This is a genomic window from Halorubrum shenae, assembly GCF_051194165.1.
Taxonomy (GTDB): domain Archaea; phylum Halobacteriota; class Halobacteria; order Halobacteriales; family Haloferacaceae; genus Halorubrum.
In genome coordinates, this window is record NZ_JBLZNI010000016.1 from 1 (window position 1) to 55,678 (window position 55,678).

Genomic DNA, 55,678 nt, shown 5'->3' on the forward strand with positions numbered 1-55,678 from the left:
GAATGTCCTGCAACGCGGCTTTTCTGAGTTAGGGCTGGGATGGCCCGAAGATACGCCTGTGGAGACTGCGCTCCCTATGGACACCAATCAAGTGTCTGCAAAGCGCGTCGTGGAAACAGGAAGCCTCGGGGCTTGACCCCGAGGCGATTCACTCCCGTGCTCTTCCTCATCTACTACGCCGTTCCCGCGGCGCTGTCCGCGTACGCGGCCCGCGGCGAGATCGGCGCCGCGTTCGACCTCGACCTGCTGAAACCGACGCTTCTCAGTACCGAGTACCTCGTCGCGGTGCTCATGCCCATCGTCGTTGCGGTGGTTATCTGGATCGTCACCGCGGTGCTGGCGATCACCGTCGTCGGTATTCTGCTCCTCCCGTTCGTCCAGTTCTACGGGCAGGTCGCCGTCTTCCGGATGTTCGGCTCGGCGTTCGCGAGCGTGAACGACCGGATCGGGGCGGAGTCGGCCGGCGGCAACGCAAGCGCGGTCGGCGGCGACGACCTCGCGTACTGACGGCGTCACAGCAGTGCGTTCCGCGACGCGCCTTTTAAACCGCCCACGCGCCCACGTACAGGTATGTTCGAAGACCGGCCGGACCGCGACGCCGAGGTTGTCCTCGTGGGGCGCTCAAACGTCGGCAAGTCCACGCTGATGCGCGAACTGACGGGCCACGACTTCTCGACCGGCGGCAAGCCGGGAGTCACCCGGCAGCCGAACCACTTCGACTGGACCAGCGAGAGCTTCATGTTCACGGACCTCCCCGGGTTCGGGTTCATGTCCGGCGTCGAAGAGGAGCACCGCGAGGCGATCAAGACGAACATCGTCCGCTACTTGGAGGACAACGCCGACTCGATCCTCGCGGGCGTCGTCGTGATGGACGGGAAAGCCGCCGTCGACATCATCGACCGCCACGCCGAGCGCGGGAACATCCCCCACGACGTGGAGATGTTCGGCTTCCTCGAGGACGTGGGCGTCGAGCCAATCGTCGCCGTCAACAAGACCGACAAGATCGACGACCTCGACGAGCGGCTCGACGCCATCTGTGACCGGCTCGGCCTGTACCCGCCGTGGCAGCAGTGGTCCGACCGAATCGCCCCGATCTGCGCGAAGCGCGGCGACATCGAGGCGCTCGAGGAGTGCCTCCGGACTCGCTTCCACGAGCACAACCGCGACGACCTGCTGAAGTTCGTTTCCTGAGGGAACTCGTCGCCGGCGCGGTCGCCTCGCGCGGAGTCGCCGTTCTCAGGCGAACACGACGAACCGGAACAGCCACAGCGTGACCATCCCGACCGCGATCGTCGCGAACACGTTCTCCGTGCGCCACGCGACGACGCCGGCGACGACGCCCGCGATCAGTTGCTCGTCGGCGAGCGTGGCGGCGACCGAGGGTCGGATCGTCACGAGATAGGGGAACACGAGCGCCGCGAGCACCGCCGGCGGAACGTATCGGAGGGGTCGTTTGATCCGGGCGGGGACCTCGTCGATGCGCCCGAACAGGTGGATGAAGGAGAGCCGGAACCCGTACGTCGCGACTCCGATGAGGACGATGGCGAGCCAGATTTCGAGCGAGCCAGCCAAAACCGAAGCGCCCGTCACTCGCCGAACACCTCCGTCAATAGGCCGACGACGATTCCGGAGACGGCCCCCGCGAGCAGGCCGAGGTTCAGCGGCAACCCGGCGGCGACGACCGCGATCGTTCCGCCGGCGACGGCCGCGGCGGTGGTCGGTCGGTCCTTCATCGCGGGGACGAGGAGCGCGAGGAACACCAGCGGGACCGCGAAGGTCAGCCCCCACGCGTCGGGGACGCTGGCGCCGACCACGACGCCGACCACCGTCGCGATCTGCCAGACGACCCACAGGGTCACGGCCGCGCCGAGGTAGTAGCGCCACCGGCTCCGCTCCGAGTTCCGCTCGAACTCCGCGACTGAGAGGGCGTACGCCTGATCGGTGAGCACGTACGCGAGGACCGCTCGAAGCCGGCGACCGTAGTCCGCGAAGTGCGGCGCGATCGAGGCCGAGTACATCACCATCCGGAGGTTGATCACGACCGCGGTGCCGACCACGACCGCGAGCGGCGCGTCCTTCCCGATCAGTTCGATCGCTGCGAGCTGTGAGGCCCCCGCGAACACGATCACCGACAGCCCGACCGCCTCCGTGAGTCCGAGCCCGGCGTCGACGGCGGCGATGCCGGCGACGAGCCCGAACGGGACGATTCCGAGCAGCAGCGGCGACACGTCTCGGATCCCGGCCCAGAGGTCGCCGTCGGAGTGGTTGCCGTCGGGGGAGTCGTCGTCGAGGAGGTCTCCGTCCACGGTCACTTTCGCGGGTAGACGGGCTCGTCGTACTTCGCCGCGAGGTGGTCGGCGTGCTCCAGCTTCGCGTTGGCCTTGCGGAACGTCCCTAAAAGCGAGTGGATCTCGCGTTCGGTCGGGTGCGCGCGCCCGAGCAGCCGGCGCATCAACAGCGCGTTCTTTTCCCGCACGTGTTCGCGCTGGCCGGTGGTCTCGAGGAAGTCGCCGAAGAACTCGTGGAAGCGCTCCACATCGGGCTCGGGTGCGCGGGTGACCGCGGTGTCGGGGAGCTGGGTTTCCTCGACGGTCAGCTCGCGGAGCTCGTACAGGAGGACCGTCGCGGCCTGCCCGAGGTTCAACACTGGGTAGTCGTCGTCGGCGGGGATCGAGCACACCTCGTCGAGCCGCGAGAGTTCCTCGTTGTTGAGCCCGCGGCCCTCTCGGCCGAAGACGATCGCGGTCGGCGCGTCGACGGTTTTTAAGGACTCTCGCAGTTCCGCGGGCGTTTTAAACGGGAACCGCTCGTGGCTCTGGTCGTCCTCGCCGGTGATCGCGGTGGTACCGACCGTGTGGTAGTTCGCGACGATCTCGTCGAAGGTCACCTCGTCGGCGTTCGGGAGGACGTCCTCGCGGGCGTGGCCGGCGAAGCCGTACGCCTCCCCTTCTTCGTCCAACTCCGGCGGGTCGACTAACTTCAGATCCGAGAGGCCGAAGTTCTTCATCGCCCGGGCGATGGTGCCGACGTTACCGGGGGTCTCCGGCTCGACGACGACGACGACCGGCTTGCGGCGGGTCCGGGGTTCGGCGCCGGTGTCAGCGTCGACGTCGGCGCCAGTGTCGGCGTCGACGTCGGCACCTTCGTCAACGTCGTCGTCGCCGACACCGCCCTCGTCTCCTCCGCTCATCGGTTCGACGGGTAGTCGGTCGAGAGGTCGACGCCTTCGAAGTCATCCTCGCTCAGTTCGTCCTCCTCGTCACCGCTCTGCCCGGCGAGTTCGAGGATGTCGATCCGGTCGCCTTCGAAGTCCTGCTCGACGCGCTCCTGGACGTCCTGCTGGTCCGGCAGGTCCGGTAGGCCGTCGGGGTCCTCGTCGACGTGCTCGACGGACTCGTACCCCTCCGGAGCCTCGTTGCCCGCGGCGACCCACTCGTGGAAGCGATCGCCGAACTCGAGGGTGCCGGCGTGTTCGCTCCCCCCCTCCTCGCGGAACCAGTAGAGCAGGTCCGGCTCGTGTTCTGGACAGAGCAGCACCTCGCCTCTGGGTTCGCCGTACACGATCTCGGCCTGGTTACAGCGCTGGACCTCGGCTTCGCCGTGTTCGAGATAACAGACGTCGCAGGGCTCCTCGACGAGGCCGACGAGCCGGAGCAGGCGCTCTCGCGGCTCCTCGGGGATCTCGTCGAGGGGTCTCAGCTCCTCGTCGTCGGTGAAGATTTCCTCCTCGTCGAACCGCCATCCGCGGAGGCCGACGCTCACTTTCGCCATGATCGTCGCTATACGTGGCGCGGATAAAAACGCGTCCTTCCGGGGACGAACGCCCCGTTCGCGAGGCCTATACGGACGCGGGCCGTACCCCCGGCAATGCGACGACGGGAAGTGCTCGCTGCCGTGGGTGTCGCGTCGATCGGTGGGCTCGCGGGCTGCGGCGGGACCGCTCCGACGACGGGCGGTGGGGACAGTAAGGGCGAGGAGGACGATGAGGGCGAGAGCGACGCCGATGCCGGCACAGATAACGACACCGGCACCTCCGACCTTCCGACCAACTGGCCCTCCGGGACGTACGCCGACTACGACGCGACCACGGTCACGGTTCGGACCCCCGAGGGCGACGATTTGGGTGCGGTGTTGGCCGCGATCGCAAGAACGGGAAACGAATGGGGCCTCGGCCTCAGCGACGCCCCCACACTTCCCGAGAACGCCGGGATGCTGTTCGTGTTCCCAGAACCGCGGGACTCACTGACGTTTATCATGCCGAACATGGACTTCGGGATCGACATCGTCTACGCCGACGCCGAGGGGACGATTGTCGAGATTCACAACGCGCCCGAACCGGGACCTAACGAGGACGGGAGTGATCAAGAGTACCCTGGTTCGGGTCAGTATGTGCTGGAAGTCCCGTATAAGTGGACCGAGAGACAGGGCGTCGACGTCGGCGACTCGCTCGCGTTCGAGCTGTGACTCCGACTATCGAACTCGTTCCGTAACCGTCGGGTCGGGGCCGTTCAGCTCCGGCAACCGAGCGACGCCCACTGCGAGTACGACGCTCATGACCGCGAACAGCGCCAGGAGCGCGATGACGAACCCGGCCGCGCCGACCGTAACGAGCAGTTGACTCCCGAGCAGTTCGCCGCCTATCGTGACGATGAGGGCGGCTGACGCGACTCCGAGTAATCGGTCTTCAGACTTCGTGTTCATACAGAACGTACGTTCTGGACGGTATTAACGCGTGCCCGACGGCTGCCGTCATGTCTCACACTGACACGTCTCGTCAGGGACGCGAACCGCTCGACGACCCTCGCTGGTCACCGCTCTCACCCGACCGATCCCTCGGTGGTTCAGCCCCCGTCGTCGGCTCTGTTCACTCGTCCCGTCGTTCACTCGTCCCGTTTATGTCGCTCGCGCCCGTGGTACTGGTATGCGAAACGTGGACGCCGCGGGCCTCGGAATCGGAGACGACCACCCGCCCCGAATCATGGGCGTACTCAACGTCTCGGAGGAGTCGCCCTACGACCCGAGCGTGTACGACGACCCCGGCGAGGCGGCCGAGTACGTCGACGAGGAACTGATCGGCGAGGGCGCCGACATCGTCGACGTCGGGCTCGAATCGGCCAACAAGGACCTGGACGTGCTCTCGGCCGAACAGGAGCTCGACCGCCTCGACACCGCGATCGAGACCCTCGAATCGACTTCGGGCGACGCCGTCTGGTCGATCGAGACGCGCTACCACGAGGTCGCCGACGAGGCGCTCGCGCGCGGGTTCGACATGGTCAACGATATCTGCGGGTTCGCCGACCCCGAGATGCCCAGGGTCTGCCGCGAACACGACGTCGCCGTCTCAAAGATGGCCTCTCCGCCGGATCTGGAGCGGCCGGGGGCGATCGAAGCCGTCGACGATATCTACGAGGCGCTGTCGATGAACGGCCTCACCGACAAGACGATCCTCGATCCGGCGTTCGGCGGGTGGTCCGAGGCGAAGACGCACGCCGACGACCGCGAGACGTTCCACCGGCTCCGCGAGTTCCGCGGCTACGGCCGTCCCTTACTCGTGTCGATCAACCGGAAGAGCTTCCTCAAGTCGATCGCCGGTCGAAGCACCGAGGAAGCGCTGCCCGTCTCGCTGGCGGCCACCTCGATGGCGGTCGAGCGCGGCGCCCACGTGATCCGAACCCACGACGTGGCCGAGACCCGAGACGCGGCTCTCGTGGGAGCCGAGTTCGCTCGGGGACGGGCGCGCTCGGACGCCGAGACAGGCGAAGTCGCCGTCGAGGAGCTTGACGTGACGACCGTCCAGGAGGCCGAGCGCCACGTCGACCGGCTCGCCGCCGACCCGTCCGTCGCCGGCGACGCCGTCGTCCGGACCTACGAACTGCGCGGGCTCGCCGACGAGGCCGTCGGCGCGCTCCGGGCGGCAGCCGCTGAGCCCGACGCCGACGCGGCCTTCGCCGTCGCCGGGTCCGCCCTCGAGGCCACGGAACCGACCTCGGCAACCGACGGCGGACCTCCCACGAACGGCAGCGCCGGAATCCTCGTTACGACATCTTCCGGGCTGTCAGCGGTTCGTTCTGCCGCTTCGGGCGTTTCAGCCCCGCTCGCCGCCGCACTGAAAACGATCGACGACACTTCCAAGTAAGAGAAAGTTTATGCCGTCGTACAGACAACCAGCCCAGTGGACGCCGGAGGGGCACGCGGGTAGGGGTATCCTGTGCCACTCCGGTCCATACCATATTCCACCCCGCCAGCGCCGGCGCCGTCTCTCGCCGCCATCGGGCGGCCGTACCGCCCCCGACATCGCCACGCTGACAGCGGTGATTTACGCATGAACTTCACGACCTTCGAACCCATTTATAAAGCGATCCTCGCCGACTTCGGCTTCGGCCGACCGGCCGACGAACGCGCTCGCGACGTGGCGGGGGAGCTCGCGACGCCGTTCCCGCTCGACCGCCTCGGCGACTGGCGCGGCGAGACGGTGGCGATAGCGGGCGCCGCGCCGTGTTTGACCGACGAGGTCGACATCGCACGCGACGCCGACGTGGTCGTGGCCGCTTCCACGGCCGCCGACACCCTCCGCGACCGCGGCGTCGCCGTCGACTGCATGGTGACCGACCTCGACAAGAACCCCGAGACCGCGGCGGAACTCACCTACGAAGGAGTTCCGGTCGCGGCCCACGCCCACGGCGACAACATCCCGGCAGTCCGCGAGTGGCTCCCCCAATTCGCAGACGAGGCAACGCTGGCGACGACACAGGCGGCCCCAGTCGGGCCGGTTCGAAACCTCGGAGGGTTCACCGACGGCGACCGCGCCGCCTTCCTCGCGGACCACGTCGGCGCCGGACGCCTCGTGTTCCCGGGCTGGGACTTCGACGATCCAGACGTGAACCCGATGAAAGCGAAGAAGCTCGACTGGGCCGCGCGGCTGTTGCGGTGGCTGGAACGCCGCCGCGACGAGCGGTTCGGCGTTCTCGACGGGCGCCGAGAAGGGCTCGACGCCGCGCTCGACCCGATCCTCAGCGGACGCGACGACGTTATTTAAAAAGTGTCAAAACGGAGACGGGGAGCGCTATGCGACGCGGTCCTTCGGTAACAGCTCCGCACGGTCGCGGGCGTCGAGCCACTCGACCAACTGAACGAGCTGGTCCGTCGCGGCCTCGAATAGGCGCGCCGCCTTTTCAGGGGTCACGTCTGTCGGGTCGCCGAACGCCCCGTTCGCGGAGTTGTCGATCGAGTCGTAGTAGGTCCGAGCGCCGTGGACCACCGCGTCCGACTCGTCGAGGTGGACGAGTCCGTCGTCGCGGGCGTCCGCCAGTCGGTCCGTTTTGACGAGCTCCGGGGCGATGTGGGTGATCATCGCGGTCTCCTTCGGGCCCGCGTGCGGGCCGTTGTGCTCGAACAAGTCGTCGACGAGCTCCGGGATCGACTCGTCCCACATCCACTCGATCGCGTACGCCGTCTCGTCCTCGTGGAGTCGGCGGCCGACCTCCCGGAGGTGCTGGACGTTACCGCCGTGGGCGTTCACGAACACGACACGGTCGATCCCGTGGTACGCGAGGTTCCGCGTGAACGACTCGACGTAGTCGCGGAACTCCGGTGGGTCGACCCACATCGTCCCCGGGAACTGCCGGTGGTGCGGGCTGACGCCGACGGTTACCGTGGGGGTGCGGATCGCGCCCGTCTCCTCGGCGGCCGCGGTCGCGAGCGCCTCGCCGATCAGGTGGTCGGTCGCTAACGGCAGGTGCGGACCGTGCTGTTCCGTGGAGCCGAGCGGGACGAGCGCGACGGATTCGTCGGACAGCGCCTCACCGAGTTCCGGCCACGTGCGGTCTGCGAGATACATACCCGGATTCGGGTTCGGTGACGTATGAACCCCGCTTTCTCGGTCGGGCTCGCCGGGTCCGATGGTCGCGTCCGGACCCAGCCGTCCCGTGTCGCCACCCTTTTTGTGTCGTCCCGCCGAATTTGGGCGTATGTTCGGAGGAGGCGGCATGAACCCGCGAAAGATGAAACAGATGATGAAACAGATGGGGATCGACGTCGAGGAGCTCGACGCCGAGCGGGTCGTCATCGAGACGGCCGACGGCGACGACCTCGTCTTCGACGGCGCCCAGGTGACCAAGATGGACGCCCAAGGGCAGGAGACCTACCAGATCGTCGGCTCGCCCGACGCGGTCGCCGACGCCGGCGCGGGAGGGAGCCCCTCGGCGGTCGAGGGCGGCGTGGTCGAGGCGGACGACGAGGCGGCCGACGAGGCGGCCGACGCGGACGACGCCGGCATCCCCGACGAGGACGTCGCGCTCGTCGCCGAGCGCGCTGGCGTCCCGAAGTCGACGGCCCGCGAAGCCTTGGAGGACACCGACGGCGACCTCGCGGCCGCGATCGCGGAGCTGGAGTGACTGATTCGGCGTGACGGACGCCGCGTACCTGTTGGTCCACGACGACCGAGAGTACCTGCTGGAGCCCGGCGAGGAGTTCGGCACCGATCTCGGCGTGCTCGACGTCCCTGACGACGTCGAGGGCGGCGACACCGTCGAGACGCACCTCGGCACCGTCTTCGAGGTCCGCGAGCTCCGCGGGCCTGACCTGTTCAACCACCTCGAACGCACCGGCGCGCCGATGATGCCCCGCGACGTGGGGCTCGTGATGGGCCACACCGGCGCGTCCGGCGGCGACCGCGTGCTCGACGCCGGCACGGGGTCGGGGATCCTCGCCGCCTATCTCGGGCGGGCCGGCGCCGACGTGACCACCTACGAGATCGACGACGAGTTCGCCGAGGTCGCCCGCGCCAACATGGAGACCGCGGGCGTCGCCGATCGCGTCGAGGTCCGAACCGGCGACCTCACCGAGGAGCTCGACGGGCTCGCCGAGGGAGAGCCGTTCGACGCGCTCACGCTCGACACCGGCGACGCGCCGGCGGTCGTCGAGCGCGCCGACGAGCTGCTCGTCTCCGGCGGCTGTCTCGCCGTCTACTCCCCGTTCGTCGAGGGCACCCGCGAGGCGGTCCTCGCAGCCCGCGAGGCCGGCCTCAGCGGGATCGAGACGCTCGAAACGATCCAACGCGAGATGGACTTCTCCGACCGCGGCTCTCGTCCCTCCACCGCGGGCGTCGGCCACACCGGGTACCTGGTGTTCGCGCGGGCGCCCTGAATCGGGAGTGCTCAGAGCGTATTCGAACGCCCCCTCTCGACCGGCCCTGAGTTTTTGACCGTGAGCGTCGCCGCCATGTCGCTGCCCGGATCGACGGTCAGCGTGTAGTCGGCGGCCTCGACGAGCTTGGGACCGGTACCCGGCACGTCGCCGGTGACGACCTCCAGCGCCGTGAGGTCGACCGGGACCGTGACGCGCCGGGTCTCTCCGGGGTCGAGCTGGACGCGCTCGTAGCCGACGACTCGCGTGTCGCGGTGCATGACCGACCCGTACGACTGGGTGTTGTACACCTCGACGATGTGTTCGCCGGCCGCGTTCCCGGTGTTCGTCACGTCGACGCGGACTCTGACCGCGGATCCGCCGGCCGGGTTCCCGAGCGAACTCGGGCTGACTTCGAGGTTCGAGTACTCGAAGGTGGTGTAGGAGAGCCCGTGCCCGTAGGGGTACAGCGGGTCGTGACGGTTGCCGGGCCAGGCGTTGTGATGGGCCGGGCCGTGACCGACCCTCTGGGGCCAGGTAAACCCGAGTTTGCCCGAGGGGTTGTACTCGCCCAGCAGCGTCTCGGCGATGGCGGTGCCGCCGCCGGTCGCGGGCTGGCCTGCGAACAGCAACCCGTCCAAATGCTGAAAGGTCGTCTGGTTGCCGCGGGGACTGCCCGCGTACTCGACGCCGACGATCGGCGTGTCGTCGCTCACGTTGTCGACGACCGTCTGGAGTATCTCGCGCTGGGTCTCGGGGAGTTCGAGCGTATCGCGGTCCCCGAACCCCTCGTTGTGCGGCGCTTCCCCGAGCACGACGACGACGACGTCGGCGTCGGGAGCCGCGTCCTCGACGGCGCTCCGTTGCTCGTCCGTGAAGTCGTACGCCTCGGTGCCCATCCAGTCTTCCGTCGGCACCATCTCCTCGTGAGCAGTGAGGCCGTCGGCCGCCCACCAGTTACTGCGGTTGATCGTCGTCGGGACGTGCGTGATATTCTCGCTACCGAACGCGTCCTCCAGTTCCTCCATCATCGTGGTGCCGGCCGGTCGTGGACCGTCTTCCGAGAGACCGCCGCCCTCGATGCCCTGCCAGCCGAGCGTCCAGGCGCCGTACTGCATCAGCATGCGGTTTTCGATCCCGCCGGGGCTGACCCCGGGGCCGGTCACCAGCAGGTTCTCGTCTCCCGAGAGCGGCAGCACCGAGTCGCCGCCCTCGGTTAGGGAGTCGTTTTTTACCAGCACCATCGACTCCCTGGCCATGTCCGTCGACAGCTGGACCGACTCGTCGTTGCCGACGAGGTCGACGACCTCCGACTCGTCGGCGTAGGGGTCAGCGAACAGGCCGAGCTCCTGTTTGAGTTCGAGAATACGCTGGACGGACTCATCGATACGTTTCTCGGAGAGTTCGCCGGAGTTGACCAGTTCCTCGACGAAAGTGACGAACTGGACCGGGTCCACCGGCCGGCCGTCGTTGCCGCCGCCGAGCATGACCATGTCGACGCCCGCCTCGATAGCGGCCTTGACGGCCATCTTCTTGCCCTCTGTGGTGTCGGGGAACATCTCGTGGATGCCGATCATCCGGTAGAGGTCGTTCCAGTCGGTGAGGATCACGCCCTCGAAGCCGTACTCCCCGCGGAGGACCTCGGTCAGCAGCCAGGAGGAAGCGTGGGCGGGCACGCCGTTGACCGACCCGCTGTTGACCATCACCATGCCACCGCCCTCCTGAAGGGTGACCTCGAAGGGTGGCAGCAGCGTCTCCCGGAGGTCCCGCATCGAGGTGTCGGCAGCTGCCCGGTCGTTGCCGTTGTGCGGCACCTCGTAGCCGGCGAAGTGCTTCGGCGTCGCGGTGACGCGGTCGTTGGTCTCCAGCGCCCGGTTGCGCGCGGCCGAGATGTCGCCGAGGACCTTCGTGGACTCGCTGATCCCCTCGAAGTACCGACCCCAGCGTGGGTCGCGCTGGAGTTCGATCGTCGGGGCGTACGTCTCGTGACAGCCCGTGGCCGCGATCATGTCCGACGTGTGTTCTTCGGCCCGTTCGATCAGCTCCGGGTCGCGCGTCGTTCCCATGTTGAGCCGCTGTGGGAGCGCCGTCGCGCCGTCGACGTAGGCCGCGCCGTGGGTGCCGTCGATCCCGTAGAAAAACGGGATGCTGTGCGTCGAGTTCGCGAGGTTATACCGCTGGAGTTCGTTGATGCCGGCGACCAGTTCCGCTGGATCGAAGGTCGGCGGCGCGGAGCCGCCGGACAGGACAGATCCAGTTCCGAGTTCCGTGAAGAGGTCACCGACCGTCTCGACCTGCTCGTGACCCACCTTGCTGGTCGGGTCGAGCGATCCGATGACCGGTTGCAGCATCTGCCCCGCCTTCTCCTTGACCGACATCCGGTTGATCAGTTTCTGGAACGCCTTTCCCTGAGCCGCGGCGGTTTCCGCGCCGAACCCGAGTCCCGTCGCGGTGGCCGCTACGCCGGTCGTTTTCATAAACGTTCGTCGCGACTGTCCGCCTTCTGTCTCGTCATCTGCATTATCCTCTGACATTGCCCATAAAATACCAACCGGATCTATGATAATTGTTTGGAATGTACAAATAAATTAATAATAAACATTTGAGAATGAATAATTGAGAATGAATACCCCATAAACCGGGTGAGATCGGTCGCGTTCGTATGGAATTTGCGTGTCTGAACATCGCCTCTGAGCCGGCGCAACGTTCTTTCCGATTCCGCCGCCACGGGGCGTATGGTCCCTCCGACAGGCGAGGACGGCGACGATACCGACGAGGGCGCTGCCGGTGACGGAAACGGAGGGGCTGACGCTCCTCCCGCCGAACCCTCCGAGGTCGCCGCCGCGCTCGACGAGTACGGCACGGAACTCGCCACCGCGCTCGCCGACGCGCTCGCGGGGCGGTCCGGCGTCGTCGCGGTCGGCGTCCCGCTCGGGCTGCTCCCGCCGGTCCTCGCGGCTCGGGAGCGGACCGAGGACGACACACCGTGGCGAATCGCCTGCCGGTCGGGTGTCGCCGATGCGCTTGGGCGCGCGTTCGTCCTCGGCACCGCCATCTCTGAGGCGGTCACGGAGGAAGCGATCGAGCTCCGAACGGTCGCGGGCGACGGAGGTTCTGATGACGACCGGGACGTCACTGCCGCGGCTCGACCGCTCGTGTTCGCGACGCCGGACCGCGTCGACGCGGTTGCGGGTCCGTACGAAGACCGAACGCTCGTTTCCGAGACGAAAGATGCGACCGCCGCGGCGGCGTTCCGCGCGGCGACGGCGCAGTTCGAGGCGGCGAGGCCCGCGACCGTCGGCATGCCCGCGCGAAGCCGCCTGCTCGCGGCCGCACGTGGGACGCTCGACGACCGATTCGCGGACGACGTGGCGGCGGTGCTCGACGCGCTCCCGTACGGCGCGATCGGTCGGACCGGTGAGATCACCGACCGAACGCTCCTCGTCGCGCTGGCAGCGCGAAACGACCACTTACTGTGGGACCTCCGGCGGTGGGTCGGCGACGGAGCGGAGGGCGGGCGTGACAGAAGCGCAGCGTCCGACGAAGGCCTCGGCATCGCCCCCGGACAGGACCTCACCGACGACCGTCGGGCTCTCGTGCGGCGCGGGCTGGTGGAGGCGATCAAGGTACCGGCGGGAGACGGCCGCCCGCAGCTCCGGCTTCGGGCCGTCGACGACGCGCTGCTCCGCGCAACCCCGAGAGAGGTGTTCAGCGTGCTCCGCGGACGGTTCGCGCTGCCGGTCGACGAAGACGGCCGGCTCCGGGACCCGCCCGGACGCGACGAGCGGCGCCCGGTGTGGAAGCGGACGCGACGTGACAAGAACTAACTCCCGGCGGCGCCCCCGAACGGGTATGCCGAACTTCTCCGACAGGGTCGAGCGGATCTCCATCAGCGGGATCCGCGAGGTGTTCGAGGCGGCCGGCGACGACGCGATCAACCTCGGGCTCGGCCAGCCCGACTTCCCGACGCCGGACCACGCGCGTCAGGCGGCCGTCGACGCGATCGAGAGCGGAAAGGCAGACGCCTACACCGAGAACAAAGGGACGCGATCCTTGCGCGAGGCGATCGCCGAGAAGCACCGGACGGACCAGGGGATCGACCTCAACCCCGCGAACGTGATCGCCACCGCGGGTGGGAGCGAGGCGCTCCACGTCGCGATGGAGGCGCACGTGAGCGAGGGCGACGAGGTGGTGATCCCGGACCCGGGGTTCGTCTCCTACGACGCGCTGACGAAGCTCGCGGGCGGCGAGCCGGTCCCCGCCCCGCTACGGGACGACCTCACGATCGATCCGGCCGCGATCGAGGCCGCGATCACCGACGAGACCGCAGCGTTCGTGGTGAACTCTCCGGGGAATCCCACCGGGGCGGTCTCCTCCGAGGAAGACATCCGGGAGTTCGCGCGGATCGCGGACGAACACGACGTGCTCTGCATCTCCGACGAGGTGTACGAGTACACCGTTTTTGAGGGGAGCCACCACTCGCCGATGGAGTTCGCGGAAACCGACAGCGTCGTCGTCGTCAACTCCGCCTCGAAGCTGTTCTCGATGACGGGCTGGCGGCTCGGCTGGGTGTACGGCTCGGACGAGCGCGTCGAGCGCATGCTTCGCATCCACCAGTACGCGCAGGCGTGCGCCTCGGCTCCGGCGCAGTACGCGGCGGAGGGCGCGCTGCGCGGCGACCGCGGGGTCGTCGACGAGATGACCGCCTCCTTCGAGCGGCGACGGGACCTCGTCCTCGACGGCCTCGACGAGATCGGCCTCGACTGTCCCACGCCGCAAGGCGCCTTCTACGCGATGCCCCGAGTGCCGGAGGGGTTCGTCGACGAGTGTCTCGACCGCGGGGTGATCGTCGTGCCCGGCGAGGCGTTCGGCGAGGGCGGGCGCGGCCACGCTCGGATCTCGTACGCGACCGACGAGAGCGAGCTCCGCGAGGCGCTCGACGTGATGGCGGAGGCGTACGAGGCGGTGAAGTAGCGTCAACTTCTGCCAAAAGATAACCCAGGGACATTACCAAGTCGCAGGAGGTTTCCGCAAGTTATACTGCCACCGGACAAGTACCGCAACGTAATGGACCGGAACATACAGGTCAGCCGCCTCGATCGCCGCGCGGTCGAGGACCAGGGGGTCGAAATCGTTGAGCGCAAGGGTATCGGACACCCGGACTCGATCAGCGACGGTATCGCGGAGTCGGTGTCGCGGGCGCTCTCGCAGCTCTACTTGGACCGCGTCGGCAAGGTGCTTCACTACAACACCGACGAGACACAGCTGGTCGCCGGCCGCGCCGCGCCCGCGTACGGCGGCGGCGAGGTCGTCGAGCCGCTCTACGTGCTCATCGTCGGACGCGCCACGAAGGAGTACGAGGGCGAGCAGCTTCCGGTCGACTCGACCGCGCTCGCGGCCGCCCGCGACTACCTCTCCGAGGCGATTCCGGAGCTCGAGTACGGCACCGACGTGATCGTCGACGTGAAGCTCGGCGAGGGCTCGGGCGACCTCCAGGACGTCTTCGGCGAGGAGACCCAGCAGGTGCCGATGGCCAACGACACCTCCTTCGGCGTCGGCCACGCGCCCCTGACGGAGACGGAGACGATCGTGTACGAGGCCGAACAGGAACTCAACACGACGTACCACGACGAACACCCGGAGCTCGGCCCCGACGTGAAGATCATGGGGAAACGCGAGGGCGACCAGATCGACATCACCGTGGCGGCCGCGATGGTCGATGGGTACATCGACGACCTCGACGACTACGACGACGCGGTCGAGGACGTCCGCGAGTTCGTCACCGCCCTGGCCGAAGACCACACCGACCGGGAGGTCCACGTCGACGTCAACACCGCCGACGACTACGACGAGGGCTCGGTCTACCTCACCGTCACCGGCACCTCCGCGGAGCAGGGCGACGACGGCTCCGTCGGGCGCGGCAACCGCGCGAACGGACTCATCACTCCGAATCGTCCCATGTCGATGGAGGCGACCTCCGGAAAGAACCCCGTCAACCACATCGGAAAGATCTACAACCTCCTGTCGACCCGGATCGCGGAGTCCGTCACCCAGGAGGTCGACGGGATCCGCGACCTGCAGGTCCGCCTGCTCTCGCAGATCGGGCGCCCGATCGACGAGCCCCACGTCGCCGACGCGCAGCTCGTCACCGAGGAGGGCGTCGCGATCGACGACATTGAACCCGAGGTCCGCGAGATCGTCGATCGCGAGCTGGCGAACGTCACCGACGTGACCCGCAGCGTCATCGACGGCGACGTGTCGACGTTCTGAGCCGGCGGCGGCGAGAGCGACTCTCCGGATTCCGACCCTGACGACCGCAACCGATTTGTGGAGCGGCCGAGTCACGTAGCGTGTGACGCGGGTGTGTCTCCTCGGCGACCCCGACGTGAACCTCACCTACGAGCTGCTGTCCCGCGAGACGGCCCGGGACGCGCTCGCGACCTACGACATCGAGGAGCCCTTCGAGAACAGCCTCGCCGTCGACACCGTGAGCCTCGGCGCCGCGGTGTCGCTTTTAAATGACCTCAACTGGTACCTCGTGCGCTTCGTCGACGAGGCGCTCGTCCGCGAGCCGTCGGTTTCTCCCGACGAGTGGCTCTCGCGCGATCTCGCACGCGAGGTGCGCGACGGCGTCGTCCCCCCCGAGGAGACCGACCAGCGCCTGAAGGTGTTCGGGCTCGTCGACGGGCGGCCGGTCGAACCTCTCTACGTCCGGCGGACACAGGGCGAGACGCCGGAGTACGACCTCCGCGACGTCGAGGAGACCGTGGTCGTCAGGGTGAGCGAGTCCGAGTTCTCGGGATAGGATACGCCGTCCGGCGACGAGAGTCTGAGACCGCCCGAGACGCGTGTCGGGCGATTCCGCCGGGTTCGGTCGGCGCCGGTCGCGAGGTCCGTCAGGCCCGCAGTCAGCCCTATAAACGACGCGCGTCTCTCACACGGCCTCGTGATCGGTTTCGGTAGGCTTCCTCGACCGAGGGAGGACGACCGTGAACACGCTTCCCTCGGGCTCGTTGTCTTCGAGGACGACCTCGCCGTCGAACATCTCGACGAGGGTGTCGACGAGATAGAGCCCGATCCCGGAGCCGGAGCTTTCCAGCCCCATCTCTCCCCGACCGAAGATCTCCTGTTTGTAGCTGTCCGGAATTCCGGGCCCGTTGTCGGCGATCCGGACGGCGATCGTCTCGTCGTTGCTCTCGACGTGGACGGTTATCTCCGGCTCCGGTTTGTCGTTATGTGCCACCGCGTTGTTCAGGAGGTTCCGAAACACCGAGGAAAGCAACTCCGTCGCCGTCACGTGGAGCGCGTCGTCGACGTCTCCGGTGATCGTGATGGTCGTGTCCTCGTAAGCCGACCGCGCCTTGTCGATTTCGTTCGTGAGGACGCTCTCAAGGTCGACCGGGGAAAGGTCCGGATCGCCACCGTCCCCGAGCACGTCGAGGAAATCCCCCACGGTTTCAGTGATGCTCGCGATATGCTCCCCGGCGTTCAGCATTCGCTCGAGATGCGCTTCTCCCTGAGCGTCGACGTGGTCTCCGAGAGTTTCACCCCATCCCATGATCACGCCGACGTCGTTTCGGATGTCGTGGCGAACGACTTGGGTCAACAGCGCGAGTTCGGCGTTCCGCTGGCGGAGCTGTTGTTGCTGTTGCTCTCGCGAGATCGCGTACTGGACCGTTTGTTGAAGCAATCGCGGCGTGATGTCGTCTTTCACCAGGTAGTCTTGGGCCCCGCGTTCGATCGCCTCCTCCCCGACGCGCTCGTCCTCGAGTCCGGTCAGAACGACGATCGGTTCGGTGGTGACGGCTTGGACCATCTCGTCGAGCGTCTCGACGCCGGTGCTATCGGGTAAGCCGAGATCCAGGAGGACGACGTCGACGTCGTCGGCGACCGCTTCGCGAGCGGCCTCGAGTCGCTCGACGTGGGTGATGGCCGGCGCCGGAGCGTCGGCGTCTCCCCACGAGCTCTCGGACACGTATTCGGTGATCAAGCGAGCATCGGCCGGGTTGTCCTCGACGAGGAGGATGTGTGTGGGCTCTGCGTTAGTCATTGGAAGCTGTATTTGAGATCGGCGCAATCCAGAATTCGACGGTGGCGATAACCATCTCGATGTAGTCGTCGGGATCGACCGGTTTCGTGACGTAGGCGTTCGCCGAGAGGTCGTAAACGCGGTCGATGTCGTCTTGACTCTCAGAACTGGAGATGACCACTACAGGGACGTCCTGAAAGGCAGTCTCGTTCCGGATCGTCGAGAGCACATCGAATCCTGAGTTACCTGGAAGATTCAAATCTAAGAGTATTAAATCTGGGTGTTTCAGCGGAGTGTCAGCATCAACTGCCGTGAACTGGTCGATCGCCTGCCGCCCGCTGTTGACGACTGCGAAGTCGAGTTCGACTCCGGCGTCGGCGACTCCTTCCTCAACTAACCGAACGTCCGCGGGGTTGTCCTCAACGGCGACCACTCGCGGGGGCGGTGAGTCATCGGTTGACTTACACATCGGTCGTCTCACCTTTCGGGAGGGTGATTATAAACGTCGACCCCTCACTCGGCTCCGAGTCGACGCTGATCTCGCCCCCGTGGCGATCGACGATCTTTCGACAGATCGAGAGCCCGATACCGGTCCCGGTGAACTCTTCGCGGGTGTGGAGCCGATGGAACACCTCGAAGATGTCCTCGGTCTGATCCGGCTCCATGCCGATTCCGTTGTCGGTCACCTCGAAGACGACCGACTCCTCGCGGTGGGCGACCGAAATGTCGACCACCGGCTCGCCTTTGTTGTACTTGATCCCGTTGTCGATCAGGTTCTGGAATAACTGCGCAAGTTGCGCCTGATCACCGACGACCGTGGCCTCGGTCGTCGGCGCCGACACGGTCGCATCGGTCTCCGTGATCTTGACTTTGAGTCCCTCAACGACCCGGTCGAAGAGCTCCGAGATACCCACCGGCTTGAACGACTCTCCGCGGGTGTCGACGCGTGAGTAGGCCAGCAGCGCCTGGATCATCTCTCGCATCCGATCGGCTCCGTTGACGGCGAACTCGATGAACTCGCCGGCGTCGTCGTCGAGTTCGTCGCCGTAGCGCCGTTCTAACAGCGTGAGATAGCTTGAGACCGTTCGGAGCGGCTCTTGCAGGTCGTGTGAGGCGGCGTACGCGAACTGTTCGAGCTCCTCGTTAGACTGCTTGAGTTCCGCTTGGGTCTCGCGTAACACCGCTTCGCGCTCAGCACGGACGAGCGCGGCTTCGACGGTCGACGACAACACTTCGAGGAGGTTGAGATCCGTCTCGGTGAACGCCCGCTGATCGATCGAGCCGACGGAGACGATACCGTGTTCTCCCAGCGGAACGATGACCTCTGACCGAAGGACCGTCTCGTCGTTGTGCAGGCCGTCGACGTCGGTCAGATCGTCGTGCACCTGCATCTGGCCGGTCGTGAACGCGTCCCACGCGAGCGCTTCCCCGCTCTCGAAGACCGGCTGCTCGTCTATGTACTCTCCGGCCTCCGGGGTCGTACACTCCGGAACGAGCGCGTCGCGTTTCTCGTCGTACCACCAGACGCCGGTGATCGGAATGCCCAAGATCGAGCTGACGCTCTCTATCGTGATAGACGCGACCTGTGATTTGGACGGCGCGCTCATGAGCCGCTGTGCCGTTTCGTTGAGGTCTCGGAGCTGCGACTCGAAGGACGCCGTGGCGAGTTCGTGACTGATCCACTGGACGAGCAGTTCCACGAACGCGCGCTCCGTGTCATCGAACTCGTGGTCGCGGCCGTCGTCGTCGGCGAAACAGAGCGTGCCGTACGTCTCGCCGTCGACGGTGACCGTCGCGCCGATGTAACAGGCCAGGTCGAACCGCTCGTACGCCGAATCGCCGTCCCACCCTTCGTCGACCGCGTTCTGAATGGTGAGCGGTCCCGCCTGTTGAACGGTCTCTCGACAGTACGTCTCCGATTGTGGGGCGGACGCACCCGTCTGCAGCTCGGGGTGGTCACCCACGGCTCGGACGGTGTGTTGCCTCCCGCCCTCAATCCGGTTTAAAAAGCCGTACGGGAGCCCGAGTCGTTCGGTCCCGAGTTCCAGCAGCGCCGTGAGCTTGTCCTCGAAGTCGCGGTCGGTGTCCGACGCGATACCGGTGAGCTCCCGGAGCGACCGTTCGCTCTCGCGGAGCGAGCGTTCGAGGCGCTTCTGCTCGGTGATGTCGCGGGAGACGGCGATGTACTGGTCGCTGCCGTCGACCGCGACCTTGTTCACCCATACCTCGACGGGGAACGTCTCCCCGTTCTGTCGGCGGTGCTCTCCTTCGACTTTCAGGACCTCGTAGTCGGTCATCTCGCTCCACACCGACTCGAGGTCGCCGCGTTCGGGACCGACCTCGAAGTCGACGACGTTCATCGACTCGAGGTCCTCCCGTTCGAGGCCGAGCACCTCCAGTTGGGTGTCGTTCGCGTCGAGTATCGATCCCTCTGCGTCGTGAACGATGATGCCGTCCGGCGAGTTGTCGAACAACGCGCGGAGCCGCGACTGCTGGCGTTGGAGTCGCTGTTCACGCTCCTTTCGGTCGGTGACGTCTCGGTTCGTGCAGATCAGCTCACCGCTTTCGAGCAGCGAGAGACCGAGATCCTGGTACACGGGAGTTCCGTCCCGCTTTCGACCGAGAGTCTCTCCGCTCCACGCGCCGGTCTCAGCGAGCTCCGGAAACACCTCCGACTCCACCCGCTCGATCTCGTCGTCGGCATACACCGCTCGCCACTCCCGACCGATCAGTTCCTCGGGCTCGTACCCGAAGATGTCGGCGTGAGCCTGATTCATGTAGACGTACTCGTCGTCGTCGAGAATGGCGATCCCGTCCATCGCCACCTCCATCGCCGCCGACTGGAGTTCGATTTCGGCGTCTCGCTCCTTGCGCTCGGTGATGTCCGTCGCAATGCCGACGAGTCGGCGTCCCGTGTTCTCGCTCACGAGCAGCTCTGCACGGGCTTCGACCCACATGTAGTCGCCGTCGTCCTGCTCGATCCGGTACTCTACCTGGAGCGTGTCCCCGTCCTCGGTCGGCCCTTCCAACGATTTGCGTACGTCAGGGACGTCCTCGGGGTGGACGAGTTCGATGAACTCCTCGTAGGTCCCCTCGGTGGTGTCGGGGTCGAGGCCGAACAGCCGCATTATGGATTTGGTCCAAATCACCGCTCTCGTCTCGAGGTCCAGCTCCCAGACGCCAGCGTTGGTTCCCTTTAAGGCGACGTTCAGTCGCTGTGTCGTCTCCTCAAGCTCTCGCTCCCGGCGTTTCGCCTCGGTAATGTCGGTCGCCACGCCGAGCACGGCCTCCTTCTCGTGCCCGATCGGGTCGTACGGGATCTTCGTCGTCCGCACCGTCAGCGTCTCACCGGAGGCGGTCGTCAGCCTCTCTTCGGGGATCTGTTTGGGCTCGGCCGAGTCGATGACGGCCAGGTCGTCTTCGCGGAACTGCTCGGCCTCGGCTTCCGACGTGACGTAGTCGGCGTCGGTCGACCCCTCGACCTCCTCGACGGTCGCGCCGTAGGCGTCGGCGATCGCCTGATTCGCGAGGATGTACTCGTTGTCTCTGTCCTTTGCGAACACGAACTGCGGCAGCAGATCGATGATCTGTCGCAGCCGATCACGGTTCGCAGTCGCCTCTCGTTTGTAGCGGCGCCGACTGAGCTCTTTGCCGACCCACTGCGCGAGAACGCGGACGAACGTGCGGTTGCCGGCCGAGAACGGTCGCTGGCGCGGCGTCGACCGCGAGAAGTTGATCGTCCCGTAGCGTTCGCCGTCGACGACGACCGGCGCACCGATGTACGCTTCGATGGCGTGGGTCTGATACGCCGGGTGAGAGGCCATCCCGCTCTCGCTCGCGTGCGTCATCGTCACGACCTCGTCGGCGTCGACGACCAGCTCGCAGAACGTCTCTCCGAGGTCGAACCGATCGCCGGACTCGATGGTCCCGGTCGGTGCAACCGCTCGCTCGACGGTGTACTCGTCCCCGATCTTCGAGAGGATACCGACGTCGAGACCGAGATGATCGTTTCCGAGCTTGAGGACCGAGTCGATCCGCTCGTCGATCGGTCGATCGTCGTCGGTCGCGATCTCGTGGAACGCTTGGAGCGCGTCGTTGTGCGCCTCTACCCCGCGGTCGAACCCTGCGCGTGCGCTCATGTCCCTGACCGAGACGAGGAACGCGTCCGCCCGGGTGTCGGAACCGTTGAGCGGCGTCCCGTGTGTCTCGCCCTCGAACGTCGTTCCGTCAGCGCGCTCGTACCTGACGATGTGTGTCTCTCCCGGCTCTCGGCCCTCGGTGAGTCGCCGGTCGGTCCCTTGGTGGTCGGTCGTCGCGTAGAGCAACCGCGGCTCCTCACCGATCACCTCGTCGGCGTCGTAGCCGAAGAGTCGCTCTGCCGCCCCGTTGAAATCGGTGATTCGTCCGTCGCTATCGAGGACGACGAGCGCGTCTCCCGTCTCGTCGAAGACGGTCTCGAACAGCCGGCGTTGCCGGTTGCTATCGAGCGTCTCCCCCTGTTCGGCAGACACGTCGCAGAAACACGCCGTCACTCCGTCCTCGGCGGGATGGAGCCGAACCGTGAGCGGGCGGTCGAGCGCCTCGTCGCGGTACTCGAACCGGACGGGCCGTTGGGTTGCCATCGCCTCACGGAGCCGTTCGCCGACGACCCCTTCGTCGATACGCGGCACCGCTTCCCAGACCTCGTTGCCGAGCAGCTCGTCCGGCTCGCGCTCGAGCATCGCCGCCGCCCGGTCGTTGACGAAGGTGAACTGCCAGTCGTCGTCGACCGCGTACACGGCCTCGTCGATCCGTTCCAGTACTCGCTCCGACGACCGGCCGTCTACCGAATGGGTCTCTGTCTCCGTACTCATGACGTGTTCTCCAGCGGGGTGCGTTCGAACGTCTCGGGGTCGGCGTCTTCTATGGCTTCGCTCGTCGGTTCGAGCTCGTCGAGTCGACCGCGGAGCCGCTGGTACTCGTCGTTCGACTCCAGGCTCTCATCGCTGTACTCAACCTGGAGGAGCGCGATTTTCGACTGCAGTGCGAGGTACTCCTGTAGCTGTGCGTCGTACTCGCGTCGCTCGAACAGCTCCGCGACCGTCGATCGGAGGGTGTCTTGCTGGACGGGTTTCGTGAGGTATTCGTCGACCGGCAGATCGAGGAGGTCGAAGTCGATGTCCTCGGACGTCACCATGACGATCCGGATGTCGTACCGCTGGGACCGAATCCACTCCAGAACCTCGTCCCCCGAGAGGCCCGGCATTCGCCTGTCGAGGACGACGACGCCGACATCGGTTTCGAGGCTTCGGAGGGCCTCCTCGCCGTCGCGGGCCGTCCGGACGGTGTACTCGTCTTCGAGCCACGCCGTGTGCATCGTGCTCACGCGGGCGTTGTCGTCGGCGACCAAGACGACTTGCTCGCTCGCCGGCTCTGCGAGGTGGGCTTCGCCCCAGTCGGCGAGCGAGGTGATGACTTCGTTGAGTTCCGCTCCCCGTTCTGTCAGCGTGTAGTCGACACGGAGCGGGCTCTGGCTCACCTCTCGACGCTCGATAACCTCGTACTCTCGAAGCTCGGCCAGCGCATCCGTCAGCACTTTCGCGGAGATGCCGTCGAGTCGCCCTTGGATGTCGCTAAACCCGTTTTCGTCGTTCCCGGATAAACACCGTATAATGGCCGGATGCCACTTCTTCGACAGCAGCGAGACGCTGTCGAGGAGATGGCCGGGGAGAAGCGGATCGTCCCCCGAGTTAGAGTTAAGCATAAGCTATTTACGATTGTTCGGCAGTTAAGGACTCCGCCGGATACCGTACCCAGCCGAACCAGAACCGCTCGATCGCCCCGATGATCTCGGCGCGTCCGTCGGCCGTTTCCGGCACCGTCACGTGTGCGTTCCCCCCGTGTTCGTACGTCGTCTCCGCGTCGCTCTCGTCGCGTCCGAGGACGACGACCGGCACCGCTCCGAGGCGCGGGCTGGATTTGATCGCGTGAAGCACGGTTATCCCGTCCGGCAAGCGGAAACCGAACCGGATGACGACGAGGTCCGGCGGTGCCTCGGTGTCCGCCGACTCGTCGGCGTCGGTGAGTCGACTGATCGCTTCTCGACCGTCCGCGGCGACGTTGATGTCGATCGCGTGCGCGCTGGACTCGTCGCACACGCGCTGCAGATCGACCGGGGGTGTCCCCACGAACAGCACCGTCAGTTCTCTCCGCTCCTCTCGTGATGTGATGGACGACATCAGTCATCGACTCGTTTGTGATGACTGCTGATCGGTCGATTCATTATCAAAACTGCTCGGGCACCGCACATATACTGTCGCTAACGGCTCGGTAAGCGGGGTGCTTACACCGCCGTTGGCCCGCCTTAATATATACTTCTAGCATCTTTTTGTATCCGTCCGAACCGAACAATCGCCTGACACCGGCTCGTGATGCGAGCCGACCGTCGGCGACCGAAGCGCGGTCAAGCCGGCAGCCACGTCCTGCCGGTCTCGACGACGGTCTCGTCGGAGACGGGTTGAAATGGGTCCGGGTCGAATACGTGCTATGGGAATGAAAGCTGACGGCGACGCTGAGCTCCGCGAGATCGATCGCTTCGGACGCGGCGTCGGCTGGATCGCGTACCCGGGCGAGTCGATGGAGCGAGCGAGCCACGCGGTCGCGGTCCCGAACGAGGAGACCGAGACGGACGACGTCTGGGTGTTCGACCCGGTCGACGCGCCCGGGCTCGACGACCTGCTGGCGGACCTCGGCGCGGTCGCCGGCGTCGTTATCGGTCTCGACCGGCACAAACGCGACAGCGCGGCGATCGCGACCCGACACGACGTACCCGTCTACGTCGCCGACTGGATGACCGGCGTCGCCGACGACCTCGACGCGCCCGTCAGGCGGTTCGGCTCGCGCCTGGCGGACTCGGGGTTCGAGACGTTCCGGATCCGAGACTCCTCGGTTCCGCCGTGGCAGGAGGTCGGGTTCTTCGACGGCGAGACGCTGATCGTTCCCGAGTCGCTCGGCTCCGCCTCGTACTTCCGGGGGAACCGCGAGCGGATCGGTGTCCACCCGATGCTCCGGCTGACGCCCCCGACCGAGGCGCTCTCGGGACTGAACCCGGAACGGGTACGCGTGGGACACGGCGTCGGCGTCGAAGAGCGAGCGGCGATCGCCGTCGAGGACGCGCTCTCAGGCTCGCGCAGTAAGGCCCCGAGGCTATACGCGCGAACCCTGCGCTCGGCGCTCGGGATCTGACCGTGTCGGGACCGCGCCGCTCGTGATCCACATCACGCGCGACCTGTTGACGGTGCTGCTCGATCAGGCCGCCGACCGCGATCCCGAGGAGACGAGCCTGAAGCTCTCGGCGACGCGTGCCGACGAGTTCGACGACGAGACGGGGCTCGATCCGGAGATACCGGTGCTGACCCACTTCACGCCCGCGGGAGTCGGCGGCTCGGTGAACGCGGTGTTCGGCGTCGACATCGGGACGCCCGCGGGCCGGGGCGGGGCGCGGTTCGTCTCGCATCCGAACAGGTTCCTCGGCCTGTCGAAGACGGACGACCTCGCGGCGATCGTGCTCGTGGCCGTCCCGCCGTACGACGACGACGCGGTCGCCGCGTTCGACCGCGCCGGCGACGGGATCGAGCTGGCGGTCCTCGACGCGGCGCCGCCGGAGGAGTCGCTCCCGGAGTGACGCTCGTCGCGACCCTCGAGTGCGGCGAGCGCCCGCCGGTCCTCCGAGCATGGGTTTAAAAAGCCTCGGGCAAGTATCGTCCGGTAATGGCAGCACGCCCACCCAGCGGCGGAGCCTCAGAGCCGGACGCGATCGAGTTCGGTATCGCCGTGCTCGACGAACACATCGATGAGGCGGACGTGTCGTTCCCGGCGACGGGCGAAGAGATCCTCGACGCCCTCGGGAACCGTGAGATCCCCTACGACGCCAACAGCCGGACGATCACCCTCGAGGAGGCCCTCGATCAGGTGCCACAGACCCGGTTCGAGAACGAGACGGAGTTCCTCGACGCGCTGTACCCGGTGTTCGACCGGAAGCGACAGGAAGGTGTCGGACTCCTCACGAGCCTGCGGGACGCGCTTCCGTTCTGACGGGCCGGCGCTAGATCTCGATTTCTCCCTCTGCGTCGGGTTCTTCGCTCCCGGTGTCAAAACGTTCGATAATATCGTTTATCAGGACCACGTCGCCGACGGCTCGGACCCAGCGGTACGGGAGGATGACGCCGGTGTTCCCCTCGACGCGGCTAGCGAACAGCTCGTGGTTGAGCTGCGCCAGCGCGAGCCCGGTCACCGCCTGCGCGTCCAGGTCGAGACGCACGTCCTCGATCTCGCCGACGAAGACGCCGTTGTTCGAGTACACCTCGCGACCGACGAGAGACGTGAGTTCCTCCGGAGCAGCGTTCATATGCAATACGGTCACGAGCGCGCCTATTAAGCGTTCGTTGTCGAACGACGCCCGTCAGACGTGCCCGTGTCGTTTCCCGTCGGCCCCGCGTCTGGTTCACTCCCGTACTCGGGCTCCCCGCGCTCCGAGAGGGCGGATTCTCACGACTCGACGACTGGGGGAGATTTATCAGGGTCCGACCGTGAGAGGTTCACATGGCGACTCACACGCCGGACCCGGATCCGCGGGACGGGGGAGACTTCGATTACACTGGCGGCGCAGTTGAGCGACCGGACCTCGTGGACGCGCTGAAACGCCGGGTCGACGGTGACGTGCGGTTCGACGAGTACTCGAAGCGCCTGTACGCGACCGACGCCTCGGCGTACGAGGTCACGCCGATCGGCGTCGTGATCCCGGAGTCGACGGCGGACGTGGCGGCGGTCCACGAGTACTGTTACGAAGCGGAGATACCGGTGTTGCCCCGCGGGGGCGGCACGTCGCTCGCGGGCCAGACCGTCAACGAGGCGGTCGTCCTCGATCTCACCGACTCGATGGACGAGGTGCTGTCGACGGACCCGGACGCCGGGACCGCTCGGGCGCAGGCAGGGGCGTACGTCGGCGATCTCAACGCCGCGGTCGAGCCCCACGGGCTCAAATTCGCGCCCGATCCGGCGTGGCGCGACAAGTCCGCACTCGGCGGCGCGATCGGCAACAACTCCACCGGGGCCCACTCGCTGAAGTACGGGAAGACGGACCACTACGTCGAGGAACTGGAAGTCGTCCTCGCGGACGGGACGGTGACGACGTTCGGGGAGGTCGCCGTCGAGGAGCTGCGGGAGTCCGCGAACGCCGACGCCGACGACCTCCTCCCGCGAATTCACGCCGAAATCGTTCGAATCCTCGACGAGGAAGCGGACGCGATCGACGAGCGCTTCCCGGAGATGAAACGGAACGTCTCCGGCTACAACCTCGACCGGCTGCTCGCCGAGTACCGCGGCGAGTACGGCGAGGAGGGCGTCGTCAACCTCGGGCGGCTCATGGCGGGCAGCGAGGGGACGCTCGCGACGGTCACCGAAGCGACCGTCTCGCTCGTCGAGATCCCGGACACGAAGGCCGTCGCGCTCCTGACGTACGGGGACCTCCTCGACGCGATGGAGGACGTGGCACCGATCCTCGAACACGACCCGGCCGCCGTGGAGGTCATGGACGACGTGCTCTTGGGCCTCGCCACCGAGACGCCCGAGTTCGAGGACGTCGTCGGGATGTTGCCCGACGGCACCGACTCCGTGCTTCTCGTCGAGTTCTACGCCGAGAGCGACGCCGAGGGGCAACAGAAGGTCGCCGACCTCATCGCGGACCGGGTGGGTGAAACGGACGATCGAGTCCGAGCCGAGACCGAGTCCGAGCCGAGCGAGGGCGCGGCCGACCTCACGAGCCAGCCGCGCCGCGCGGTCGACGCGATGGAGGCGCACGACCCCGAGGACCGCGACCGGTTCTGGAAAATGCGGAAGTCGGGGCTCCCGATCCTCCTGTCGCGCACCACCGACGAAAAGCACATCTCCTTCATCGAAGACTGCGCGATTCCCCCGGAACACCTCCCGGAGTACACCCGAGAGTTCCAGGAGATCCTCGAGGACAACGACACCTTCGCGACGTTCTACGCGCACGCCGGCCCGGGCGTGCTCCACATCCGACCGCTGATCAACACGAAGGAGGTCGACGACGTGGAGGCGATGCTCGACATCGCCGACCGCGTCACCGACGCCGTGGTCCGGCTCGGCGGGTCCGTGTCGGGCGAGCACGGCGACGGCCGCGCCCGGACCCAGTGGAACCGGAAGCTGTACGGCGACGACCTCTGGGAGTCGTTCCGCGAGCTGAAGACCGCCTTCGACCCCGACTGGCTGCTCAACCCCGGAAACGTCTGCGGCGACTTCGACATGGGCGAGAACCTCCGGTTCGACTCGGAGTACCAGTTCGACGCCGGCTTCGACCCCGCGATGGAGTGGGCGGTCGACAACGGGATGCAGGGGATGGTCGAGCTCTGTCACGGCTGCGGCGGCTGCCGCGGCCCACAGGAGACCACCGGGGGCGTGATGTGCCCGACCTACCGCGCCTCCGAAGAGGAGATACAGGCGACCCGCGGCCGGGCGAACATGCTCCGCGGCGCCATCAGCGGCGAACTCCCCGACGACCCGACCGACGACGAGTTCGTCACCGAGGTGATGGACCTCTGTGTCGGCTGTAAGGGGTGTAAGAAGGACTGCCCGAGCGGGGTCGACATGGCGAAGCTCAAAGCCGAGGTCGAACACGCCCACCACGAGGAACACGGGATCGACCTCCGGACCCGATTGCTCGGCAACTTCGAGCGGTTGGCGCCGATCGGCTCGACGCTCGCGCCGCTCTCGAACATTCCCGGGAAGCTCCCGGGAGCCGGGCTCCTCGCGGAGAAGGTCCTCGGGATCGCGAGGGAACGCGAGCTCCCGACCTTCCGCTCGGAGAGCCTGACCGACTGGTTCGAGGCCCGCGGCGGTGCCGGCGTCCCCCGCGCCGAGGCCGACCGCGACGTACTGCTGTTCCCCGACGTGTACACCACCTACACGAACCCCGGCGCGGGGAAGGCCGCGGTGCGGGTACTGGAGGCCGCGAACTGCCACATCCGGATCCCGGACGTGGACGGGAGCGGTCGCCCGCCGCACTCGAAAGGGATGCTCGACGAATCGCGGAAGGCCGCCGAAGCCGCGGTCGAGACGCTCGCGCCGGACGCGGCCGACGGCTGGGACGTGGTCGTCGTCGAGCCCACCGACGCCGTGATGCTCCAGACCGACTACCACGACCTGCTCGACGGCGACGTCAGCGACGTGCCCGACGCCGACGTGGCGACCGTCTCGGAGAACGCTTACGGGATCATGGAGTACGTCGACGCCCACCGGCTCGACGAGGACCTCTCTCTCGACGCGCCCACCGAGTCGCTCACCTACCACGGTCACTGCCACCAGAAGGCGACCAAGAAGGACCACCACGCGGTCGGCGTGCTCCGGCGCGCCGGCTACGGGGTCGACCCGCTCGACTCCTCCTGTTGCGGGATGGCGGGCTCGTTCGGCTACGAGGCCGAGCACTACTCGATGAGCAAGGCGATCGGTCGGATCCTCTTCGATCAGATCGACGAGAGCGACGGCGACGAGGTCATCGCGCCCGGCGCCTCCTGCCGGAGCCAACTGAAGGAGCGCGACGGCGGCGCCCCCGAGCCGCCGCACCCGGTCGAGAAGCTGGCGGCGGCGCTGTCGTAGGCCGAGTCGTCGCGAGGGCGGTCAGTCACCGTCGCCGTTGCGAGGGCGGTCAGTCACCGTCGCCGTCGGCGATCCGGTCGCGTTCCCGCTCTCGTCGCCGCTCCAAGACCCGCTTGAACCCCTTCCCCGGGCCGCCCTCGATCGGCCACCCCTTCGTCCGCCACTGGGGCGGCTCGGGGGAGAACGACGGGCACGAGCCCGAACACTCTCGTGCGGTCGGGGTCTTCTGCTTGGCCGCGCAGTACGGAACGAGGGCCCGACCCTCGCTGCGGAGTTCGAAGTGGCGGCAGTCCGGCCGCATCGTCTCGTGGAAGGAGCGCCACCCCTTCCCGTACGCCCGCTCGGCGATCTCCAGCCGCAGCGTCTCCGTCTCGGGGTCGCGACGCTCGCCTCCCGCGGGCGCCAGATCGCTCGGGTGCCACGCCACGTCGACCGCGTCGGCGCGGACGCCGCTCTCGAAGTCGGTCGCGAGGATGCCCGCCTCGACCGGCATCTCGCGGAGCAGGGCCGGCTCGACGCGCTCGCCGGTCGTCTCGGTGGCGAGCCACGCCTCGTCGGCGAGGCCGGTCTCGATGTCGTGGTTGAGCTGGTCGGCGAGCCGATCGGCCGCGGAGCGGTCCAGGTCGGGCTTGTTCTCGATCGCGACGATCCGCTCGACCCAGTCCGGGTACGGTCGCACGCGGCGGAGCTGTATCCGGTTGTTCCGACGGCGCTTCTCGATCAGGTCCCGGCCGGCCGCGCGGTGGACCGCCTGCCGGACGTAGCGCCACGGGTAGCCGGGGTGCGGGAGCGCGTCGCGGTACCACGCCCACTCGGCGGGGGCGTGGCGCACGACGTGGAGGAGGTCGGAGTCGATAGTCCGGTCGCCGAACGCGCGGCGGACCGCGAACGCCGCCGGGTCGACTTCGATCACGACCGTGTCCCAGCGGCGCTCCTTGGTACCGAGCTGGCGGGCGACGACCGCCGGACGCGGCTCTTCGCCGGGATGCCACGCCAGTTCGGCGTACCGACAGACCAAGAGCTCGTAGCCGAACTCGGCGTCCGGGGTCACGGTTGCGGTAATCGACGCCGGTATAAAAAACGAACTGCCGCGTGGCGCCCGACAGTCAGACGTACTCGCCCGTGTCCTCGTCTTTCCGCTCGTCGAGGTACTCGTGGGCGTCTTCGAGGATCTCTCGGGGACCCGTCTGCGTGATCGTGTTGAGCGCTTGGGCGTAGTCGCGCCACTGCAGGTCGCGGTGTTCGTTCGAGATCTCGGCGCTCGCCTCGAAGGAGCGCGCGATGAACAGGTGAACCGTCTTGTGGATGGTGTTGCCGTTCGCCTCGAACACGTAGTCGTACTCCTTGCGGAAGCCGTCGATCAGCCGGAAATCCTCGATCCCAGCCTCCTCGCCGACCTCCCGTATCGCCGTCTGCTGGAGCTCCTCGTCCCCCTCGACCCCGCCTTTGGGGAACTCCCAGTCCCCCGGCCGGCTCTTCAGGAGTAAGTACTCCCGTTCGCCGCGGGTGTCGCGGAAGAGGATGGCTCCAGCGCTGGTCGCTTCGACCGTCATTAGCGTCAGGTAAGCCACCACCCCTAAAGAGGGTGTCGGAGTCACAAAATCACTGGCCGTTACGGCCCTCTTCGACCGATTTGCGGGGCGTTAATCGCCTGCCGTAGTGGTTTTTATACGTCTCTCTCGGTGTTGGATGTAGCCTCCCGCGCTCGGTAGATGCGTTTTTACTCCTCGGGCCACCATCCACTGACGACCCCCATGACCTTCGTCACGAAACTTTCTTTCGCCTCCGGCGACCGCGACGTACTCGCCGAGACGGTTCAGGAGCTCAAATCGACGCTCGAACGCAAGGGCGCGGAGTGTAAGGGCCCGCACGCCACGCCCGCCGAGACCGTCCGCGTCCCCCTTTATAAACAGCTCCGCGCCGGCGACGAGTTCTCGCCGTGGAGCTACGACGTGTACAAGCGCTCGATGGAGATTCACGGCGCGGACGACATCGCCCGCAAGGTCGTCGGTCGCGACTTCCCCGACTCGATCCACGTCGAAGTCGAGGTCGACCAGAAGAAGCCGCTCGGACACCGCCGGGACTGACCGAGCCAAAGCCGATCGGATCGAGTCAGACCGGAACTGACCGGGACGGCTCGCAGTGGCGTCTCGCGGCGTTCATTCCCCGCCACGCGACCTTTTAAGCACCCCCGCAGCCACCGATGCCCATGAGCGCACTCGACGACGACGCGTACCGCGCGTTCCGCCGCGACTTACACCGTCACCCCGAGCCCGCGTGGTGTGAGTTCTACACGACAGCCAGAATCGTGACGGAGCTCTGCGAGCGCGACCTCACGGAGCTGCACGTCGGCCCGGACGCGCTGGCGACCGACGACCGCATGAACGTCCCCGACGACGAGGAGCTGGCCGAGTGGGAGCAACGCGCCCGCGACGCGGGTGCGGACCCGGAGATCGTCGACCGGCTCTCGGGCGGCTACACCGGCTGCGTCGCGGTCGCCGAGCGCGGTCCCGGCCCCGTGGTCGGGCTCCGAGTCGACATCGACGCGCTCCCGGTTCCCGAGTCCGAAGCCGACGACCACGTCCCCGCCGCCGAGGGGTTCCGCTCGGAGCGGGAGGGGTACATGCACGCCTGCGGCCACGACGCGCACGCGACGATGGGGCTCGGGGCCCTCGACGCGGTCCTCGACTCCGACTTCTCCGGCACGCTCAAGGTGTTCTTCCAGCCGGGCGAAGAGCAGGTCGCGGGCGGCAAGCCGATGGCGGAGTCGGGCCACCTCGACGACGTGGACTACCTCTATGCGGTCCACGTCGGCTTAGATCACCCCTCCGGCGAGGTCGTCTGCGGCGTCGACGGGTTCCTCGCCGTGCGACACTTCCTCGCGGAGTTCACCGGCGAGCCGTCGCACGCGGGGGCGCGTCCAGAGCGGGGTCGAAACACCGTGCAAGCGATGGCGGCGGCGGTCCAGAACCTCTACGCGATCCCCCGTCACGCCGACGGCCCGACCCGGGTGAACGCCGGGCTCGTCGGCGGCGGCACGGGGACGAACGTCATCCCGGAGGAGTCGTACATCGAGGGCGAGCTTCGCGGCGCGACGACCGAGCTGGAAGCGTACATGTCCCAGCACGCCGACCGAATCCTGGAGTCGGCCGCCGAGATGCACGACTGCGAGGTCGAGGTTTCGACGAAGGGTGAAGCCCCGAGCGCGACGAGCGACGACGCGCTCGCCGGGATCGTCGGCGAGGTCGCCGACGGAGTCGACGGAGTCTCCGAAATTGTCGACCGCGCCGATCTGGGCGGCTCCGAGGACGCCACGTACCTGATGCAGTCGGTCCAGACACGCGGCGGGCTCGCCTGCTACGTCGGCGTCGGCACCGATCACCCCGGCGGCCATCACACGAGCACGTTCAACGTGATCGAAGCCGACATCCAGATCGGGATCGACGTGCTCGCGGGCGCGATCCGACGCGTCGCCGAGACGCGACCGTGAAAACCGTGACTGTGGCGAACACCGGAATCGGCGATTAGCCCCCGACTCAGTACTTCGCGTCCGCGCCGGTCGTCTCGTAGATCCGGTCCATGATCGCGTCGCGCTCGCCCGTCCAGTTCGCCATCGCGGCGGGGCTGGTGGGATACGCGCCGTAGTGGTCGAGCAGCTCGTCCGCGAGCGACTTCGTCTGGTAGAAGTTCCGGATCGTCCCCCAGTACCCGAAGCTCTTGATCGCCGCCTTCAGCTTGAGGCCGAACGACATCGACGTCGAGCCCTCGTACAGCGCCTCGGCGAGCTTCTCGCCCGGCAGCGACGCGAGCAGGCCCATCAGGTCGTCCACGTCGACCGCGGTCGCGAGTACGTTGTACACATCGAGCCCGGCGTAGCGACCGCCGAAGTGGTCCATGACGCGGGTGTTGTACCGCCAGAGGTTCTCCTCGCTCACGTCGCCGTCGGAGACGGCCTTCACCGCCTGCTCGCCGGCGTACTTGCCCGCGTACGCCGCGCCGGCGATACCGCCGCCGGTGGTCGGGTTGACGTGGCCCGCGGCGTCGCCGACCGCCATGTACCCCGGCGCGACCGCCGAGTCGTACGGGCGGCGGGTCGGGAGCGCGGCGCCGAGCTTGTCTTTGACCTCCGCGCCCTCGAACTCGGGGCGGTTCCGGAGGTCGCGTTTCAGCGCCTCGACGAGCTGCATCGGCTCCTCGTTCATCTGGAAGCCGAGCCCGACGTTGATCTCCGTGCTCGTCCGCGGGAAGTACCAGAGGTAGCCCGCGGCGCGGTCGGTCGCCTTGAACACCAAGGCGTCGTCCCACTCGACCGGCTCCGGGACCTCGACGATCTCGCGGTACGCCGAGCAGAACTGCGAGTACCGGACGTTGGTGTCGAACGTCGTCCCCTCGAAGTCGGCCTTATCTTGGAGCAGCGACAGCGAGCCGGCGCCGTCGATGACGAGGTCCGACTCGTAGGTCACCGGATCGCCCTTGCGCTTGGCGCGCAGCCCCGTGACCCGCCCGTTGTCGGTCTGGACCACGTCGTTGATAACGGTGTCGTAGTGGAACTCGACTCCGGCGTCCTCGGCGGCCGAGAGGATCTGCCGGCCGTACTCCCAGCGGTCGATGACGGCGAGTTCGCCCGGAACCGGGATCTCGAGAACCGTGTCCTCCTGCGGGATCTCGAAGCGCCCGTGGTCGACGCCGGTGTTCGTGAACGCCGGCTCCAGCCGGTCTTTCGGAATCGCCTCGGGGAAGGCGTCGGCCCCTTTTAACGCATCGCCGCAGGCGATGTGGCCGGCCTCCTCCGCGTCTTTCCGCTCGACGATGACGACGTCGAGCCCCTCGTTTGCGATCGTCGCGGCCGCGTAACAGCCGGCGGTCCCGGCGCCCGCCACGACGACGTCGTACTCGTCGATGCTCATACCACGTGCGTGGTCGCTCCTGTGGCAAAACTCTTTGTTCCCGATTCGGTCGCTTCCGGGACGACACGGGCAGAGACGGCCGGGTCGCGCTTCCTCACTCCTCGGTCTCGTAGTGCTCGCCGGCCGCCTCCGGGAGCCGCGTCCGACCGACTAACGCGAGGACGAGGATGACCACCACGAACGGCGTGACCCGGATGAGCTGTCGGGGGATCCCGATACCCTGTAGCTGGAGGACGGTCTGTACCGCGTCTAATCCCGCAAACAACATCGTCGAGAGGAACGCCCCGACCGGGTTGTAGTTGCCGAACAGGTACGCCACGATGGCGATGAACCCCTTCCCGTTGACCATCGTCGGGCCGTTGCCGGTGAACTGGCCGAGATCGAGCGACAGCGCCGCACCGCCCATCCCCGCGAGCACGCCCGAGATCAACACCGCCGCGTACCGAACGTGGGTGACGCTTACCCCGGCGGTGTCGAGCGCCTTCGGGTTCTCGCCGCTGGCGCGGATCCATCGCCCGAACGCCGTCCGCTCGAAGACGTACCACGAGCCGAAGACGGCGGCAAACAGCAGGTACACCGACGGCGACGCCGAGAAGAGCGCGCCGAAGAACGGGATATCGGCGAGCACCGGCACCGTGATGGTGCCCGTCGTCGCGACGGTCGGGGTGTTCGGGCTCGAGTAGATCACCTGCGAGGCGAACGGCGCGAGTCCGAGCGCGATGAGCCAGACCGCGAGCCCGGCGATGATCTGGTCCGCGCGGAACCCGATCGTCACGACGGCGAACAGCGCCGCGAGCAGCGTGCTCGCGACCACCCCGCCGGCGAAGCCGATCCAGACCCCGCCGGTGACGTCGGCGACGTAGATGGCGCTGAACGCCGAGATGATCAGGAACCCCTCCAGTCCGATGTTGATCACGCCCGACTTCTCGGCGAAGATCCCGCCGAGGGCGGCGAACGCGATCGGCACGGACAGCCGTAAGGCCGCCGCGAGGGTGTTCCGGCTCGTGAGCGCGTCCGCGAGTGTGCCGGCCAGCGAGTCCGGGAACAGCAGCCCGGCGAGAAGCAGCGCGACGACGGAGCCTACTGTCGCGGCGGCGAAGAGCGCCCGGTTCGTGTACCGCTCGAGGAATCCCTCTTTCTCGGCGTTCCCGGCGGCGGCATCGGCGTCGGCGCGGTCCGCGGGCGCGTCACTCATCAGTCTCACCCCCGTGGCCGCCCGCCGTGCCACCGTCGGTCGCGACCGCTTTCTCCCTCGATCCGGTCCCCGGCAGTCCGCGGGCCAGCAGCCGGAAGAACTCCGGCATCGCGACGAACAAGATGATGAGCCCGCGGAGGACGCCCACGAGCTGCGGCGGGACGTCGGTCGCGAACTGGACGACAGTCGTTCCGCTCTTTAAGACGCCGAACAGCAGCGCGGCGATACCGACGCCGAGCGGGTTGTTGCCGGCGAGGATCGAGACCGTGATCCCGTCGAACCCGTAGGCGGGGATCCCCGTCTGGAACGTCCCGAGCACCATCATCACGTACATCGCGCCGGCGATCCCGCCGAGCGCACCCGACAGCGTCAGGCTCGCGACGATAGTGCGTTTGGCGTCGACGCCGCCGTACTCGGCCGCCTCCGGCTGGACGCCGCTCGTGCGGACGTCGTACCCGAAGGCCGTGTGTTCGAGGACGTAGTACAGCGCGGCGACGGCGAGGAGCCCGAACCCGAGCGCGACGATCGAGAAGTCCTGTCGGGCACCGAACAGCAGCGCCGGAAACTGCGCGAACTCCGGGAGCGGCACGGTCTGATTCGCGGCGCTCTCGGGATCTTTGAAGATCCCGCTGACCAGATACAGCGCGACGCCGGTGGCGATGAAGTTGAGCATGATCGTCGTGATCACCTCGTTGGCTTCGGCGTACGCCTTCAACAGCCCCGGAATCGCGCCGTAGAGTCCCCCGAACACCGCACCGACGAGGAGCCCGAACGGGATCAACACGACGGTTCCGAGGACGCCAGTCACAAGCGAGGACGCCCAAAGGACGCCGAGGGCGGTCGCCAGCGCGCCGACGACCATCTGCCCCTGTGTCCCGATGTTAAATATCCCCGCACGGAACGCCACCGCGACGGAGAGCCCGGTGAAGAGCAACAAGGTCGACTCCCGAAGCGTGACGGAGAACTGCCCGTTCGGCGACCAGTTCCCGCTGAACGGGTCGCCGAGCGCCCCGAGGAAGAGGCGGTCGAAGACGACAACGGGGTCGTAACAGAACCCGGTACCGAAGTAGTACACCGCTTCGCCGGCGGTACACGTCGTCATGCGACCGGCCACGAGCACCAACACCGCACCGATGAGGACGGAGAGGACGAGCGCCGCCGTGCTGATCAGGATCCGCTCGGTCGCGGACGCGTCGACGAGCCGAGAGAGCGCGTCGCGCGCGCGGTCGCCGGCGCTCATGCCCGCTCACCGTCCGCGGCATCCGTGAGGTCCGCCGGCGTGTCTCGGTCAGGTCCGTCCGCGTCCTCGCCTCCGCCGTCGTCTCCCGGTCCGCCCTCGCCTCCGCCGTCGTCTCCCGGCCGCTCCCCGGACATCAGCAGGCCGAGTTCCTCCTCGGTCGTGTCGTTCGGGTCGACCACGTCGGTAAACTCGCCCTCGTAGACGACGGCCAGGCGGTCAGAGAGTCCCTGGACCTCCTCCAGCTTCGAGGAGACCAGAAGGATCGCCACGCCCTGCTCGCGGAGCTCGAGGAGCCGCTCGTGGATGAACTCGATCGACCCGACGTCGACGCCCCGCGTCGGGTGCGAGGCGACGACCAGTTCGGGGTTGCGCTCGAACTCTCGACCCACGATGAACTTCTGCTGGTTGCCGCCGGAGAGCGACTCCGCGTCGGTGCCGGCGTTCGGCGGTCGGACGTCGTACTCGTCGATAATCGACTCTGCGTGCTGCCGCGTCTTCGACCAGTCGATCCGACCGTTGGCGGCGAGTTGGGTGCCGTGTTGGCTGCCCAGGAGTCCGTTCTCGACCAAGTCGAACTCCATCACCAGTCCGCGCTCTTGACGGTCCTCGGGGATGTACGCCATCCCGGCCTCGATCCGCTGTCGCCGCGAGGCGGTTGTGACATCCTCGCCGCGGAACCGGATCTCGCCCGCGTCGGGGGTCCGAAGCCCTGTCACCGCCTCGACGAGTTCGGACTGGCCGTTACCGTCCACGCCGGCGATACCGAACACCTCGCCGCCCCGGACCTCGAAAGAGATGTCGCTAACCGCTCGGACCCCGCGATCGTCCTCGACGACGATGTCCGAGACCGAAGCGACGACCTCGCCGGTCTCCGCGGTCCCGTGGTCGACGTCCAAGAGGACCTCGCGACCGACCATCAGCTCTGCGAGCTCCGCTTGGCTCGTCGCGTTCGCGTCGACGGCCCCGACCTTTCGCCCGTCTCGGAGGACGGAGATCTCGTCGGCCGCGCGCATTGCCTCGCCGAGCTTGTGCGTGATGAAAATGATCGTCTTCCCCTGGGCGGTGAGCTCGGTGAGCACGTCGAACAGCTCGTCGACCTCTTGGGGAGTCAGTACGGCGGTCGGTTCGTCTAAGATCAGCGTGTCGGCGCCGCGGTACAGCGCCTTCAGGATCTCGACGCGCTGTTGTTCGCCGACCGAGACGTCCTCGATCCGCGCGTCCGGATCGACGTCGAAGCCGTAGCGCTCTGCGAGGTCGACGACGGCCTCGCGCGACTCGGCTCGGTCGATGGCCAGCCCGCCCCACTTCTGCGGCTCGTTGCCGAGCGTGATGTTCTCGGTGACGGTCATCGGGTCCACGAGCATGAAGTGCTGGTGGATCATCCCGATCCCGGCGTCGATCGCGTCTCGCGGCGAGTCGAACTCGTGGGGTTCCCCGTCGAGCCGGACCTCCCCCGACGTCGGTTCGTAGAGGCCGTAGAGAACGTTCATCAGCGTCGTCTTCCCGGCCCCGTTCTCACCTAAGAGGGCGTGGACGGTGCCGCGTTCGACTTTTAAGTCGACGTTATCGTTCGCCACGACTCCGGGAAACCGCTTCGTGATCCCGTCGAGGTGGACGGCTGAGGCCATTGGTCTACTACCTACTGATTCGAGGGACGCTGAATATGTTTGGATATAGATCGCTCCGCACGGCTCCCGAAACGGATGATCGTCCAACCAAAACCCATCAACGAAACTCATCAACGAAACTCATCAATGAAACTCATCAACGAAAATCCATCAACCAAAACGCGTGGCGGTCGACTGACGAAGCAGCCACCAGCGGCGTCGGTCCGCGGGACCGCTTCCCTAGACTTCCGAGGGAACGGAGATGTCTCCGGCGATGATCTCCTCACGTGCGGTCGCGACTTGATCTTTGACCTCCTGGGGGATCTCGGAGCCGAGCTGGTCACCGTAGACGAACTCGACACCGTTGCTGTCGGGACCGAGCGAGACGATCGACCCGCCGGGGAACTCGTCGTTGACGGTCGCATCGATCGCGTTGTAGACGGCCGTGTCGACTCGCTTGACCATGCTTCCGAGGATGACATCTGCGTAGTCGGGCCGCGTGACCGACTGGTCGCGGTCGACGCCGATCGCGAACTTCCCTTGCTCCTGTGCGGCCTGGAAGACGCCGGTGCCGGTGTTGCCCGACGCGTGGTAGACGATGTCGGCGCCGCTGTTGTACATCGCGGTCGCCGCCTCGCGGCCCGCCGCGGGGTCGTTGAAGCTGCCGGTGTAGTTGACGCTGACGTCGACGTCTTCGCTGCCGGCCTTGACTCCCGCCTCGAACCCGGCCTGGAACTTCTGGATCAGGTCGGACTCGACGCCGCCGACGAACCCGACGTTCGTGGAGTCGCCCGACGTCGACCCCGCACCCGCCGAGAAGTCGCGGGTGGTGAGCAGGCTCGCCATCAGGCCGCCGAGGTACGACCCCACGTGTTCCTGGAACGTGTAGCTCGCGACGTTGTCCGCCTCCACGACCGAGTCGACGATCATGAAGTCCTGGTCGGGGTACGACTCGGCCGTGTCGGAGAGCGAGTCCGCTTGGAGGAAGCCGATACAAGACACCAGGTCGTAGTCCGGGTCGGTCGACTCGGCGAACTGCTGCTGGAACGTGCCGAACTGCGCTACCTCGTCGGGCTGTGCCTCTCGGAACGAGATGCCCAGCTCCTCTTCCGCCTGTATCACTCCCTGCTGGGCCTGATCGTTGAACGATCCGTCGCCGAGGCCACCGGTCGCGTACACCATCCCGATGTTCGCCGCCGGATCGCTCCCGCCGTCATCGCCGTCCGACCCGTCGTCGCCGTCGGATCCGTCCGAACCGTCAGATCCGTCCGAACCGTCCGAGCCATCGGTCGAGTCGTTACCGTCCGAACCGTCGTCGCCCGGCCCACCGCTACATCCCGCGAGGCCGATGAGGCCCGCTGCGCTTGCCGCTTTGACGAACCGCCGCCGATCGAGGTCGGATACCATGTCATCTACAAAGGCGCAGGAGCGCGGCATAAATTCGTCGCTCTTGATCCCCCGATATTGTACGTTCTCGGTGCGCTGCAGAAAAATATCGCCTACTCAGACCGGTCGCACCCGAACGTGTTCACGTCCGTAGTTTATAAGGAGCAATCGGCGGGCTACGCGTCCGCGGTAGCACCCACCGCGTCCTCGACGACCGCCTCGACGCTCGCGACCAGGTCGTCGACCGCGTCGCTCTCGGCGTACACCCGTACGTACGGCTCCGTGCCGGAGGGGCGCACCAGCGTCCACGACGCGTCCGCGAACTCCAGTCGGACCCCGTGGTCGGTGTCGACGGTCGCGTCGGGGAACGCCTCCGGCAAGGTCGTCGCCAGCCGGTCCATGGCGCCGGCCTTGGCGTCGTCGGGGCAGTCGACGCTGACCTTGCGGTACGGGCGCTCCGTGATCGGCTCGCGGAGCGCGTCGAGCCCCGACTCGGCCACGAGCCGGGCGATGACGGCCGCCGAGGCGACCCCGTCGATCCACTCGCCGAAGCCGACGTGAATGTGCTTCCACGGCTCGGCGGCGAAGACGACGCGGGTGTCGTCGCCGGGTGCGCTCTCCGCCCGCACCGCCGCGATCCCCTCGTGGAGCGCGCCGAGTCGAACGCGTTCGACCCGCCCACCGGCTTCGCGGACGCGCTCGTCGATCCGGCCCGAGGCGTTCGGCGTCGTCACGACTACCGGGTCGTCGGCGTCGCTCTCGCGGGTGTACCGCTCGGCGAGCAGCGCGAGGACGGTGTCCTCGTGGACCACCTCGCCGTCGTCATCGACGATCACGATCCGATCTGAGTCGCCGTCGTGGCCGATTCCGAAGGCGAACCCCTCGGCGTCGCCGTCGGTGTCAGGAAGACCGGGGTCCGCCACCCCCTCGTTGGCGTTGGCGATGAACGCCCGGAGGTCTCGCAGGGTCTCGGGGGTCGGCTTGCTCCCACGGCCCGGGAAGTGGCCGTCGATGTTCCCGTTGAGCGTGACGACCTCGGCGCCCAGCTCCCGGAGGACGCTCGGCGTCGCGGGCGCGGACATCCCGTTCCCGCAGTCGACCGCGATCCGGAGGCCGTCGAGGTCGTCTCCGAACCCCTCCGCGTACGCGCGGACCGCGTCGAGGTAGCCGCCGAGGGTGTCGACGCGCTCCGTCTCGGTCCACTCGTCCCACGCCGTCGGGGGCTCCTCGCTAGCGACGCGCTCTTCGACGGCGCGCTCCGCCTCCCGATCGAACTCGCTGCCGTCCCGGAACAGCTTGATCCCGTTGTCCGTCGGGGGGTTGTGCGAGGCCGTGAGCATCACGCCGTACCGCCCCTGCGAGGCGTGCGCGAGCGCCGGCGTCGGCAGCCGTCCGGACCGAAGCACCCGGACTCCGCCGGACGCGAGCCCTGCCTCCATCGCGGCCGCGATCGCGGGGCCGGTCACGCGCCCGTCGCGGGCGAGGACGACCTCGGGGGTCGCGTCTCCTTCAGCGGCCTCCCGTACCTCCGCCGCGACCGCGCGACCGACGGCCAAGGCGAGTTCCGGCGTCACGCGGGTCTCGGCGCTGCCGCGGATCCCCGCGGTTCCGAACAGGTCCATACCTCCGATGTCGGCCGGCGTTCGTTAGAAGTCGTCGGTTGCGGGTCGCGCGTCACACCGCTCTCGCGCGGCAACCCCCGCGGTTTTTAAATCGTCGGCGGACGCAGCCTCCACCGATGACCGACCGAACGCGAGCACACGTGTGCGTCTCGGGACGCGTGCAGGGCGTCTACTATCGCGCGACGACCCGCGACACCGCCCGCGAGAGAGGCGTCGACGGCTGGGTTCGCAATCTCGACGACGGGCGCGTCGAGGCCGTCTTCGAGGGAGCGGAGGCGGCCGTCGAGGAGATGGTCGGATGGTGCGAGACGGGGAGCGAGGCGGCCGACGTCGACGAGGTCGACGTGGAGTACGAGAAGCCGGAGGGACTGGACGGGTTCGAGGTCCGGTGGTAGGCGACGGTTTCTAAGGGATCGTCGGGCTACGGCGCCACCGGATCGCCCGGTTCGTCCCGCACGCCGAGTTCCTCCAGCGCGCGCAACACCACGATCGCTTCGACCACGTCGCGCTCCTCGGTGTAGGGGTCGTCGACCGCGTCGAGCGTCGCCTCGGCCTCCGAAACGAGTCGCCCCTCCAGTTCCGTCTGATCGGTCTCCGCCTTCGTTGCGGACAGCAGCGCTTCGTGGTCCTCGCGGAGGTCGAGCGAGACGTGTGCCGCGTTACACCGCGAGAGCGGGTGGGTGTCCATCTCGATCGCCAGGTCGCTCACGAGGTCCCAGTCGTCGGCGCAGAACCGGAGCGTCACCGTGCCGACCACGTCGCGCCACGCGATCGGCTCGCCGTTCTCCAGCAGCCGGATCGCTCGCGGCGGCACCGCGATCCGGGTGTGGGTGTCGTCGCGACCGCACAGGCAACACGGGGTGTTCTTCAGTCCGGCGTACACGGCGATCCATACGGGCCGGAAGGCCGTGTGCGTTTCGGCGGTAGTGCGCCGTTCGACCGCGCCGGGAGCAACGCCGACGAGTCGAGGTCACACAAGACACATACGCCGTCGGGGAATCTGAACGCGTAATGACCCGCCCGTCACCGGAACTCCTCGCGGCCCTCTGTCTGTTCCTCGTCGGAGTCGGACTCCTCATCGGCGCCGCCGCGGGCGCGACGGATCCGGCCCCGCGAACGTACGTGGTGGATCAGACGGACAGCGAGGTCCGTCACTACGCGGACCTCTCCGGGGCGGCGCAGGACGTCGTCGACGCCGGTGCCGATCGTGATGAGGTCGCCGTCGACGATCTCCCGTCCGAGTTCCGGTCGGGGACGTGGAACTTCGTCAGGGACGACGACGAACTCGCGTGCCTCCTCCCGACCGACGACGCCGACTCCGGAGGCGTTACCGTCGCGTTCAGCGACTGCGAGGGGTTCGCCTTCGAGTACGAGGAGCTCCCCGAGCGGGGACAGCGCTTCTTCACGCTGGCGACGGAGACCGACGACGGCATCGTCCGGCTTACGAGACCGATTCCCGAGGGGTTCGACGCCGCACCGGGGGACACCGGCGTCGACCTCGATGAGGCTCCCGAGGAGGGCGGACTGTACTACGTGTTCGCGAACGAACGCGTCTACGAGTTCAGGATCTACGGAGCCGGTCCGCTCGGCGGGTTCGGCGAACTCATCTACGCCATCTTCGTGTTCGCTCTCGGTCTCGTCCTCATCGCCGGCAGCGCGTACGGCTATCGGGTCTCGGCGGTTCACGCACCGGCGGCCGCCGCGGTCGGTGCGAGCGTGTACCTCGTGCCGCCGCTGGTGGACGCCGCCGGGCTGCTCCGATGGTCGATACGGCTCGACGGGTACAGCCCGTGGGGAGTCCCGCTCGTGATCGCTCTCGCGGTGGGCGGGGTGGCGTACGTGCTCCCGGACCTGTACGGGTTTGCGCGAAAATACGTGTGAGAGCGACGCGGTTTATAAACTGACACGAGATCCTACGCCGATTATTTATAAATGGGGCGGTGGCGCGTGCCTGCGAGGCCGCCCCGCGGCCGAGCAGGCACGCGCGAGGGACGCCGCGAGCGACCGGAGGGAGCAAGAGGCGAGGCTGGGGAGGCGTGAGGTGCTGTGCGGTGCGGTGCGGGACTCAAAGGGGCAGCCGTGAGGCCGCAGTAGGCGACGTAAGCACCGCAGCGAGCGGAGCGAGCGAGGAGCACAACGAGCGTACTGCGGCCTCGCGGCTGGGGCTTTGGAAGTGTTCGCCGCCGGTTCACAGTCAGTCATTTAAAAGTGAGCAGCCGGAGATTTGGAGGTGTTCGCGGTCGATCCGCCAGCAGCGAGTTATAAATAGACCGCCACGAGGACGAGGTTCACTTATAAACGACCAGCAATATCGCTGACCAGGTCTTACGCGTCACACTCGGCGAGCCACTCGTGGGCCCAGTCGTCGATCTCCTCGAAGACGGGCGCCAGCGACTCGCCCTTCGGCGTGAGGCTGTAGTACGTCGCCACGGGCGAGTCCTCCTCCAGCCGGCGGTCGACGAAGCCGGTCTCCTGGAGGTCGTCGAGCACCCGCGAGAGCGTCCGGGCGTTCGCGTCGGTCTCGCGTTTCAGCTCGTTGAACCGCGACTCGCCGTTCAACAGCTCGTGGAGCACGACGAGCCGCCAGCGCGAGCCGATCTGTTCGAGCGAGTCGACGACGGGACACGGCGTGTCCGGGCCGGATGCGGAGTCCGTTTCAGGCTCTCTATCGGTCGTGTCCGCCGGTTCGGAGCCGGCGAGATCCTGCGATGACATCTGGTGTCTCTACTTCCATTATTGTCCGGGAAGCGATAAATAGGTTACGTCTGTATATGTGGTTACACTGTGTTAGCAGATTCCCCGTCGGTACCACTTCGGTCTGGCACTCCCGTCACGCGCGACCTGTGACGGGGTGTCCCGACCGACGCCGTCCCGGTTTGAACGACGCGCGGACGGGGCTAACCGCATACGACCCGCCAGTACCGCTAACTGTCTCCCCCGACAACCGATCACACAAACATGAGCGACGCCCCACCCACCACCGGACTGCACCACGTGACGAACATCTGTACCGACATGGACGAAACTGTCGCGTTCTACGAGGACGCGCTCGGCTGGCACACGGTCAAGCGGACCCAGAACTACGACGACCCGGGGACGCCGCACTACTACTTCTCGTCGACGCCGACCGGCGAGCCGGGAACCGTCGTCACCTACTTCGAGTACCCGGGCTCGCAGGGCGCGCCCGGTCCGGGTGCGAGCCACCACTTCGCGTTCGGCGTCGAAGACGAGGAGACGCTCCGCGAGTGGCAGGACCACCTCCGCGAGCAGGACGTGCGCGTCTCCGAGGTGAAGGATCGCACGTACTTCAAGAGCATCTACTTCAGCGACCCCGACGGGCTCGTCTTCGAGCTGGCGACGGGGGGCCCGGGCTTCACACGGGACGAGGCAGAACCCGGCAGCGAGGACATCGATCCCTTCGAGGAAGGGTACGAGAACTGATCGGCTCCGGGCGACGGGCCGGTATCGTTAGGCGTCGACGTCGATCGTGCCCCCGGTCGAGTTCTCGCCCGACTGCTCTTCCACCAGCGCCGCGAACCGATCCAGCGCCCGCCGACAGACGGGGACGTACCAGGCCGCGACCAGCGGGACTTCGACGACGACGCGACTGCGATCGGGCTCGCCGGCGTACCTGTCGACGCGGTGCCCGGTCGCCGGGATCCCGGAGACCCGCCAGTCCCAGCGTCGCCCGTTGCACGCGGTCACGCGGAACGGGAGCCACGCGCCGGCAACGCGGACTTGTCCCGTCGTCCCGCGGGTCACGTAGCGGTCGTCGCTCTGGACGGCGTCGATCGCCGGTCCCCAGTCGGGCCACCTGCGGGTGTCGCGGAGGCACTCGGCGGCGACCGCCGGCGCGACCGCGACGTCGCGACCCACGGCGAGCGTCGCTCCCTCGCGGACGACCGTCGACGCGGACTCGCCACCGGACACCCCGAGATCAAACCATCCGTTCGATTCGCCGCCGGTGTAAGACCGGTAATTCACGATCCGTGTCTCGATCTCGTCGTAGTTAACTCGACACATATTAATTCCTTATATGGTATCAGGTATCATTATCTCTTTCCACGAAGGGTTAATACGGAAATCCTCGCTATCCGTTCACAAGATGACAAGCGATCGCGGCACCATGAAAGACGTCTCGCACACGGCACCGAACGACACATCAGTTGAGGCCGTCTGGGAACGAGGACGAGTTCCCGTCGAAGAAGAGGAAGAAGAAGAGGAATAAGAGGAGTAGCGCAGCAATCAGTCTTCTGCGTATTGGCGGGGTCGCTGACTGGCGCCGACTCACACATCGAAGGAGGAGCGGCGCGTATCCGCTTCGATCTCTGGCGTCCGGGCGACACGCTCTTTGATGTTGTTTTTGAATACGTCGCATGGTCGGAGTCGCACTTGGAGTGGTCGGGATCGCGACGGTGACGGTGCTGCTGGCACTCAGCGCGTTCTTCTCGAGCTCGGAGACCGCGATCTTCTCGCTGCCGGCCGAGTGGTTCGAGCAGCAGGCAGCCACAAATGACCGTCGCGGGAACGTCCTGAAAGAGCTCTACGACGATCCCCACCGGTTGTTGGTGACGCTGCTCGTCGGAAACAACGTCGTCAACATCGCGATCTCGAGCATTGTGACCGTTCTGGTCGCCAGCTACCTCCCCTCCGGCGTCGCGATCGTAGTGACGACCGTGTGTACGAGCGTTCTTGTCCTCGTGTTCGGCGAAATTGTCCCCAAGGCGTTCGGCCTCGGAAACGCCGAGCGGTGGTCGCTACGGGTCGCGTCGCCGATCCGACTGGTCGAGCGCGTCCTCTCGCCGCTCATCACGTTGTTCGACGGGATCACCCGTCGGATGAACGCGTACATCAGCGGCGACTCGAACATCGAGAAGCCGTACACGGACTGACGCAGACGGGACGGTCGGGAACGCTTGACCGTCGAAGTGATCGCGTCGACGACTGACGGGGACGAACCCCTCACTCCGCCCGTCGCATTCTCGCGGGTGATAGCCGCAGGCGTGGCTTTAACCCGCCCGACGGCGGACCCGGAGGCATGATCGAAGTGGAGGAGCTGCGAAAGACGTACGGGGACTTCGCCGCCGTCGTCGACAGCACCTTCTCCGTCGAAGAGGGCGAGGTGTTCGGCATCGTCGGCCCGAACGGTGCCGGGAAGACGACGACGCTGAAGGTGCTCGCCGGGCTCGTCGACCCCACCGACGGCAAGGTCGAGGTCGCCGGCTTCGCCTCCGACGACCCGGAGATGCGCCGGCAGCTGGGCTTCCTCCCCGAGGAGTCACCGCTCTACGAGGAGATGACGCCGCTGTCGTACCTGGGCTTCTTCGCCGACCTCTACGACGTGCCGAGCGAGGCCGCCGACGAACGGATCGAGGCCGCCCTCGACCGACTCGAACTCGACCACCGCGAGCGCCGGCTCGGCGACATGTCGAAGGGGATGAAACGCAAGGTCGCCATCGCCCGGTCGCTGGTCAACGACCCAGACGTCCTCGTGTACGACGAGCCGGCGTCCGGGCTCGACCCGGTGACGACGAACTCCGTGCTGGAGTTCACCCGCGAACTTCGCGAGACCGGGAAGACCGTCGTGTTCTCGGCGCACAACCTCTACCACGTCGAATCGGTGTGTGATCGGGTGGCGGTGATGAACGAAGGTCGGATCGTCGCCCGCGGGAGCGTCGACGGGATCCGCGAGCGACACGGCGAGACGACGTACCGCGTGTTCACCGACGTGTCGCCGGCCCGAACAGACGCGCTGGCCGAGGTCTTCGACGACCTCGACGACCCCGACGCCGCGACCGAGGAGGTCGGTGACCGGTTTCGTACGACTGTACCGACGATGGACGCGGTGGACGCGGTCCGCGAGGCCGCCGCGGCTGCGGGCGGCGAGGTCGTCGACATCCGCACCCGAGAGCCCAGCCTGGAAGACGTGTTCCTGGACATCGTCGGGCGGCCGATGCCGGGCCGATACACCGGGGGCGGAGCCGCCGGAGCCGCCGGAGGGGGCTGAGTGATCGACCGGCTCCGACGGGTCCTCCGGGTCGCTCGCTGGGAGACGGCTCGGGCGAGCGGCGGCGTCGACCGCCGGACCCTGCTCGCGGCGTTCGCGCTCCTGCTCGTCGCCGGCGGCGTTCTCGGTGGGGGGTTGGCGGCCGGCGTCGTCGGGCTCGACGTCGACCGCGACGTGTACCGCGTCGCCGTCGACCGCGACTCCCCGTACGCTGACGCGGTCGAGGAGGCACCGGCGCTGACGCCCGTCCCCGTCGACGGCGCCACGCTCGGCGAGACGGCCGACCTCGTCGTGTTCGACGGGAGACAGAGCGGGACCGTCGCGATTGCCGTCGTCCAGGCCAGTGACACGCGGAAAGGCGAGGCCGCGGCCGCAGAGTTCCGCGAGGCCGTCGAGGCGCACAACGAGCGGCTGATGGCCGCCGAGGAGAACCGGACCGCCGCGTTCCCGATCACCGTCACGCTGCAGTATATCGGGCGAACGAGTGGGCTCGAAGACGAGTCGACGCTCGGCGATTCGGGTGATTCCGGCAGCGACGACGGGGGAGAGAGTGGCTCCGGAGACGGCGGGGATGGCAGCAGCGGTGGCGGCGGCGGCGACGGAGGCGACGGAGGCGGCGACAGCAGCAGTGACGGTACCGACGGCCAACTCACCGACGGCACCGCCGCGACCGAAGACGACGGTGGGTTCGCGGTCCCCTCGATCGGCGGCGCGACGTTCGGCGCGGACACGGTCGGATCGCCGGGATCGATTTCGCCGCCGTTCCCGTTCGTCTCGCTCCTCCTCGCGTTCGTCTTCCTCGTGCCGATGAACTTCCTCATTCAGGCGTACGGCTCGTCGGTCCTCGACGAGCGGACAAACCGGCGCGGGGAACCCCTGCTCGTCACGCCGCTCTCGCCGGTCGACATCGTCGCGGGGAAGACGCTTCCGTACGTCGCGGTCGCGGCGCTCGTCACGACGCTCATCGCGGTCGCGGTCGGCGGCGGAGCGCTCTCGGTGATCGCCGTCCTCCCGGTGGCGATGGCCTTCCTCGGGGCCACGTTCGTCGGCGCGATGTTCGCGCGGTCGTTTAAGGAGCTCACCTTCGTCACGGTGGGCGTGAGCGTCCTCCTCACGACGTACGCGTTCGTGCCGGCGATCTTCACGAACGTCACGCCGGTGGCGCTCGTCTCGCCGCTCACGCTGGTCGTCTTCGACCTGCAGGGCGAGGCGGTCTCGGTCGGCGAGGCCCTCTTCTCGACCGGTCCGATGACGGTCGGCGCCGCGCTCCTGTTCGGGCTCGGGCTCGGCGTCTACCGCGAGGAGGACATGTTCACCCAGAAGCCGGTCGGGCGGAAGTTCCTCGACGCGCTGGCGGTCCGGCTATCGGTGGTTGGAGAGATGGGCTCGGGCCGGGCGATACGAGACCGGCTCCGCGCGCTCGCACCGGTCGCGTTCCTCACTGCCTGTACGATCCCCTTCGTGTTCGTCGCGGAGCTTTTGGCCGTCGCGCTGCTCTTCGCGCTGCCGGTGGCGGTGTCGATTCCCGTGCTCCTGGTAACGATCGCGTTCATCGAGGAGCTCGCGAAGAGCGTCCACCTCTACGCCGGGTTCGAGCGCGGCGCCTTCGTCCGGGCCGATCGGGTCGCCGTCGCGGTCGGGATCGCCTCCGCGGTCGGCTTCTTCCTCGCCGAGAAGGCCACCGCGGTCGTGCAGGCTGTCGGGCTCACGGACCTGTACGTCGGCCGCGCCGCCTTCGGGAGCGTGGCGGGGATGGAAGGACTCCCGGCGATCGCCATCGTCGCGCTGTTCTTCGCGCCGCTCCTGCTCCACGGGTTCGCGACGACCGTCGCCGCGGTGGGCGCGAGCCGGAGCCGGACGCATTACGTCCTGACGCTGGCGCTGGCGACGCTGATCCACGCCGCGTACAACTTCGGGGTGGTGAGCGTCTATGCGTAACCGAGACAGCCGGCTGACGATCGCCGGGCGAGAGCTGGCGGGCCTGCGCGCGGAGAAGACGATCCTGCTCGCGATCGGGATCCAGCTGTTCATCGCCGCGTTCTCCTCGTTCCTGGTCGTCGGGCTCGTCTCGATGTACGACCCCGGATCGCTCGGCGGCGCGGAGGTCGAGGTGGCGGGCGCCGGCGACGCCGTGAGCGACCTCGAGCGCGCCGCGAGTGAAGTCGAGGGAGCCTCGGTCACGCGCTACGAGGACGCCGGCGCGGCGCGGCTCGCCTTCGACCGCAACGACGCCAACGCGGTGGTGGTCGCGAACCGGAACGACAACGGCAGGATCTCGGTGGTGGTCACCGCTCCGGACGCCACGGTGGAGACCACCGTGATCGTCGTCCAGCTACGCGACATGCTCCGGACCTACGAGCGACAGGAGCGCGCGGACCGGGCCGCATTCCTGAGCGAGTCGCCGCTTCCCCTCCCGGAGCGCACCGGCACAAGCCCGTACTTCACGTTTACGTACACCGTGTTGATCCCGGTGCTCGTCTTCCTTCCCGTCTTCATCTCGGGGTCGCTCGTGGTCGACTCGATCACCGAGGAGATCGACGAGGGGACGCTCGAGCTGCTCCGCGTCGCGCCCGTCACGCTCGGTGAGATCGTCGACGGGAAGGCGCTGGCGGCGGTCGCGATCGCCCCCGGACAGGCGCTCCTCTGGCTCCTCCTCCTCCGCGTGAACGGGACGCCGGTCGCCAACGTCCCCTCGATCCTCGTCCTCATGACCGCGCTCACCGCGCTGGTCGTCGCGCTCGCGATCGCCATCTCCGCGCTCGCGCCCGATCGGCGGGCCGCCCAGTTCCTCTACTCGATCGGCGTGCTCGTCCTCTTCGGCGGCGCCACGGCGATGGCCGGCGGTCCCGCAAACGCGGTCGCGCGGCTCGCGATCGACAGCGGCGACGCGACGACGACGGCACTGGTCGTCGCCTACGTCGGCATCGCTGCGGTCGCGTACGTCGGGGTTCGGACCCTCGTCGCGGAGAACGGGTTCGAGAAGTGATCGACGATCGCGTATAAATGAAGTGCGGTCGGCGCGTGCCGGCGAGCGCCCATTTGGGCGTGAGCCGCACGCGCGAGGGAGTCGGCCTCTCGGAGCGAAGCGGAGAGTGGCCGACGAGGCTGGGGAGGCGTGAGGCTGCGGTGCAGTTGCGGTGCTGTGCGGGGTGGGACTCAAAGGGGCAGCCGGGAGGTCAGCGCAGGCGACGTAAGCACTGGAAGGAGGGAGCGCTAGCGACCGATTGAAGCGCGCAGCGAGCGTGCGCTGACCTCCCGGCTGGGGCTTTGAAGGTGTTCTCCGTCGATCCACTATTAACCACTTATAAACGATCGACCGATCCGCGACGAAACACGTTTCGCTTACAAAGAACGAGCCGCTCTCCTATTGATTATCAGTCGTCGTCGGCCGCTGCGCCATCAACATCACCCGCGTCCGTCGCCGCGTCGTCCTCGATGCTCGGGGGGTACTTGCCCCGGTCGAGCGTCAGGTCGGACTGCGGCCGCGCCATGCAGGTGAGCGCGTACGCCTCGCTCTCCTCGTCCGTGAGCCCGCGGGCCGCCGGCTGCGTCACCTCGCCTTCGACGATCTCCGCGGAGCAGGCGAGACACATCCCGACGCGGCAGGAGTACTCCTGAGCGATCCCCTCGTCGATACAGCAACTGAGGATCGTCTCCGTGTCGGCCACCTCGATCGTCTCGCCGGTGCCGACGAACTCGACGGTGTACTCGGTCATGAAGCGGTGTACCCGCCGACCCGTCAAAAAGGGTTCCCCTCGATCGCGTCGCCGTCGCGGGGACGGAAGTCGACGAGGGCGCCGGCGGTCAACCCGGTCAGCTCGCCGCTGTCGGCGTCCAGGCCCCGGCCGTAGCTTCATGTTCACGGCTGGCGACTACCGCTCCATGCGACGCACTCGAAACCGGGCCGAGGAACTGCTGCGGGCGGTCGTCCACGAGGTTCGCGTCGAGAAGCTCACGTTCTTGGCGGGGTCGATCGCCTATCACGCGTTCATCTCGATCCTCCCGCTCATGCTGTTGGTGTTGACGCTGGTCCAGCGAACCCAGAACGTCGTCCTCCGGGACTCGATCGTCAGCGTCATGCAGGCGGCCCTCACGGCAGAAGCGAGTGCGGTCATCCAGCAGGGCTTGACCGAAGCGGACACGTCGGTCTCGCTGCTCGGGGCGGCGTTCCTCGTCTGGGGGGCCATGCGAATCTTCCGGGGGCTGGACACCGCTTTTTCGGACATCTACGAGACCGAGTCGGAGAACACGTTCACCGACCAGCTCGGCGACGGGCTGGTCTTACTCGTCACGGTGACGCTGGCGATCGTGGCCGCCAGTCTGATCGGGAGCCGCCTTCCGGTGGTCGAGACGGGACTCGTCGGGGTACTCCTTCGAACCCTCGTAACCATCGCCGGGCTGTTCGTCGTGTTCTACCCGATGTACTACATCTTCCCGGATACCGACGTCTCCGCGCTGGAGATCGTCCCCGGAACCGCGTTCGCCGCGGTCGGCGTCGCGTTCGCGCAAGCCGTGTTCACGGTCTTCAAATCCGGGGCTACAGGCGGCAACCTCGTCGCGAGCATCCTCGTGCTGTTGACGTGGCTCTACGTCATCGGCCTGCTCCTCCTGATCGGGGCGGCGGTCAACGCGGTGTTCTCGAACCGGTCCAGCGACGTCGACGTCGATCCGGTGTTCGGCGGGGTGGCCCGGCGGTCGGGTCGCGATGAGTCCGCCGTGGACCGGTCGGAACTGCTCGGGCGACTGGACTCGGTCGTGGAGACGCTCGCCGAAACCGACTCCGGAATCGCGGTTCAGTTCGAGGACGGGTCCCGCATCGAACTGAGTGCTCCGCACACCGCGAGCGTCGATCGAACGTCTGGCGTCTTCGGCCTCGACAGGGCCGTCAGTCTCACCTTGCACTGGTGGGCCGACGAGCCGGAAACGGAGTCGTGAGTCGAATGGAGGTACGCGGTTACAGCTCGGCTGGCCCCCGGAAACACCTGACAATCAATACCCGTTCGAGCGTCTCGGGCGGCCCGATGGACTCGACCGACTCGGTCGACTCAACCGACTCAAGAGATTCAACCGACTCGACGTTGAGACGTGCTGAGCAGCCGACACCGAGCACCGGCCTCCCTCCCGTCCATCGCAACGACTAATCCCCCGCCGGACGCTTCCCGAGGTATGACCGAGAAGGCCACCGCGCGAGCCCACCCGATCCAGGGCCTCGTCAAGTACCACGGGATGCGCGACCCGGAGCTCCGACTGCCGTACCACGACAGCATCAGCCTCTGTACCGCCCCCACCGCGACGACGACAACCGTCGAGTGGCAGCCCGACGCGAGCGAGGACGTCTACGTCATCGGCGACGAGGAAGTCGACGGCCGCGCCGCCGAGCGCATCGACATGGTCGTCGACCACGTCCGCGAGCTGGCCGGCGTCGACGCCGCCGTCCGGCTGGAAAGCGAGAACTCCTTCCCGTCGAACATCGGCTTCGGCTCCTCGTCGTCCGGCTTCGCGGCCGCCGCGCTCGCGCTCACCGAGGCCGCCGGCCTCGAGATGTCGCTCTCCGAGGTGTCCACCGTCGCCCGCCGCGGCTCCTCCTCTGCCGCCCGCTCGGTAACGGGCGCGTACTCGCGGCTCGACGCCGGGCTCAACGACGAGGACTGCCGCTCCTACCGGCTCGACGTCGGCGTGAGCGACGACGGCTTCGATCCCGAGGAGGACCTCCGGATCGTCGCCGCACACGTCCCCGCTTATAAGGAAACCGAGGAAGCCCACCGCGAGGCCGCTGCGAGCCACATGATGCAGGCGCGGACCGCGCACGTCCAGGACCAGCTCGTCGAGATGACCGACGCGCTCCGCGAGGGCGACTTCGACCGGATCTTCGAGACCGCCGAGCACGACTCCCTTTCCTTGACGGCCACCACCATGACCGGCCCCGCGGGCTGGGTGTACTGGCAGCCGGAGACGATAGCCGTGTTCAACGCGGTCCGCGAACTCCGCGAGTCGGGCGTTCCCGTCTACTTCTCGACGGACACCGGCGCCTCGGTGTACGTGAACACGCTCGCCGGCCACGCAGACGAGGTCGAGAGCCGAATCGCCGAGATCGGCGTCGACACCGACGTCTGGGAGGTCGGCGGCCCGGCGCGGGTGCTCGACGAAAGCGAGGCGCTTTTCTAAGCCGGATCGGTGACGCGGCGGCGCGCGCCGGCGAGGCTCCTCGGACCGCAGGAGGGGTATTCGGCGGCGACTCACCGGGCCCGATCACAGGGCGATGACTTCTCCGGCGATCAGGTACACGAGCGCCAGGATCGACTGAAAGGAGAGGGACCCGATCGCGGAGAGAACGACGAACCGCCGAATCGTCATTTCGGAGAGCCCGGCCGGGATCGTCAACAGGCCGCGAACGAACAGCATCGTGTTCGTTACCGGGACCGCGAGCTGGCCCCACGCATCGAACCAACCGTCCACGCGGTCGAGACGTCCCTCGTTGATCGGAAGCCAGCTCTTCCGGAGCAGGTACTCGCGACCGCCCCGGCGGGCCAGGACAAAGAGGATGGTCTGCCCGATAGTCGTCCCGACGACGGCGATCGCGACGATAGCGACGGTCTCCAGGATCGACGATCCGATGAGCGCCAGTGCGCTCGGAACGACCAGTTCGCTCGGCATGAATCGAAGCAGCATCGCACCCTCAAGGACGCTGACCCCGAGAAGGACGAGCAGCGCGATCTCCGAGGTAAACATCGAAGCGAGCCACTCCGGCGTCTCCGAAAGCTGTCCGACGAGCATCGCTACTCCATGTATCCCAGGTCGCGCAGCCGCTCCTGCAGTTGTTCGTCCGCGTCGTCGAGCGCGTCTGCACTCCCGTCAGTTGCCTCGGTCCACGCCCCGCCGATCGCGTCTTCGAACCGGGACAACGCCCGTTCTGCGGCGTCGACCGCTTCGTTTTCGCCCGGAGACAGCGGGTGAGATTCGTCGGGATCCGCTTCCAGGGCGAACCCTTCATCGGGAATTCGGTCGGCGCGAACGTACTTTCCGTCGCGACTCCTCGCCGCTCGCAGACGGGCCCTCGCACGGTGGTTCTCTCCGATCGTCAGTCCCGCCGCGTTCGCCTTCTCCTCGAGGTGATGTAACTCGATGACCGGCTGCGCGTACTCGATAAACGCGTAGTCGCGGTCGGCCCCTTCGTTCACGCAGTGGCCGGGGTCGAGCGGAGTGGTCGCCGATTCGTAGGACCGATACCGATCGTCGAACAGCGAGCGCGTCGGATCGAACCCGACGACGCGCTCCCCCTCGTCGGTGTCGGGCTCACTCCCTTCAGGCGCGATCCCAGTCGCATCGAGAACCGTGTGATAGAGGTCGAGCAGCTCCACGAGATCCTCGCGCCGATCGGATTCCAATGCGGGGTGTTTGACCATGAGGGGGACGTTCACGAGCTCTTCGTACAGTGCGAATTCGTGACCGTAGAGGTCGTGTTCACCGTGGAGTTCGCCGTGATCGGCACAGAGGATGACCGTTGTATTCTCCCACTCGCCCCGTTCTTTCAGCGTCTCGAAGAGCCGGCCCAGTTGGTCGTCCATGTGGGCGATCTCCGCGTCGTAGAGGTCGCGAATGTCCGCCCATCCGTCCTCGTCGATAGACCTGGCCCCGGAGTTGTACTCCTTGGAGTTCTGCGGGACTGCGTCCGGGTCGGCGTCGGGGGCGAACCGTTCTCGGTACTCCTCCGGCGGATAGTACGGCAGGTGGGCGTCCATCAGGTTGACGAACGCGAACCAGCCCCGATCGCTCTCGCTCTCGTCGACGAACGAGAGCGTCTTGTCCACGACCGCCGGCGTCTTGGTGTCCGCACCGTCACCGCTCGCGAGGTACTCGTGGATTTTGGCCCCGAACTGCACCGCAGTCGACGCGACGTCTCGAAGCACCTCGTTGTCGTTCATCGTCTTCCAGACGGTCGAGAGCGGCCCGGAGAGCGCGTCTCCGGGCATCACCTCGAAGAACGTATCGCCGTCGTCGAATCCGTCGGTGAGATTCGTGTACGGCGTGATCCAGGCGTTCGATGAGTACGCGGCAGTGTCGTACCCGGCAGCCGAGAGGGTCGTCGCGAGCGTCCGAGCGCCCTCAAGATACGGGCTTTCCTGATCCGCACCGTGCTGGCTCGGATAGAGCCCCGTGAACATTGAGGCGTGGACTGGCAGGGTCCAGGGGGCCGGCGCGACGGCCGACTCGAACACGGTCGCGTCCGCCGCGAACCGCGAGAGCGTCGGGGTCGTCTCCCGTTCGAACCCGTACGGTTCGAGACGGTCTTTCCTGACCGTATCGAGGACGACGAAGAGAACGTTCTCGGGAGACCGGTCGTTCATCACCCGAGAGTCACCGACTCCAAAAGATAAAACGACCGGTCCACCGGGCCGGCGAGGAATCCACCCGTGTTCCGTACGCTGCCCCGGTTTCGGTGTGATCGACGGGGTGTAACGGCGAGCGTTGATCCGTGACGTCGAGAGTGCCGGGATCCTTACTTGTCCGGATCCTCGCCGCGCGCTCGCTTATACATCGCTAACGCCTCCTCGCGTCGCTCCGAGTGATCCACGACCGGGGCGGGGTACTCGGGAGCCGCGTTCGCGCGCTGCGTCGGCGAGAGCTCGTGCCACTCGTGGATCAGGTCGGCGTCGACCCCGCGGAGTTCGGGGACGTACTCCGTGATGTACTCCGCGTCGGAATCGTAACGCTCCCCCTGCGTCATGGGGTTGAAGATGCGGAAGTAGGGCTGGGCGTCGGTCCCCGTGGAGGCGGCCCACTGCCAGCCGCCGTTGTCGTTGGCGGTGTCGTGGTCGGCCAGCTTCTCACAGAAGTGCTCGTAGCCGTGGCGCCAGTCGACGAGCAGGTCCTTCGTGAGGAAGGAGGCGACGATCATCCGCACCCGGTTGT

General features: G+C 67.1%; 54 protein-coding genes and 2 pseudogenes (1 of these 56 cut by a window edge). 28 read left to right on the top strand and 28 right to left on the bottom strand.

Annotated elements, in window-relative coordinates:
• From ACNS88_RS14515 to engB, 3 genes and pseudogenes are all read left to right on the top strand, one after another.
• Nucleotides 1-136 (top strand): annotated as a pseudogene (locus tag ACNS88_RS14515) (RNA-guided endonuclease TnpB family protein); the annotation flags it as partial.
• A gap of 11 nt (nt 137-147) precedes the next feature.
• Nucleotides 148-507: pseudogene (locus ACNS88_RS14520) on the top strand (DUF4013 domain-containing protein); the annotation flags it as partial.
• 63 nt (nt 508-570) lie between these two features.
• The gene (gene engB, locus ACNS88_RS14525) at nt 571-1,191 is read left to right on the top strand and encodes a GTP-binding protein EngB (RefSeq protein WP_435099103.1); all 621 of its coding nucleotides are present in this window, start codon (nt 571-573) and stop codon (nt 1,189-1,191) included.
• 45 nt (nt 1,192-1,236) lie between these two features.
• Here the strand turns inward: engB and ACNS88_RS14530 are convergent, their stop codons facing one another.
• The 4 genes from ACNS88_RS14530 to ACNS88_RS14545 are packed head-to-tail and all read right to left on the bottom strand — an operon-like array spanning nt 1,237 to nt 3,771.
• The gene (locus ACNS88_RS14530) at nt 1,237-1,590 is read right to left on the bottom strand and encodes an AzlD domain-containing protein (protein WP_435099105.1); all 354 of its coding nucleotides are present in this window, start codon (nt 1,588-1,590) and stop codon (nt 1,237-1,239) included.
• A complete protein-coding gene (locus ACNS88_RS14535) occupies nt 1,587-2,312 on the bottom strand; it encodes an AzlC family ABC transporter permease (RefSeq protein ID WP_435099107.1) in 726 nt (241 codons plus the stop codon). Before ACNS88_RS14535 ends, ACNS88_RS14530 begins: the two co-directional genes overlap by 4 nt.
• Nucleotides 2,309-3,190 carry an RNA methyltransferase gene (locus tag ACNS88_RS14540; RefSeq protein ID WP_435099109.1) on the bottom strand — a complete coding sequence of 294 codons (882 nt, stop codon included), beginning with the start codon at nt 3,188-3,190 and terminating at the stop codon, nt 2,309-2,311. Before ACNS88_RS14540 ends, ACNS88_RS14535 begins: the two co-directional genes overlap by 4 nt.
• Entirely contained in the window at nt 3,187-3,771 is a 585-nt protein-coding gene (locus ACNS88_RS14545; protein WP_435099111.1) for a DUF8114 family protein, read from the bottom strand. Before ACNS88_RS14545 ends, ACNS88_RS14540 begins: the two co-directional genes overlap by 4 nt.
• A gap of 96 nt (nt 3,772-3,867) precedes the next feature.
• Here ACNS88_RS14545 and ACNS88_RS14550 point away from each other — a divergent pair, with 96 nt between their 5' ends.
• Nucleotides 3,868-4,464, top strand: coding sequence for a DUF192 domain-containing protein (locus tag ACNS88_RS14550; RefSeq protein WP_435099113.1), 597 nt, complete (start codon nt 3,868-3,870; stop codon nt 4,462-4,464).
• A gap of 6 nt (nt 4,465-4,470) precedes the next feature.
• Here the strand turns inward: ACNS88_RS14550 and ACNS88_RS14555 are convergent, their stop codons facing one another.
• A complete protein-coding gene (locus ACNS88_RS14555) occupies nt 4,471-4,701 on the bottom strand; it encodes a hypothetical protein (protein WP_435099115.1) in 231 nt (76 codons plus the stop codon).
• Nucleotides 4,702-4,921: 220 nt separating this feature from the next.
• Here ACNS88_RS14555 and folP point away from each other — a divergent pair, with 220 nt between their 5' ends.
• Nucleotides 4,922-6,136, top strand: a complete 1,215-nt coding sequence (folP, locus tag ACNS88_RS14560; protein WP_435099117.1) for a dihydropteroate synthase — start codon at nt 4,922-4,924, stop codon at nt 6,134-6,136.
• 186 nt (nt 6,137-6,322) lie between these two features.
• Entirely contained in the window at nt 6,323-7,036 is a 714-nt protein-coding gene (locus ACNS88_RS14565; protein ID WP_435099119.1) for a 6-hydroxymethylpterin diphosphokinase MptE-like protein, read from the top strand.
• Nucleotides 7,037-7,063: 27 nt separating this feature from the next.
• Here ACNS88_RS14565 and ACNS88_RS14570 read toward each other — a convergent pair whose 3' ends face one another.
• The gene (locus ACNS88_RS14570) at nt 7,064-7,837 is read right to left on the bottom strand and encodes a creatininase family protein (RefSeq protein ID WP_435099121.1); all 774 of its coding nucleotides are present in this window, start codon (nt 7,835-7,837) and stop codon (nt 7,064-7,066) included.
• A 130-nt stretch (nt 7,838-7,967) separates the two neighbouring features.
• Between ACNS88_RS14570 and ACNS88_RS14575 the strand changes: the two genes are divergently transcribed.
• Nucleotides 7,968-8,393: a nascent polypeptide-associated complex protein gene (locus ACNS88_RS14575; RefSeq protein WP_435099123.1), complete on the top strand. Its 426-nt coding sequence runs from the start codon at nt 7,968-7,970 to the stop codon at nt 8,391-8,393.
• A gap of 10 nt (nt 8,394-8,403) precedes the next feature.
• On the top strand, nt 8,404-9,144 hold the full coding sequence (locus ACNS88_RS14580) for a methyltransferase domain-containing protein (RefSeq protein ID WP_435099125.1): 741 nt from the start codon (nt 8,404-8,406) through the stop codon (nt 9,142-9,144).
• A gap of 11 nt (nt 9,145-9,155) precedes the next feature.
• Here the strand turns inward: ACNS88_RS14580 and ACNS88_RS14585 are convergent, their stop codons facing one another.
• Nucleotides 9,156-11,600, bottom strand: coding sequence for a glycoside hydrolase family 3 protein (locus ACNS88_RS14585; RefSeq protein WP_435099127.1), 2,445 nt, complete (start codon nt 11,598-11,600; stop codon nt 9,156-9,158).
• A 258-nt stretch (nt 11,601-11,858) separates the two neighbouring features.
• Here ACNS88_RS14585 and ACNS88_RS14590 point away from each other — a divergent pair, with 258 nt between their 5' ends.
• The 4 genes from ACNS88_RS14590 (at nt 11,859) to ACNS88_RS14605 (ending at nt 15,928) form a co-directional block, all read left to right on the top strand.
• Nucleotides 11,859-12,950 carry a transcriptional regulator TbsP domain-containing protein gene (locus tag ACNS88_RS14590; protein WP_435099129.1) on the top strand — a complete coding sequence of 364 codons (1,092 nt, stop codon included), beginning with the start codon at nt 11,859-11,861 and terminating at the stop codon, nt 12,948-12,950.
• 25 nt (nt 12,951-12,975) lie between these two features.
• Nucleotides 12,976-14,097 carry a pyridoxal phosphate-dependent aminotransferase gene (locus ACNS88_RS14595; RefSeq protein ID WP_435099131.1) on the top strand — a complete coding sequence of 374 codons (1,122 nt, stop codon included), beginning with the start codon at nt 12,976-12,978 and terminating at the stop codon, nt 14,095-14,097.
• 93 nt (nt 14,098-14,190) lie between these two features.
• Nucleotides 14,191-15,393 carry a methionine adenosyltransferase gene (locus tag ACNS88_RS14600; protein ID WP_435099132.1) on the top strand — a complete coding sequence of 401 codons (1,203 nt, stop codon included), beginning with the start codon at nt 14,191-14,193 and terminating at the stop codon, nt 15,391-15,393.
• An 82-nt stretch (nt 15,394-15,475) separates the two neighbouring features.
• A complete protein-coding gene (locus ACNS88_RS14605; protein WP_435099133.1) occupies nt 15,476-15,928 on the top strand; it encodes a DUF5804 family protein in 453 nt (150 codons plus the stop codon).
• A gap of 129 nt (nt 15,929-16,057) precedes the next feature.
• Here ACNS88_RS14605 and ACNS88_RS14610 read toward each other — a convergent pair whose 3' ends face one another.
• The 5 genes from ACNS88_RS14610 to ACNS88_RS14630 are packed head-to-tail and all read right to left on the bottom strand — an operon-like array spanning nt 16,058 to nt 23,370.
• Nucleotides 16,058-17,173, bottom strand: a complete 1,116-nt coding sequence (locus ACNS88_RS14610) for an ATP-binding response regulator (protein WP_435099135.1) — start codon at nt 17,171-17,173, stop codon at nt 16,058-16,060.
• On the bottom strand, nt 17,166-17,585 hold the full coding sequence (locus ACNS88_RS14615; protein WP_435099137.1) for a response regulator: 420 nt from the start codon (nt 17,583-17,585) through the stop codon (nt 17,166-17,168). Before ACNS88_RS14615 ends, ACNS88_RS14610 begins: the two co-directional genes overlap by 8 nt.
• Before the next feature lie 28 nt (nt 17,586-17,613).
• Nucleotides 17,614-22,005 carry a PAS domain S-box protein gene (locus ACNS88_RS14620; RefSeq protein WP_435099139.1) on the bottom strand — a complete coding sequence of 1,464 codons (4,392 nt, stop codon included), beginning with the start codon at nt 22,003-22,005 and terminating at the stop codon, nt 17,614-17,616.
• Nucleotides 22,002-22,895, bottom strand: a complete 894-nt coding sequence (locus ACNS88_RS14625) for a winged helix-turn-helix transcriptional regulator (protein WP_435099141.1) — start codon at nt 22,893-22,895, stop codon at nt 22,002-22,004. Before ACNS88_RS14625 ends, ACNS88_RS14620 begins: the two co-directional genes overlap by 4 nt.
• A 7-nt stretch (nt 22,896-22,902) precedes the next feature.
• The gene (locus tag ACNS88_RS14630) at nt 22,903-23,370 is read right to left on the bottom strand and encodes a response regulator (protein ID WP_435099143.1); all 468 of its coding nucleotides are present in this window, start codon (nt 23,368-23,370) and stop codon (nt 22,903-22,905) included.
• A 313-nt stretch (nt 23,371-23,683) separates the two neighbouring features.
• On the opposite strand from ACNS88_RS14630, the gene ACNS88_RS14635 reads away from it, so the two are divergent.
• The 3 genes from ACNS88_RS14635 (at nt 23,684) to ACNS88_RS14645 (ending at nt 25,225) form a co-directional block, all read left to right on the top strand.
• On the top strand, nt 23,684-24,376 hold the full coding sequence (locus ACNS88_RS14635) for a hypothetical protein (RefSeq protein WP_435099233.1): 693 nt from the start codon (nt 23,684-23,686) through the stop codon (nt 24,374-24,376).
• A 22-nt stretch (nt 24,377-24,398) separates the two neighbouring features.
• Nucleotides 24,399-24,815 (top strand): JAB/MPN domain protein-containing protein, encoded by a 417-nt coding sequence (locus ACNS88_RS14640; protein WP_435099145.1) that lies wholly within the window; start codon nt 24,399-24,401, stop codon nt 24,813-24,815.
• A gap of 86 nt (nt 24,816-24,901) precedes the next feature.
• Nucleotides 24,902-25,225 (top strand): DUF5789 family protein, encoded by a 324-nt coding sequence (locus tag ACNS88_RS14645; protein WP_435099147.1) that lies wholly within the window; start codon nt 24,902-24,904, stop codon nt 25,223-25,225.
• 10 nt (nt 25,226-25,235) lie between these two features.
• Here ACNS88_RS14645 and ACNS88_RS14650 read toward each other — a convergent pair whose 3' ends face one another.
• Nucleotides 25,236-25,538, bottom strand: a complete 303-nt coding sequence (locus ACNS88_RS14650) for a PRC-barrel domain-containing protein (protein ID WP_435099149.1) — start codon at nt 25,536-25,538, stop codon at nt 25,236-25,238.
• Between the two features lie 194 nt (nt 25,539-25,732).
• Here ACNS88_RS14650 and ACNS88_RS14655 point away from each other — a divergent pair, with 194 nt between their 5' ends.
• Nucleotides 25,733-28,804 carry an FAD-binding and (Fe-S)-binding domain-containing protein gene (locus ACNS88_RS14655; protein WP_435099151.1) on the top strand — a complete coding sequence of 1,024 codons (3,072 nt, stop codon included), beginning with the start codon at nt 25,733-25,735 and terminating at the stop codon, nt 28,802-28,804.
• A gap of 49 nt (nt 28,805-28,853) precedes the next feature.
• On the opposite strand, the gene ACNS88_RS14660 is transcribed toward ACNS88_RS14655, so the two are convergent.
• Nucleotides 28,854-29,855 (bottom strand): DUF5787 family protein, encoded by a 1,002-nt coding sequence (locus tag ACNS88_RS14660; protein WP_435099153.1) that lies wholly within the window; start codon nt 29,853-29,855, stop codon nt 28,854-28,856.
• A 55-nt stretch (nt 29,856-29,910) separates the two neighbouring features.
• Nucleotides 29,911-30,357: a bis(5'-nucleosyl)-tetraphosphatase gene (locus tag ACNS88_RS14665; protein WP_435099155.1), complete on the bottom strand. Its 447-nt coding sequence runs from the start codon at nt 30,355-30,357 to the stop codon at nt 29,911-29,913.
• Between the two features lie 201 nt (nt 30,358-30,558).
• On the opposite strand from ACNS88_RS14665, the gene ACNS88_RS14670 reads away from it, so the two are divergent.
• Complete coding sequence (locus ACNS88_RS14670) at nt 30,559-30,891, top strand: 30S ribosomal protein S10 (RefSeq protein WP_435099157.1); 333 nt, start codon at nt 30,559-30,561, stop codon at nt 30,889-30,891.
• Nucleotides 30,892-31,013: 122 nt separating this feature from the next.
• Nucleotides 31,014-32,294, top strand: coding sequence for an amidohydrolase (locus ACNS88_RS14675; RefSeq protein ID WP_435099159.1), 1,281 nt, complete (start codon nt 31,014-31,016; stop codon nt 32,292-32,294).
• A 46-nt stretch (nt 32,295-32,340) separates the two neighbouring features.
• On the opposite strand, the gene ACNS88_RS14680 is transcribed toward ACNS88_RS14675, so the two are convergent.
• The 6 genes from ACNS88_RS14680 to ACNS88_RS14705 all read right to left on the bottom strand — a co-directional run bounded on the left by ACNS88_RS14680 (nt 32,341) and on the right by ACNS88_RS14705 (nt 40,761).
• A complete protein-coding gene (locus ACNS88_RS14680) occupies nt 32,341-33,711 on the bottom strand; it encodes a geranylgeranyl reductase family protein (RefSeq protein WP_435099161.1) in 1,371 nt (456 codons plus the stop codon).
• Nucleotides 33,712-33,805: 94 nt separating this feature from the next.
• Nucleotides 33,806-34,906: an ABC transporter permease gene (locus tag ACNS88_RS14685; RefSeq protein WP_435099163.1), complete on the bottom strand. Its 1,101-nt coding sequence runs from the start codon at nt 34,904-34,906 to the stop codon at nt 33,806-33,808.
• On the bottom strand, nt 34,899-36,146 hold the full coding sequence (locus ACNS88_RS14690; protein ID WP_435099165.1) for an ABC transporter permease: 1,248 nt from the start codon (nt 36,144-36,146) through the stop codon (nt 34,899-34,901). Before ACNS88_RS14690 ends, ACNS88_RS14685 begins: the two co-directional genes overlap by 8 nt.
• A complete protein-coding gene (locus ACNS88_RS14695; RefSeq protein ID WP_435099167.1) occupies nt 36,143-37,774 on the bottom strand; it encodes an ABC transporter ATP-binding protein in 1,632 nt (543 codons plus the stop codon). The genes ACNS88_RS14690 and ACNS88_RS14695 overlap by 4 nt, the downstream gene beginning before the upstream one ends.
• 219 nt (nt 37,775-37,993) lie before the next feature.
• Nucleotides 37,994-39,160 (bottom strand): BMP family lipoprotein, encoded by a 1,167-nt coding sequence (locus tag ACNS88_RS14700; protein ID WP_435099169.1) that lies wholly within the window; start codon nt 39,158-39,160, stop codon nt 37,994-37,996.
• Nucleotides 39,161-39,315: 155 nt separating this feature from the next.
• Nucleotides 39,316-40,761, bottom strand: coding sequence for a phosphohexomutase domain-containing protein (locus tag ACNS88_RS14705; RefSeq protein WP_435099171.1), 1,446 nt, complete (start codon nt 40,759-40,761; stop codon nt 39,316-39,318).
• Nucleotides 40,762-40,877: 116 nt separating this feature from the next.
• Between ACNS88_RS14705 and ACNS88_RS14710 the strand changes: the two genes are divergently transcribed.
• The gene (locus ACNS88_RS14710) at nt 40,878-41,156 is read left to right on the top strand and encodes an acylphosphatase (RefSeq protein WP_435099173.1); all 279 of its coding nucleotides are present in this window, start codon (nt 40,878-40,880) and stop codon (nt 41,154-41,156) included.
• A 26-nt stretch (nt 41,157-41,182) separates the two neighbouring features.
• Here ACNS88_RS14710 and ACNS88_RS14715 read toward each other — a convergent pair whose 3' ends face one another.
• Nucleotides 41,183-41,644, bottom strand: coding sequence for a DUF7960 family protein (locus tag ACNS88_RS14715; protein WP_435099175.1), 462 nt, complete (start codon nt 41,642-41,644; stop codon nt 41,183-41,185).
• Between the two features lie 128 nt (nt 41,645-41,772).
• Here ACNS88_RS14715 and ACNS88_RS14720 point away from each other — a divergent pair, with 128 nt between their 5' ends.
• Complete coding sequence (locus ACNS88_RS14720) at nt 41,773-42,642, top strand: hypothetical protein (protein WP_435099177.1); 870 nt, start codon at nt 41,773-41,775, stop codon at nt 42,640-42,642.
• A 444-nt stretch (nt 42,643-43,086) separates the two neighbouring features.
• Here ACNS88_RS14720 and ACNS88_RS14725 read toward each other — a convergent pair whose 3' ends face one another.
• Entirely contained in the window at nt 43,087-43,476 is a 390-nt protein-coding gene (locus ACNS88_RS14725; RefSeq protein WP_435099179.1) for a winged helix-turn-helix transcriptional regulator, read from the bottom strand.
• Between the two features lie 243 nt (nt 43,477-43,719).
• Between ACNS88_RS14725 and ACNS88_RS14730 the strand changes: the two genes are divergently transcribed.
• Complete coding sequence (locus ACNS88_RS14730; protein WP_435099181.1) at nt 43,720-44,202, top strand: VOC family protein; 483 nt, start codon at nt 43,720-43,722, stop codon at nt 44,200-44,202.
• Between the two features lie 27 nt (nt 44,203-44,229).
• Here ACNS88_RS14730 and ACNS88_RS14735 read toward each other — a convergent pair whose 3' ends face one another.
• The gene (locus tag ACNS88_RS14735; protein WP_435099235.1) at nt 44,230-44,691 is read right to left on the bottom strand and encodes an SRPBCC family protein; all 462 of its coding nucleotides are present in this window, start codon (nt 44,689-44,691) and stop codon (nt 44,230-44,232) included.
• A 175-nt stretch (nt 44,692-44,866) separates the two neighbouring features.
• On the opposite strand from ACNS88_RS14735, the gene ACNS88_RS14740 reads away from it, so the two are divergent.
• The 5 genes from ACNS88_RS14740 to ACNS88_RS14760 all read left to right on the top strand — a co-directional run bounded on the left by ACNS88_RS14740 (nt 44,867) and on the right by ACNS88_RS14760 (nt 49,754).
• Complete coding sequence (locus tag ACNS88_RS14740) at nt 44,867-44,989, top strand: DUF7989 family protein (RefSeq protein ID WP_435099183.1); 123 nt, start codon at nt 44,867-44,869, stop codon at nt 44,987-44,989.
• Between the two features lie 148 nt (nt 44,990-45,137).
• Nucleotides 45,138-45,653: a CNNM domain-containing protein gene (locus ACNS88_RS14745; protein WP_435099185.1), complete on the top strand. Its 516-nt coding sequence runs from the start codon at nt 45,138-45,140 to the stop codon at nt 45,651-45,653.
• A 146-nt stretch (nt 45,654-45,799) separates the two neighbouring features.
• A complete protein-coding gene (locus tag ACNS88_RS14750) occupies nt 45,800-46,768 on the top strand; it encodes an ABC transporter ATP-binding protein (protein ID WP_435099187.1) in 969 nt (322 codons plus the stop codon).
• Nucleotides 46,769-48,706 carry an ABC transporter permease family protein gene (locus tag ACNS88_RS14755; RefSeq protein WP_435099189.1) on the top strand — a complete coding sequence of 646 codons (1,938 nt, stop codon included), beginning with the start codon at nt 46,769-46,771 and terminating at the stop codon, nt 48,704-48,706.
• Nucleotides 48,699-49,754 carry an ABC transporter permease gene (locus tag ACNS88_RS14760; protein WP_435099191.1) on the top strand — a complete coding sequence of 352 codons (1,056 nt, stop codon included), beginning with the start codon at nt 48,699-48,701 and terminating at the stop codon, nt 49,752-49,754. The genes ACNS88_RS14755 and ACNS88_RS14760 overlap by 8 nt, the downstream gene beginning before the upstream one ends.
• A gap of 388 nt (nt 49,755-50,142) precedes the next feature.
• Here the strand turns inward: ACNS88_RS14760 and ACNS88_RS14765 are convergent, their stop codons facing one another.
• Nucleotides 50,143-50,484, bottom strand: coding sequence for a 2Fe-2S iron-sulfur cluster-binding protein (locus ACNS88_RS14765; protein WP_435099193.1), 342 nt, complete (start codon nt 50,482-50,484; stop codon nt 50,143-50,145).
• A 166-nt stretch (nt 50,485-50,650) separates the two neighbouring features.
• On the opposite strand from ACNS88_RS14765, the gene ACNS88_RS14770 reads away from it, so the two are divergent.
• Both ACNS88_RS14770 and mvaD read left to right on the top strand, forming a co-directional pair.
• A complete protein-coding gene (locus tag ACNS88_RS14770; RefSeq protein WP_435099195.1) occupies nt 50,651-51,703 on the top strand; it encodes a YhjD/YihY/BrkB family envelope integrity protein in 1,053 nt (350 codons plus the stop codon).
• 231 nt (nt 51,704-51,934) lie between these two features.
• A complete protein-coding gene (mvaD, locus tag ACNS88_RS14775) occupies nt 51,935-52,933 on the top strand; it encodes a phosphomevalonate decarboxylase MvaD (RefSeq protein ID WP_435099197.1) in 999 nt (332 codons plus the stop codon).
• A gap of 84 nt (nt 52,934-53,017) precedes the next feature.
• Here the strand turns inward: mvaD and ACNS88_RS14780 are convergent, their stop codons facing one another.
• From ACNS88_RS14780 to ACNS88_RS14790, 3 genes are all read right to left on the bottom strand, one after another.
• Nucleotides 53,018-53,542, bottom strand: a complete 525-nt coding sequence (locus ACNS88_RS14780; protein ID WP_435099199.1) for a DedA family protein — start codon at nt 53,540-53,542, stop codon at nt 53,018-53,020.
• A 2-nt stretch (nt 53,543-53,544) separates the two neighbouring features.
• Nucleotides 53,545-55,113, bottom strand: a complete 1,569-nt coding sequence (locus ACNS88_RS14785; RefSeq protein WP_435099201.1) for a sulfatase — start codon at nt 55,111-55,113, stop codon at nt 53,545-53,547.
• Between the two features lie 152 nt (nt 55,114-55,265).
• Nucleotides 55,266-55,678: the 3' portion of a cryptochrome/photolyase family protein gene (locus tag ACNS88_RS14790; protein ID WP_435099203.1), read on the bottom strand. 1,159 nt of this gene lie beyond the right edge of the window; only the last 413 of its 1,572 coding nucleotides appear in the window; the start codon falls outside the window, past its right edge — the gene reads right to left on this strand; its stop codon occupies nt 55,266-55,268.

Excerpts from the sequence above, each read along its gene's own strand:
- ACNS88_RS14590 (WP_435099129.1), top strand. The coding sequence starts at position 11,859 with ATGGTCCCTCCGACAGGCGAGGACGGCGACGATACCGACGAGGGCGCT.
- ACNS88_RS14745 (WP_435099185.1), top strand. The coding sequence starts at position 45,138 with ATGGTCGGAGTCGCACTTGGAGTGGTCGGGATCGCGACGGTGACGGTG.
- ACNS88_RS14595 (WP_435099131.1), top strand. The coding sequence starts at position 12,976 with ATGCCGAACTTCTCCGACAGGGTCGAGCGGATCTCCATCAGCGGGATC.
- ACNS88_RS14610 (WP_435099135.1), bottom strand. The coding sequence starts at position 17,173 with ATGACTAACGCAGAGCCCACACACATCCTCCTCGTCGAGGACAACCCG.
- ACNS88_RS14770 (WP_435099195.1), top strand. The coding sequence starts at position 50,651 with ATGCGACGCACTCGAAACCGGGCCGAGGAACTGCTGCGGGCGGTCGTC.
- ACNS88_RS14655 (WP_435099151.1), top strand. The coding sequence starts at position 25,733 with ATGGCGACTCACACGCCGGACCCGGATCCGCGGGACGGGGGAGACTTC.
- ACNS88_RS14600 (WP_435099132.1), top strand. The coding sequence starts at position 14,191 with ATGGACCGGAACATACAGGTCAGCCGCCTCGATCGCCGCGCGGTCGAG.
- ACNS88_RS14680 (WP_435099161.1), bottom strand. The coding sequence starts at position 33,711 with ATGAGCATCGACGAGTACGACGTCGTCGTGGCGGGCGCCGGGACCGCC.
- ACNS88_RS14550 (WP_435099113.1), top strand. The coding sequence starts at position 3,868 with ATGCGACGACGGGAAGTGCTCGCTGCCGTGGGTGTCGCGTCGATCGGT.
- ACNS88_RS14750 (WP_435099187.1), top strand. The coding sequence starts at position 45,800 with ATGATCGAAGTGGAGGAGCTGCGAAAGACGTACGGGGACTTCGCCGCC.
- ACNS88_RS14620 (WP_435099139.1), bottom strand. The coding sequence starts at position 22,005 with ATGAGTACGGAGACAGAGACCCATTCGGTAGACGGCCGGTCGTCGGAG.
- ACNS88_RS14575 (WP_435099123.1), top strand. The coding sequence starts at position 7,968 with ATGTTCGGAGGAGGCGGCATGAACCCGCGAAAGATGAAACAGATGATG.
- ACNS88_RS14780 (WP_435099199.1), bottom strand. The coding sequence starts at position 53,542 with ATGCTCGTCGGACAGCTTTCGGAGACGCCGGAGTGGCTCGCTTCGATG.
- ACNS88_RS14695 (WP_435099167.1), bottom strand. The coding sequence starts at position 37,774 with ATGGCCTCAGCCGTCCACCTCGACGGGATCACGAAGCGGTTTCCCGGA.
- ACNS88_RS14630 (WP_435099143.1), bottom strand. The coding sequence starts at position 23,370 with ATGTCGTCCATCACATCACGAGAGGAGCGGAGAGAACTGACGGTGCTG.
- ACNS88_RS14765 (WP_435099193.1), bottom strand. The coding sequence starts at position 50,484 with ATGACCGAGTACACCGTCGAGTTCGTCGGCACCGGCGAGACGATCGAG.
- ACNS88_RS14760 (WP_435099191.1), top strand. The coding sequence starts at position 48,699 with ATGCGTAACCGAGACAGCCGGCTGACGATCGCCGGGCGAGAGCTGGCG.
- ACNS88_RS14545 (WP_435099111.1), bottom strand. The coding sequence starts at position 3,771 with ATGGCGAAAGTGAGCGTCGGCCTCCGCGGATGGCGGTTCGACGAGGAG.
- ACNS88_RS14740 (WP_435099183.1), top strand. The coding sequence starts at position 44,867 with ATGACAAGCGATCGCGGCACCATGAAAGACGTCTCGCACACGGCACCG.
- ACNS88_RS14720 (WP_435099177.1), top strand. The coding sequence starts at position 41,773 with ATGACCCGCCCGTCACCGGAACTCCTCGCGGCCCTCTGTCTGTTCCTC.
- ACNS88_RS14565 (WP_435099119.1), top strand. The coding sequence starts at position 6,323 with ATGAACTTCACGACCTTCGAACCCATTTATAAAGCGATCCTCGCCGAC.
- ACNS88_RS14585 (WP_435099127.1), bottom strand. The coding sequence starts at position 11,600 with ATGAAAACGACCGGCGTAGCGGCCACCGCGACGGGACTCGGGTTCGGC.
- ACNS88_RS14700 (WP_435099169.1), bottom strand. The coding sequence starts at position 39,160 with ATGGTATCCGACCTCGATCGGCGGCGGTTCGTCAAAGCGGCAAGCGCA.
- ACNS88_RS14625 (WP_435099141.1), bottom strand. The coding sequence starts at position 22,895 with ATGCTTAACTCTAACTCGGGGGACGATCCGCTTCTCCCCGGCCATCTC.
- ACNS88_RS14730 (WP_435099181.1), top strand. The coding sequence starts at position 43,720 with ATGAGCGACGCCCCACCCACCACCGGACTGCACCACGTGACGAACATC.
- ACNS88_RS14675 (WP_435099159.1), top strand. The coding sequence starts at position 31,014 with ATGAGCGCACTCGACGACGACGCGTACCGCGCGTTCCGCCGCGACTTA.
- ACNS88_RS14650 (WP_435099149.1), bottom strand. The coding sequence starts at position 25,538 with ATGAACGCTGCTCCGGAGGAACTCACGTCTCTCGTCGGTCGCGAGGTG.
- ACNS88_RS14665 (WP_435099155.1), bottom strand. The coding sequence starts at position 30,357 with ATGACGGTCGAAGCGACCAGCGCTGGAGCCATCCTCTTCCGCGACACC.
- ACNS88_RS14645 (WP_435099147.1), top strand. The coding sequence starts at position 24,902 with ATGGCAGCACGCCCACCCAGCGGCGGAGCCTCAGAGCCGGACGCGATC.
- mvaD (WP_435099197.1), top strand. The coding sequence starts at position 51,935 with ATGACCGAGAAGGCCACCGCGCGAGCCCACCCGATCCAGGGCCTCGTC.
- ACNS88_RS14725 (WP_435099179.1), bottom strand. The coding sequence starts at position 43,476 with ATGTCATCGCAGGATCTCGCCGGCTCCGAACCGGCGGACACGACCGAT.
- ACNS88_RS14705 (WP_435099171.1), bottom strand. The coding sequence starts at position 40,761 with ATGGACCTGTTCGGAACCGCGGGGATCCGCGGCAGCGCCGAGACCCGC.
- ACNS88_RS14570 (WP_435099121.1), bottom strand. The coding sequence starts at position 7,837 with ATGTATCTCGCAGACCGCACGTGGCCGGAACTCGGTGAGGCGCTGTCC.
- ACNS88_RS14635 (WP_435099233.1), top strand. The coding sequence starts at position 23,684 with ATGAAAGCTGACGGCGACGCTGAGCTCCGCGAGATCGATCGCTTCGGA.
- ACNS88_RS14690 (WP_435099165.1), bottom strand. The coding sequence starts at position 36,146 with ATGAGCGCCGGCGACCGCGCGCGCGACGCGCTCTCTCGGCTCGTCGAC.
- engB (WP_435099103.1), top strand. The coding sequence starts at position 571 with ATGTTCGAAGACCGGCCGGACCGCGACGCCGAGGTTGTCCTCGTGGGG.
- folP (WP_435099117.1), top strand. The coding sequence starts at position 4,922 with ATGCGAAACGTGGACGCCGCGGGCCTCGGAATCGGAGACGACCACCCG.
- ACNS88_RS14555 (WP_435099115.1), bottom strand. The coding sequence starts at position 4,701 with ATGAACACGAAGTCTGAAGACCGATTACTCGGAGTCGCGTCAGCCGCC.
- ACNS88_RS14670 (WP_435099157.1), top strand. The coding sequence starts at position 30,559 with ATGACCTTCGTCACGAAACTTTCTTTCGCCTCCGGCGACCGCGACGTA.
- ACNS88_RS14685 (WP_435099163.1), bottom strand. The coding sequence starts at position 34,906 with ATGAGTGACGCGCCCGCGGACCGCGCCGACGCCGATGCCGCCGCCGGG.
- ACNS88_RS14710 (WP_435099173.1), top strand. The coding sequence starts at position 40,878 with ATGACCGACCGAACGCGAGCACACGTGTGCGTCTCGGGACGCGTGCAG.
- ACNS88_RS14785 (WP_435099201.1), bottom strand. The coding sequence starts at position 55,113 with ATGAACGACCGGTCTCCCGAGAACGTTCTCTTCGTCGTCCTCGATACG.
- ACNS88_RS14540 (WP_435099109.1), bottom strand. The coding sequence starts at position 3,190 with ATGAGCGGAGGAGACGAGGGCGGTGTCGGCGACGACGACGTTGACGAA.